This window comes from Pseudomonas sp. PS01300, assembly GCF_029960155.1.
GTDB lineage: Bacteria > Pseudomonadota > Gammaproteobacteria > Pseudomonadales > Pseudomonadaceae > Aquipseudomonas > Aquipseudomonas palmensis.
Genome location: NZ_JASCPN010000024.1, coordinates 1 through 55,367, shown reverse-complemented (window position 1 = coordinate 55,367; position 55,367 = coordinate 1). Strand labels below are relative to the sequence as shown.

Below are 55,367 nucleotides of genomic sequence, written 5' to 3'. Positions count from 1 at the left end.
AGCATCACCATGCCCATCGACAGGTGCGGGATGCACTGGATGCCGTACAGGCCCGGCACGTTGAAGGTCTGCTCGATTTGCTGGTTGATCCTGCCCTTGAACGCCTCGGCGCCTTCGGGCAGCAGGCCGGGCAGCGAGGCGGCATTGTGCCCGCTCTGGGTGGCGATGAACTTCACCGAATCGCCGGGGGCGATGCGCAGGTAGTCCGGCTCGTACACCATGCTGCCGGTCGCACCACGGTTGAGCATTTTCACTTCGTGCACCTCGGCCGATACCGAAGGGGCGAGCAGGGCGCTGGCGAGCAGCAGGGGCAAGGCGGCAAGGCGCATGGGCGGGCTATCCATTTCAGGTCAAGAGGAACGAACGCGCAGGATCTGCGCGCCGTCGAAGGGGTCGGTCAGGTAGTGCGCCTGCACCCCGAAGGTGGCCTGCAGGCGTTGCGGGGTCAGCACCTGCAACGGCGGGCCAACATCCACCAGGCGCCCGCGCTCGAGCACGGCCAGGCGATCGCAGGTGAGGGCCTGGTTGAGGTCGTGCAGGGCGATCAGGGTGGTCACCGGCAGCGCCTGAACCAGGCGCAGAATGCCCAGCTGGTGCTGGATGTCGAGGTGGTTGGTCGGCTCGTCGAGCAACAGCAGCTGCGGGCGTTGCGCCAGGGCCCGGGCGATGTGCACGCGCTGGCGCTCGCCACCGGAGAGGCTGCGCCAGCTGCGTGTTGCCAGGTGGGTGGCATCCACGTCGGCCAGGGCCTGCTGCACGATGGCGTGATCGTCTGCCGACCAGGGGCGCAACGCCGACAACCACGGCGTGCGGCCCAGGGCTACGGCATCGAACACGTTGATCGCATCGCTGGTGTCGGCCTGTTGCTCGACCACTGCCAACCGCCGCGCCACCTCGCGGCGTGGCAGCTGCCTGAGCGCGTTGCTGCCCAGCTGCACCTCGCCGCAGGTGGGCGTGCGCAGCCCGGCCAGCAGCTTGAGCAGGGTGGACTTGCCCGAGCCGTTGGGGCCGACGATACCCAGGGTCTCGCCACGGCGCACCTCAAGGTCGACCGCGTCCAGCAGCACGGCATCGCGCACCTTCAAACCCAGGCCGGTGCAGCGCAGTGCAGCTTCATCCAGCGGGTGGGTGACAGCGTTCATCGGGCGCTCCTGCGGCCAATCAGTATCAATGCGAACACCGGTGCGCCGACCAGCGCCGTGATCACCCCCACCGGAATCACCTGGCCCTTGATCAGGGTGCGCGAGAGCACGTCGGCGGCAATCAGGAACAGCGCGCCACCCAGCGCGCTGGCCGGCAGCAGGCGCGCATGGGGGGTACCGAACAGCAGCCGCATCGCATGCGGAATCACCAGCCCGACAAAGCCGATGGCGCCGACGATCGACACCATCACTGCCGTCACCAGCGCCGCGCAGCTGATCAGCAGCACCTGCACGCGGCGTACCGGGATGCCCAGCGAGGCAGCCGAGTCGCTGCCGAAGGTGAAGGCGTCCAGCGCCCGCCGATGCCACACGCACACCGCAAGGCCGGCCAGCGCCACCGGCACCGCCAGCCACACCGACGGCCAGCGCACGCCACTGAGGTTGCCCAGCAGCCAGAACAGGATGCCGCGCGCCTGCTCGGCACTGGCCGACCGGGTGATCAGAAAGGCGGTGAGCGCGTTGAACAGCTGCGAGCCGGCGATCCCGGCGAGGATGATCTGCCCCGTGCTGTTGGACGGCCCGCTGGCACGGGCCAGCAGCGCCACCAGCGCGAAGGCCGCGATGGCCCCGACGAAGGCGCCCAGCGACAGCGTGATCGCCCCCGCGCCCAGCCCCAGCAGCGCCACCAGCACCGCGCCGGTGGAGGCGCCGGCCGAGATGCCGAGCAGGTACGGGTCGGCCAGCGGGTTGCGCAGCAGCGACTGCAGTACCACCCCGCAGGTGGCCAGCCCCGCGCCGCAGGCGGCGGCCACCAGCGCACGGGTCAGGCGATAGTTCCACACGATGCCTTCATCGATCGGGTCCAGCAGGTGCCCGGCGGCCCACAGCTTGTTGGCCAGCACCTGCAGCACCACCGAGGGGGCGATCGGCGTTTCGCCAATCGCCACCCCTGCCAGTATCGCCAGCAGCAGGGCCAGGCACGCGAGCAGGCCACGCACAACGCTGCCTGTCATGGCGCCAGGTCGAAGCCGTTGATGGCCGAGGCCAGGGTCTCCATGCCGCTGAACAGGCGCGTGCTGGCCTGCATGGCATGTGCATCGAGAATCACGATGCGGTTGTGTCTGACCGCGTCCATGTTGCGCGTGACCGGGTCGCTGCGCAGGAATTCGAGTTTCTTCTGGTAGTCATCGGCCGGGAAGCGACGACGGTCCATGCGCGCGATCACCAGGAAGGTGGGGTTGGCCTTGGCGATGGTTTCCCAGCCCACGGTCGGCCATTCCTCATCGGACTGCACCACGTTGCGCACGCCCAGGGTCTGCAGCATGTAGTCGGGGATACCCTTGCGCCCGGCCACGTAAGGGTCGATGTCCAGGTCTGCGCTGGAGAACCAGAACAGGGCGCTGGTGTCCTTCAGATCCTTGCCTTTCACGGTGGCGGCAGCCTTGGCCAGGCGTGCCTTGAGCTCGCTGTTCAACCGCTCGCCACGCGCCTGCACGTCGAAGATCTCGGCCAGCTGGCTGATGCTGTTGTAGATGCTGTCGATGCGAAACGGCTCCAGGCGGGTGCCGTCGGCGCCGACCAGGTTGTCCTTGCCCTCGCAGTCGGACGGCATCAGGTAGGTGGGGATGTTCAGCTCATGGAACTGCTCGCGGGTGCCGACCACGCCCTGCGGGCCGACCATCCACTCCAGCTGCACCGCCACCAGTTGCGGGCGCTTGCCGATCACCGCCTCGAAGCTGGGGTCGTTGTCGGCCAGGCGCTCGACCTTGTCGTTCTGCACCTTGTACTGCGCCAGCACATCGTTGAACCACAGCGAGGTGCCGACCAGCCTGTCGCCCAGGCCCAGTGCGTAGAACATCTCGGTGCCGGCCTGGCCGATGGTCACGGCGCTGTCGGGCGCGTGCTGGAAGGTCAGCGGCATGCCGCAGTTCTGCAGCGTGAGCGGGTAGTGGGTCGGGGCGGCCTGGGCCAGGGTCGACAGACCCAGGCCCGCGAGCAGGGTGACAAGGCGGGGCAACTGCATGATGCGATCTCCATTCGAACCGTACACGGGCAGGGGTGTACAACCTGGAAACACATCGACAGGCGCTGCCGCGCGGGCAGGGCAAGGCCGTTCGGCGCGCGGGGCGCTCGCGGCACAGATGTACTCCCCGGACACCCCGCCGGTTAGTGATTGTTGCTGTGCCGGCAGGTCTCCTGACTGGTGCGTCGTCACCTGGCTCCGGCCTTCCCGGGGGTCACCCAGTGGCATTTCAGGAGCAGGCTCGGCACTTACAGTTGCGGGGGCAGTTCCGTTTGACGCCATGCAGTGGCGTCTCGGATTCCCTATTGATTCCGTGTGGAAACCGGCGGGCGGCATGGTAGTCGATCACGCCGCCCGCAGGGAAACAAAACCCCGCCAGCCTCAGAGGTACTTGAGCCAGGCAATGTCGCGACGGCGGGCCTTGAACGCGGCAAACCAGCGCACCGGCGGGAACAGCGCCACGGCCAGCAGCACGGCGGTCAGCCACACCGCCCAGATACCATCGAAGCCGAAGTAATTGCCCTGGTTCAGGCCCAGCAGTGCAACGCAGGCCAGGTACGCCACTTTCAGCACATACAGGTGCAGCAGGTAGAAGAACATCGGTGCGGCGCCGAACACCGCCAGGGTGCTGATCCACCGGCGCTGCCCGGCGCGCTCCAGGCCCAGCAGCAACAGCAGGCCAGCCCCCAGGGTCAGGGCCAGGAACAGCAGCGAGGGCGGGTACTTGGTGATGTTGAAGAAGCTCATCAGGGTGTGCGCGGTATCGGCCTGAACCGTCCATGGCGCCTCGCCGTAGCCGTTGAGCAGGCGCAGGGCGACAAAGCCGATCAGGGTTGCCAGGCCTGCCAGCAGCAGACGGCGCTGGCGCGTGGCGGCCGGCATCGAGTGGGCGAACCAGGGCCCCAGGCCGTAGCCCAGCGCGATCACCCCGACCCACGGCAGCACCGGGTACGAGGTACGCAGGCGCAGGCTGTCGGAGAACTCGAGCCAGCCGCGGTCATGCAGGATCGCCCACGGCACGTGCAGCGCAGAGCCCTGCGCAAAGTGCAGGCCGTCGAGCAGGTTGTGACCGGCCACGATCGCGGCGCCCAGCACCAGCAACAGCGGGCGCGGCAACCACACCAGGGCCGCCAGGGCGATCATGCTGATGCCGATGGCCCAGATCACCTGCAGGTAGATCACGCTGGGTGGCAGCTGGAAGGTCCAGGCGATGTTCACCAGGGTGAACTCCAGCACCACCAGAAACAGCCCGCGCTTGAACAGAAAGGCCGACACATCGCCCCGGCCCTGGTGCTTCTGGCCATACAGCCAGGCCGACAGACCGGTCAGCAGCACGAACACCGGGGCGCACAGGTGGGCCAGCGTACGGCTGACGAACAGCGCAGGTTCGGTGCTGTCGATGGCCATCGGGTCGCTCACCTGGCGGTGGAGGAAGAAGGTTTCGCGCACGTGGTCCAGCAGCATGAACAGGATCACCAGGCCCCTGAGGGCATCGATGGACAGCAGGCGTTGGCTCGGTTTGCTGGCGGCGGGGAGGGCAGTAGCGCTAGTCATTGAAAGATCGCAGGCAGAGGGGGCGAATTGAATGGTTACTGTATAACATTTCTATTCGCTCGGTAAATCTTCCTTACAATCTTGACTGCCATGCTGCGACATCAGACCGCACCCATCTGGCGCTGCGCGCTGGAACCCGTCGACCCTGCGTGACAAAATGCCGCCTCGCAAAACCCTTGCACAAGGCTCCCGCTCTCGGGGCCGGCACCTTCCCAAAAGGATGGTTACATGAACGATTTACTGACCCGGCGCACGGTGATCGCCGGGCTCGGCCTGCTCGGCCTCGGTGCCCTGGCAGGTTGCAACAACTCCGGCGCGCTGGACTTCAAATACGGCAAGGACCTGAGCAACAAGATCCTCGGCCGCACCTTCAAGCTCAAGGACCCGCAAGGCAACGTAATGACCCTGTCGAGCTTCCAGGGCTCGATGCCGATGGTGTTCTTCGGCTTCACCCAATGCCCGGCGGTGTGCCCCACCACCCTGGCCCGCGCGGTGCAGATCAAGAAGCTGATGGGTCGCGACGCCGACTTCCTGCAGGTGGTGTTCATCAGCCTGGACCCCGAGCGCGACACCCCCGAAGTGCTGGACGCCTACGTCAAGGCCTTCGATCCCTCGTTCGTGGCGCTGTCCGGTACCCTGGAAGAGACGGCCGCAGTGGCCAAGGAATTCGGCGTGTTCTACGAGAAGGTGCCGGCCGGCGACACCTATACCATTTCCCACAGCTCGACCAGCTACGTGTTCGACTCGCGTGGCGTGCTGCGCCTTGGCCTCTCGCATTCCCTCAATGCCAGGGAATGCACCGAAGACCTGCTTACCGTAATGGAGGTTTGTTAATGCGTTCTCCCGTGAAACACGCGCTTGGCGCGATGGCGTTGCTGTCCCTGTTCGGTGCGGCGCTGCCCGCCGTTGCCCAGACCACCGTGGGCGAGCCCTGGGTGCGCGCCAGCGTGCCGCAGCAGCAGTCGACCGGTGCGTTCATGACCCTCACTGCCAGCACCGACAGCAAGCTGGTGGGTGTCGAGTCGCCGGTGGCCAAGACCGTGCAGGTGCACCAGATGCAGATGCACAACGACGTGATGAGCATGAGTGAAGTCAAGGCGCTGGACCTGCCCGCCGGCAAGCCGGTGGTGCTCGACACCAATGGCTACCACGTGATGCTGATGGGCCTGGTCAAGCAGGTGAAGGAAGGCGACACGGTGCCGTTGACCCTGATCGTCGAAGACGCCAAGGGCCAGAAGGAGTCGATCAAGGTCGACGCCCCGGTGCGTTCGCTGACCGCCACCGACGGTCACGGCGAGCACTCGATGCACGACCACAGCCACATGTAAGTACCCGCCGCGCCGGCCCTTGCGCCGGCGCAATCCGTTCCTGCCGGGTGGTTCGCCACCCAACGGGTTCAACTGGCCTGCGCCAGATAGTCCCGCAGCCGATCCTGCAGATACCACACACCTTCAGCGTGTTTCAGGTAATCGCTGATCGGCATCATCTGCCAGTACTGGCCTTCGTCGCCAAATTCGATGGCATCGATTTCCCCCTGCGTGATGTGCCCCACCAAAAACCAGGACTCCCAGCCAGGTCTGGCCAGGCTGGGGTAGTTGCGGCGCCATTCGATGCGTTCGGGGGGCAGGCGCAGGGCGAACTCTTCGTCCAGCTCGCGCAGCGCGCATTCCACCGGGGTCTCATCACCTTCGCGCCCCCCGCCGGCAAAGTCCCAGCAGCCGGGGAAGGGGATGGTGCTTTTCACGTCGCGCCTGTAGGTGAGCAGGTGGTCGTGGAACAGCAGGGCGAGTTTGGCACCGCAGAAGGGTTTGAGGGGCATGGATACTGGCCTCTGGCAGGACGGGGCGTTAGGCACCGGGCCGATATTTATACGACGGTTCTGCAGGTTGCGCGGCGTTTTTTGTGGTGTGGGCTGCCGGGCAGCTGCTGGTCACACAGGCATGCGCCGCCGACGGGTGTAACTGAACCCGGGAATAAGGATATGCTGTTTCGAAATATTACAAATTGGTGAGGGCAGAATGCCGTTAAAGGACCTGTTGCTGGCGCTGGTGGTGATCGTCGCCTGGGGCCTGAATTTCGTGGTGATCAAGGTCGGCCTCGACGGCCTGCCGCCCATGCTGCTGGGTGGCCTGCGCTTCGTGCTGGTGCTGTTTCCGGCGATCTTCTTCATCAAGCGCCCGCAACTGCCGTGGCGCTGGTTGCTGGCCTACGGCACCACCATCTCGCTGGGCCAGTTCGCCTTTCTGTTCGAGGCCATGGGCAACGGCATGCCGCCGGGCCTGGCGTCGCTGGTGCTGCAGTCGCAGGCCTTCTTCACGCTGTTCTTTGCCGCGATGTTTCTCGGTGAGCGGCTGCGCGCCGCCAGCCTGCTGGGGCTGCTGGTGGCCGCCGGGGGCCTGGCGCTGATCGGCAGCGAGAACGGCAGCCACGTGCCATTTTTGGCGCTGTTACTGACCCTGTGCGCCGCCGCATGCTGGGCCATGGGCAACATCATCACGCGCCGCTTCGGCAACATCGACCTGGTGGCGCTGGTGATCTGGGGCGCGCTGATCCCGCCGTTGCCATTCTTCGCCCTGTCGTGGTGGCTCGAAGGGCCGGCGCTGATCGAAAGCTCGCTGCGCGGCATCGGCCTGAACTCGATCCTGGCCCTGGCGTACCTGGCCTTCATCGCCACCATGCTCGGCTACAGCCTGTGGAGCGGCCTGCTGTCGCGCTACCCGGCGGGCAAGGTCGCACCGTTTTCGCTGCTGGTGCCAGTGGTGGGGCTGAGCTCCTCGGCGTTGCTGCTGGGTGAGCGCCTGAGTACCCTGCAATGCTGGGGTGGGGTGCTGGTGATGGTGGGGTTGCTGATCAACGTGTTCGGCTCGCGCCTGCGTCAACGTCTGCGGGCCGCGCTGAGCTGAGGCCCCAGGGCGGCGGTGGAACGATCCGCCGCGCACGCCGCTCCAATTCCAGACCCTCGCCGACCAAGGTCCGACCATGAATTCACCTCGATCCACCACGCCCCATGCCGGCCCGGCCGGCATGGTCAAGGTGCGCGGCGCGCGCGAACACAACCTGAAGAACGTGGATGTGGACATCCCCCGCGATGCGCTGGTGGTGTTCACCGGCGTGTCCGGCTCGGGCAAGTCGTCGCTGGCGTTCTCGACCCTGTATGCCGAGGCCCAGCGCCGCTATTTCGAGTCGGTGGCGCCCTATGCGCGACGCCTGATCGACCAGGTCGGGGTGCCGGATGTGGACGCCATCGAAGGCCTGCCGCCGGCGGTGGCCCTGCAACAGCAGCGCGGCACCCCCAGCGCGCGCTCCTCGGTGGGCAGCGTGACCACGCTGTCGAGCCTGATTCGCATGCTCTATTCGCGTGCCGGCAGTTACCCGGACGGCCAGCCGATGCTGTATGCCGAGGACTTCTCGCCCAATACGCCCCAGGGCGCATGCCCCGAGTGCCACGGCCTGGGCCGGGTCTACGAGGTGGACGAGGCCTCGATGGTGCCCGACCCGTCGCTGACCATCCGCGAGCGTGCGGTGGCCTCGTGGCCGCTGGCGTGGCAGGGCCAGAACCAGCGCGACATCCTCGTGACCCTGGGCTATGACGTCGACATTCCGTGGCGCGACCTGCCCCAGCAGCAGCGCGACTGGATCCTGTTCACCGAAGAGACCCCCACCGTGCCGGTGTATGCCGGCATGACCCCGGCCCAGACCCGCGACGCCCTCAAGCGCAAGCTCGAACCCAGCTATCAGGGCACCTTCAGCGGCGCGCGGCGCTATGTGCTGCACACCTTCACCCATTCGCAGAGCGCGCTGATGCGCAAGCGCGTCAGCCAGTTCATGCGGGCCAGCGCCTGCCCGTTGTGCGCGGGCAAGCGGCTCAAGCGCGAGGCCCTGACCGTGACCTTCGCCGGGCTGGACATTGCCGAGCTGGCGCAGTTGCCCTTGCTGCAGCTGGCCGAGGTGCTCAAGCCGGTGGCCAGCGCCACCTATGTCGAGCATGGCGACGAGCAGGGTGCGGTGCTGACCCACGCGCAAACCCGTGACGCCCGCCAGCAGCGCGCGGCCAGGGGCGACAACGCCCATGCCGGCGGCCCGGACGTGCGCCACACACCCAACCTCTCGCTGGAAAAACGCCTGGCCGCGCAGCGCATCGCCCAGGACCTGCTCGAACGGGTGGCCACCCTGATCGACCTGGGCCTGGGTTACCTGGCCCTGGAGCGCAGCACGCCGACCCTGTCGTCGGGCGAGCTGCAGCGCCTGCGCCTGGCCACCCAGCTCAACTCGCAGCTGTTCGGCGTGATCTATGTACTGGACGAACCCTCGGCCGGCCTGCACCCGGCCGATGGCGAGGCGCTGCACGAGGCCCTGCTGCGCCTCAAGGCCGCGGGCAATTCGGTGTTCGTGGTCGAGCACGACCTGGACACCATGCGCCGCGCCGACTGGCTGGTGGACGTGGGCCCGGCGGCGGGCGAGCAGGGCGGCCAGGTGCTGTACAGCGGGCCCCCGGCCGGGTTGGCCGAGGTCGAGGCCTCGCAGACCCGCAACTACCTGTTCGGCGCCCAGGCCGCCGTGCCGCGCACCCCGCGTGAACCCGGCGGCTGGCTGCGCCTGGAGGGCGTGACGCGCAACAACCTGCACAACCTCGATGCGGCCTTCCCCCTTGGGTGCTTCACGGCCGTCACCGGGATTTCCGGCTCGGGCAAGTCCAGCCTGGTCAGCCAGGCGCTGCTGGAGCTGGTGGGCGCGCACCTGGGCCAGGCCACTGCGCCCAGCGAGCCCCAGGAGCAGAGCCTGGAGGATGACGTGGCGCAGGCCAGCGGCGGCCAGGTCACGGCGGGCCTGGAGCACATCCGCCGGCTGGTGCAGGTGGACCAGAAGCCCATCGGCCGTACCCCGCGCTCGAACCTTGCGACCTACACCGGCCTGTTCGACCACGTGCGCAAACTGTTCGCCGCCACCGATGCGGCCCGCGAGCAGGGCTTCGACGCCGGGCGCTTCTCGTTCAACGTGGCCAAGGGCCGTTGCGACACCTGCGAAGGCGAAGGCTTTGTCACCGTCGAGCTGCTGTTCATGCCCAGCGTCTACGCACCGTGCCCCACCTGCCATGGCGCCCGCTACAACCCGCAGACCCTGGCGGTCACCTGGCAGGGCCTGAATATCGCCCAGGTGCTGCAACTGACGGTGACCCAGGCGCTGGCGGTGTTCGAGCAGCAGCCGGCGGTGCAGCGTGCCCTGGCGGTGCTGCACGAAATCGGGCTGGGCTACCTGCGCCTGGGCCAGCCGGCCACCGAGCTGTCGGGCGGTGAGGCGCAGCGCATCAAGCTGGCCACCGAACTGCAGCGCATGGCCCGCGGGGCCACCCTGTATGTGCTCGACGAACCCACCAACGGCCTGCATCCGCAGGATATCGACCGGCTGATGCTGCAGCTGGGGCGCCTGGTGGATGCCGGGCATACGGTGATCGTGGTGGAGCACGACATGCGCGTGGTGGCCCAGAGCGACTGGGTGATCGACATCGGCCCGGGGGCGGGGGACCAGGGCGGAACGCTGGTGGCCTGCGGCACGCCGCAGCAGGTGGCGGCCAGTGCCCACAGCCGTACCGCGCCGTTTCTGGCCCGGGCCCTGGGCTGAGGCGGCTCAGGCGTCGAGGCTGCGCCGAACCTTGTCCAGCAGTTCGTGGATCTGGAACGGCTTGGTGACGATGTCCATGCGCTCACCGAGAAAATGCTGCCGGTCGATGGCGTTCTCGGCGTAGCCGGTCATGAACAGCACCGGCAGGCTCGGGCGCAGCATGCGCGCGACATTGGCCAGCTCGCGCCCGTTCATGTGCGGCAGGCCCACGTCGCTGAGCAGCAGGGCGATGCTCGGGTCGGCATGCAGTTTCTGCAGGGCGCTTTCGACGTCCGGCGCCGGGGTGCAGCGGTAACCGGCATCGGTCAGCACCTCGCAGACGAAACTGCGCACCACCGACATGTCCTCGACCACCAGCACATGCTCGCCGGCGGTACTGATCACGGTGTCGGGTGTGGGTTCGGTGATGCTCAACAGCGGGCTCTGGCTGGCCGGCAGCAGCAGCGTCACTTCGGTACCGCGCCCGCCGGTGCTGCGGATCTGCACGTCGCCGGCCGACTGGCGGGCGAAGCCGTAGATGGTCGACAGCCCCAGCCCGGTGCCCTGGCCGATGGGCTTGGTGGTGAAGAACGGGTCGAAGACCTTGCCGATCACCTCGGGGGCGATGCCGCTGCCGTCGTCGCGCACCGACAATGCCACGTAGGCGCCATCGGCCAGCTTGAGGTCGTCCTGGGTGTGCGCCGCGTAGGTGCTGATCCAGATGTTGCCACCCTGGGGCAGCGCGTCGCGCGCGTTGATCACCAGGTTGAGCACGGCGTTCTCCAGCTGGATCGGGTCTACCAGGGCCACGCTGAGGTGCTCGCTCAGGTTCAGGTGCAGGCTGATGTGTTCGCCGATGGTGCGTCGCAGCAGTTCCTCCAGCGAGCGGATGTGCTGGTTGATGTCGGCCGGGCGGGGGTCCAGCGGTTGCTGGCGGGCAAAGGCGAGCAGGCGGTGGGTCAGGGTGGCGGCCCCCATGGCGGCGCCCAGTGCAGCGTCGGCGTAGGACTGCACCTTGTCGACGCGGCCCTGCTCGATGCGTTTCTTGATCAGCTCCAGGCTGGTGATGATGCCGGTGAGCATGTTGTTGAAGTCATGGGCGATGCCGCCGGTAAGCTTGCCCAGTGCGTCCATCTTCTGCACCTGCAGCAACTGCGCCTCTGTACGGGCGCGCTCGGCCACTTCCTGGGCCAGCAGGGTGGTCGCGCTGTCCAGTTCGGCGCGCTGGGTGCGCTCGCGGTGGCGCTGTTCGGTCACGTCCTCGACGAAGATCAGGCTCGACTCGCCGCTGCGGTAGGGCGACACCTGCCACTGGGTCTCGCGCAGCAGGCCGTTGACGCGCATGTGCAGCAGGCCCTTCCAGCGGTCCCGGGTGCCGAGCCTGCGCAGCAGTTCGTCGATCACCGGCTGCTGGTCGTCGGCAAAGCACTCGACCAGGGTGTCGGGGCTCAGGTTGTCCTGGATCAGCTGGGCGAACGCCTGGTTGCATTCGTGCACCTTGAGCCCGGTGCCCAGCAGCGCGATGGGCGCGGCGGTGCTGACGAAGATCTCGCGAAAGCGCGCCTCGCTCTCGCGCAGCGCCTGCTCGGTGTCGCGTACCCGCAGCAGCGTGCGCAGGGTGGCCAGCAACACCTCGGGGTCGACCGGGTGGATCAGGTAGGCGTCGGCCCCGGCGTCCAGCCCGGTGATGATGTCGCCGGTACCGATGGCGGCCGCCGATACGTGGATCACCGGCAGCAACGCGGTGGCCGGGGTGGCGCGCAGGATGCGCACGATATCGAAGCCGCTCATGTCCGGCAGGTGTACATCCAGGATCAGCGCGTCGTAGGTCTGGCTGGCAATCAGCTCCAGGCCCTCGCCACCGGTGCCGGCCTCGTCGATGCGGTAGCCATGGCATTCCAGGCGCCGGCGCAGGGCATAGCGGGTGACGATGTTGTCGTCGACGATCAGCAGGCGGATGTCAGGCTTCATCACCAGGCTCCTGGGCCAGCGCCAAGGGGATCACTACGTAGAAGGTCGAACCGACCCCGGGTGTACTCTCGACCCCGACCCGGCCACCCAGCAGCGCCGCGAAGCGCTTGCACAGCGACAGGCCCAGGCCGGTGCCACGCAGGCGCTTCTGCAGCGGCGAGTCGATCTGTGCGAAGTCCTCGAACAGCGTGTCGTGCAGCTCGCCCGGGATGCCGATGCCGGTGTCGTGCACCGCAAAGCGGATCTGGCCGTCGTCTTCCAGTTGCGACGATACCCGCACTTCGCCACGGGCGGTGAATTTCAGCGCGTTGGAAATGAAGTTGCGCAGGATCTGCGCCAGCTTCTTGTCGTCGCTGTACAGGCGCGGCAGGCCCTGGGGCTCTTCGAAGATCAGGTCGACCGCCGAGGCATCGACGATCGGCCGGAACATGCCGCGCAGGGCCGCGAACAGGTCGAGCATGTCGAACCAGGCCGGCGAGATGGTGATGCGCCCGGCCTCGATCTTGGCCAGGTCGAGCAGGTCGTCGACCATGTCGCTCAGTTCGCGCGCCGAATTGCTGACGAAGGTCACCTGCTTGTGCTGCTCGGGGCTCAGCGGGCCGTCCAGCTCGTCGCTGAGCAGGCGGGCGATGCTCAGGATCGAACCCAGCGGCGTGCGAAACTCGTGGCTCATGTACGACAGGAAGCGGCTCTTGAGGTCCGAGGCCTGGCGCAGTTGCTCGGCCTGGATATCCAGCTCGGCATACAGGGCCAGCACGCCCTGGTTGGTTTCTTCGAGTTCGGCGCGCAGGGCGTCGCCCTCTTCACGCAGCCGCGCGATCAGCGCCTGCGCCTCGGTGTCGGCAAGGGTAGGGGAATCAGCCACTTAGGGTCTCCAGGGCAACAACCAGCACGGTGACATCATCGCGGCCTCGGCAGAAGTCGCGATGCAGCACGGCGGCGATCAGTGCCGGGTGCTGATGCATGAGGCCAGGATACTGCTGCAGGTCCCAGCGCGATTGCAGCCCGTCGCTGTAGAGCACCAGCAGGTTGGCATGCACATCAGCATAGTCAAAGGGGCGCACGCGACGGAATTGCCCGCCGACGATACCCGGGTGCGAGGCCAGGCCACGACTGCTACCGGGTGCGAGCAGGTGCGCGCCGATGTTGCCGACGCCGCTGAAACGCAGCGCGCCGTTGTCGTACTGGGCGAAGGCCGCGGCGCCGCCACGGGTGCCCTGCATGTTGACGTGCATCGCCTCGAGCACCTGCGCGGGGTCGGCGAACGGGGCCTGGGCAAAGGCCTGGGTGCCGGCGTGGGCGGCCCGTTCGGCGAGCTCGCCGTGGCCCAGCCCGTCGACCACCAGGGCACTGATGCGCTGGCCGTCGTAGGCCAGGTACCAGGCATCGCCACAGGCCGGGTCGTGATGCAGGCTGTGCTGGCTGGCGCCCCAGCGCAGGTCGCAGGCCGCGCTGCTGCGTGGGTACAGGCGCGCCAGCACGGCGGCGCCACGGCTGTCGGCGTACACATCGAACACATCGGCCAGGCGCTTGATCGCGCCCAGGCCGATGCCCTGGGTACCGCCGGTGGAGAACCCGTCGGCCAGGCAGTGGTGCAGGTCGAAGCCTGCACCACGGTCGATGGCGATCAGTTCCAGCCCGCTGTAGCCGCTGTTGGGCAGCACCCGCAGGTGCAGTTCACCGCGCCCGGCATGCTTGAGCAGGTTGCTCGCAAGCTCGGTGGCCAGCAGCGCGGCGCGCCCGGCGTCGGTGGCATCGAAACCCTGCTGTTCGGCCAGGCGTTGCACGCAGCGCCGGGCATGACCGACCTGGCTCTCGTCTTCTATCGGCAGCACCTGGGTCAGGCTGCCCAGGATACTCAGGCCCATCGCAGAATCGTCACGCGCGTGCCGGCCCCGGGGGCGGTATCCAGTTCGAACTCGTCCACCAGGCGCTTGGCCCCGGTCAGGCCCAGGCCCAGGCCGCCGCCGCTGGTCCAGCCATCGGTCATGGCCAGCTTGATGTCGGGGATGCCCGGCCCTTCGTCGCGAAAGGTCAGGCGCAGGCCCTTGCGATGGTCCTTCTCGACCACCTGCCAGTCCATGTGGCCACCGCCGCCATACACCACGGCGTTGCGGGCCAGCTCGCTGACCGCCGTGACCAGCTTGGTCAGGTTGATCAGGCTCATGCCGCAGCCCTGGGCCAGGGTGCGCGCCAGTTGCCGTGCACGTACCACATCCTGCTCCAGCAGGATGGGCTGGGTGCCGCTTTGCTCGGCGCTCATTGCGGTGCAGCCGAGTTGTTGAGCAGGCGCATGCCGCGCTCGGCGTTGAGCGCGGTACGCACGCCGGGCAGGGTCAGGCCCAGTTCGACCAGGGTGATCGCCACGGCCGGCTGCATGCCCACCAGCACGGTCTGCGTGTCCATGATGCGCGACACCCCGGAGATGGTGCCGATCATGCGGCCGATGAAGGAGTCGACCATGTCCAGCGCCGAGATGTCGATCAGCACGCCTTTGGCCGAGGTCGCGCTGATGCGCTCGGACAGGTCGTCCTGCAGGGTCATGGCCAGCTGGTCATGCATGTCGACCTGGATGGTCACCAGCAGGAATTCGCCGATTTGCAGAATCGGGATGCGCTCCATGGCTTCAGCCCGCCTTGGCGACGGACAGGCCCAGGCGATGCAGGGCCAGCTTCAGGGCGTCGGCCAGGTTGGCCTTGGTCACCACGCCCTGCAGGTCCAGGCCCAGGTGCACGATGGTCTGGGCGATCTGCGGGCGTACACCGCTGATGATGCAGTCGGCGCCCATCAGGCGGATGGCGGTCACGGTCTTGAGCAGGTGCTGGGCCACCAGGGTATCGACGGTGGGCACACCGGTGATGTCGATGATGGCGATTTCAGAGCCGGTGTCGACGATGCGCTGCAGCAGCGATTCCATCACCACCTGGGTGCGTTGCGAGTCCAGGGTGCCGATCATCGGCAGTGCCAGTACGCCGTCCCACAGCTTGACCACCGGGGTGGACAGCTCCAGCAGTTCTTCCTGCTGGCGCTTGATCACCGCCTCGCGGGATTTCTGGAAGGTGCGGATGGTGTGCAGGCCCAGGGCATCGAGCAGTTCGGACACCTGCAGCAGCTGGTTGGCCAGTTGCGCCGGCTGCTCGCTGTATTCGCGCTGCAGCAGGGCGAACAGCGGGCCCTTGAGGGAGAAGATGAAGGTGGCGGTCTGCTGCGAGTCCTGGCCGAGCAGGGCGCGGCTATGGGAGAGCTTTTCCAGGAACAGGCGCACTTCGTCCCAGGCACCGGCGTTGAGGTTGCTGGCATCGCCGTTCTGCAGGCCGGCGTGCAGCAGGTCGAGAAACTCTTCGGTCTGGCGCTTGAGGTCGTCGGCCTTGAGGTTGCGCGTGGCACCCGATGCGTCCAGCCCGGCCAGCCATTCGGCTACCAGGGAGGCCTGGTGGGTGCGGATGGCGGTGAGGGTGACAGGTTGCAGTGCAGCCATTTGGACAAGCTCCTGAGCAGGGTAGGTAAGGCACATGCGCATCTGAGTGTGCAGGCCTGATTCTAGTTCGATACTGCCTTCATCAAATTTTTTGCAGGCCCTCAGCTCCCGCTGGCGGGGCGCGGTTGCAGCATCGGGTCGTAGGGGTTGAGCTGGCGCAGCGACTCGAGCAGGGCATTGGCTGTGTCCACCTGCCGGGCCTGTTGCAGATAATGCATCAAGGCCAGCCGAACATCACGGTTAAACGGTTGTTGTTGCAGGCTGCTCCACAGTTGTTGCATTGCCGGCTCGCGCTGCCCCTGATCGTGCAGGGCCACCGCCAGCACATACCCGTAGCCGGCGTTCTGCGGGGCCAGCTGCACGGCCTTGCGCAGCGCCACCAGCGCTTGGTCGCGACGGCCCTGGCGAATCAGGGCCAGGCCGTGGGCCTGCTGCAGCAGCGCCGAGTCGGGGTGCTGGCGCAGGCTGTCTTCCAGCAGCGTGCGTGCTTCGTCCTGGCGGCCATGGCTGTCCAGCCACTGCACCAGGGCCACACGGGCCGGCAGGAAGTCGGCGTCGCGCAGCACCGCGCTGCGCAGGTACGGCTCGACCGCATCGGTGCGTCCGTTGGCCTGGTACAGCAGGGCCAGGTTGAGGTTGGCTTCGGCGCGTTCGAGCAGGCTCAGATGCACGCTTTCGTATTCGCCCAGCGCCTGCTCGAACGCCGCCTGCGCCGCGCCCAGCCCGGCTGCCCGTGCCGGCAGCAGGGCGTAGGCGGCCGCGATGCGCACGGCCAGCACCGGGTCACGCAGCAAGGGGGCCAGCGGCATGCTCCGCTGTTGCGGGGGCAGCAGCGCGGCCAGGGCTTCCACCGCCGCGGCGCGTACCTGCGGTGCGCTGTCGCCCAGGGCGCTGCGCGCCGCCTGCAGGGCACGTTCGCTCGGGTAGTTGGGCAGTTCGGCAAGCAGGGTGGCGCGGCGGATCGCCGGCAGTTCGCGGTTGGCCAGTTGCGTCAGCAGCGCCTGGGCGGCACCGGGTTTGCCGCTGCGCAGCAGGTCCAGGCTGGCGGCGTAGGCCGGTGTGTCGGAGGGCCGGTCGGCGTACCACAGCGCGAACTGCTCGCTGACGCGCTGCCCGGCACTGCCCTTGTGACACCCCAGGCAGGCATCCGGCGTGCCCAGCGCCAGTGCCTGGGCCGGTGCCGGAATGCTGAAGCCGTGGTCGTGGCGATAGTCGTTGACCATGTAGAACTTGCCGGGCATGTGGCAGCTGACGCACTGCGCCGCGGGGCTGCCGGGGGCATGGTGATGGTGCTCGGTGGCGGTATAGTCGCGGGCCTTGAGCCCGGCGCCGTCGACCCCGGCCACGCCGGTCTTGCCCGCAGGGTTGTGGCACTGCAGGCACACCCCGTCGCCCGGTGCCTTGAGCTGGGTGCTGTGGGGCTCGTGGCAATTGCTGCAGCGCACGCCCTTGGCGAACATCTTGCTCTGGGTGAAGGCGCCGTACTCGAACACCTCGTCCTTGATCTTGCCGTCCAGCTCATACAGCTCGCGGGTTAGGCGGCTGGGCAGGTAGTCGTCCATCAGGCGGCGCTCGTTGTGAAAGCCATCGCCCAGCGGCGCGCGGCGCGCATGGCAGCGGGCACAGGTTTCGACTTCGGCCAGGTTGCCACCCTCCACCAGGCTCTGCTGGAAGCCGGCATGGGCAACCTGCCTGGCCGGCTTTTGCGCCGCCCACGCCAGGTGCCCGGAGGCCGGGCCGTGGCACGCCTGGCACCCCACGCCCAGGCTGTTCCAGTGGCTGTCGAAGGTGGCGCTGGCAGCGTTGAAATTGCGCTTGAAGCCGGTGGTATGGCACTCCACGCACATGAAGTTGGCATTCTGCTGCGGCTTGCTCCAGTGCAGCGGGTTCTTGAAGTCCACGCCCTGGCCGGGGTACAGGTGAAACCACTGCTGCTGGCGCGTATCCCAGGCCACCCCGAGCGCCTGCAGGTGCCCGCCGCCGGTATCGATCAGGTACTGCTGCAGGGGCTCGATGCCGAAGGCATAGGCCACCTCGAAATCCTGGGGCCGGCCGTCGGCGCCTGGGGTGTTGACCCAGAAGCGGTCGCCCTGGCGAAAGAAGCGCGTGGTCTCGCGGTCGCTCTTGAACTGCACTTCGGCGAAATTGCCCAGCACGGTCTGGGCGGTGGCCGGCTGCATCGCCAACTGGTGATGGGAACCTTGCCACTGGCGAACCTGTTCGCCATGGCAACCCTGGCAGGTGGCTTCGTCGACCAGCGCCGGGGCGGGGCTGCTTGGCGCTGGCGGGGCTGGTGGCGTGCTCTGCGCGGCCACCGGCAGGCGTGCCGGGGCACGGTCGAGGGCGAACCAGGTGCCCAGCAGGGCCAGCAGGACCGCCCCGGCCAGCACCGGCCAGAGCAGGCTGGTGCCGCGCACGGGGGGCTGTTGGGGCGGCGTAACGGCGCGCTTTTTCGACATGCAGACGTCCATGCTGTTGGGGTAAGGGGCGCTTCAATCAGGCGGCGCGCTTCACGGCATGCCCAGGAACCAACGGTAGTACGGGTTGCTGCCATCTTCTCGCATCACGCCCTGAACCTGTCGCGCCCAGGTGTCGCGCTGGCCGCGGTAGGCGCTCAGGCCCACCTGGTAGAAGCGCTGCAGGCGCTGGCGCTGGTCGTTCAGGCGCAGGCTGGCCAGGGCATCGGCGCCTTCCAGCGGCACCGGGCTGCCCAGCGCCAGCAGGGCCGGCAACACCCGGGTGATCTCGTCGCTGCGCACCCAGGGGGCGTACTCGATGCGTGGCTGGTCGTCGGTGACGGCCGGGGCCTGCGCGGCAAAGCGCTCCAGGCCGGCGCGGTCGGTGACCCAGGTGGCCAGCAGTGCGGCCGGCGAGTCCACGCCCACCTCGGCCAGGGTGCGTTGCACGGGGGGTTGCGCCAGGCGCGCGCTGATGCGCGGCAGGTCCAGGCGCACCGGCTGCAGCGAGCCGACCAGCAGCATTTCATGGAACTCGGTGGTCCACAGCGAGGCATGCGGGAACACGTCGATGAAGCTGCGCACCAGGGCACGGCTGTCGTCGATGTTCTGGGTGGGCAGCGGCAGCCACTGGGCGACCAGGCCCTGGGGGTTGAGGCGGCTGGCGGCCAGCTGGTAGAAGTCACGCGAGTACAGGTTGACCACGCCGGCTGCCGAAGGGGGCGGTGGCTCCAGGGTGATCAGGTCGTAGGGCTGCGGGCTGGCCAGCAGTTCACGGCGCCCGTCGCGCAGGCGGATGTCCAGGCGCGCATCGGCGGCGGCGTGGTAGTTGCCCTGGAACAGCGTCGAGGCGTGCACCACCGCCGGCAGCAGTTCGGCCACCACGCGTTGCTCCAGGCCGGGGTAGCGCAGCAGGGCGCCGGCGGTGATGCCGGTGCCCAGCCCGATCACCAGCGCCGAGCGCGGCTCGCCGTTGTGGATCAACAGCGGCAGCAGGGCCTGCAGGCGCATGTAGCGCAGCGACGGCATGGCATCGCCGGTGTTGGACACGCCCTGGATGTACAGGCGACGAAAGCTGCCCTGGGGCTTGTGCTGTTCGACCACGGCGACCGTGGCGCCACGGCCTTCCTGATAGAACACCAGCTCGCCGCTGCGCGCGCCGGGCAGCAGGTTGGCCAGGCGCTGGGGTGGGGTGAGCAGGGCGGTCAGGAGGCTGGCCAGGGCAATGGCGTAGAGGGCGATGAATCTGGGTTGACTGAGTGGGCCTGTTCGCTGGCAAGCCCGCTCCCACAGGGTTCGAGCAGATTCTGAGCCTGTACCTGCAGGCGCTGGCCTTGCCGGCGAAGCGGCCAGGCCCGCCCCCGCCACGACCGCGATTACCCCGACCCCTGCCGCCAGCACCGCCAGCACCCCCAGGCTGCGCACCAGCCCCAGCGCGGGCACCAGCACGAACCCGCACAGCATCACCCCGGCAATCCCGCCCAGGGTGTTGAGCGCCACCACCGCGCCCACGTCGCGCCCCGCATGGCCCGGCGCGCAGGCCAGGCGCAGCGCCACCGGGAACGCCGCCCCCAGCAGCGTGGTGGGCAGCAGCACGACGCTCACCGCCACCACCGCAAAGCGGGCACTCATGCCCGCCAGTGCGCTGCCGCCCAGGCCCAGTACCAGCGCTTCGGCCTGGGTTTGCGCACTGATCAGCCAGCGCCCCAGCCCGGCGATTTCCAGCAGCGCCAGCAGCCCCGCCGCACCGATCAGCACGGCAAAGGTGGCCCACGGGTCGCGCAGCCGCTCCACGCGCCGGGCAATCAGTGCGCTGCCCAGCATCAGCCCCGCCAGGTAGGTGGCCAGCATCACCGCGAAGGCGAAGGTGCGGGTGCTCATGAACTGCACCAGGGCCTGCGACCAGATCACCTCATAGCCCAGCGCAATGCCCCCGGCCACCGCGTACAGGGCCAGGGCCAGGCGCGCCGCCGGGCTGCGCGGGGCGCTGGCGGTTACCACGGTGTCGGCTTCGACGTCCGGTGTCAGGCGCAGCAGCCACAGTGCGCCGCCCCCGGCCAGCAGGTTGAGCACGGCGGCGGCACAGGCACTGCCGCGCACCCCCAGCAGCGGGATCAGCACAAAGGCTGCGAGCAGGGTGCCGACAATCGCCCCGGCCGTGTTGGCCGCGTACAGTTGCCCGCCGGCGCGTCCGGCCGTTGCCCCTTGCGCGGTCACGGCACGCACCAGCACCGGCAGGGTGCCGCCCATCAGCAGCGCCGGCAGGGCAACCAGGCTGAACGGCAGCGCCCAGGCCAGCAGCCCGATGCTGCCCTGCAGGCGGGCGAACAACCCGGCGCTGCTGCCCAGGGCCAGGGTGGCTGCGATGCCGACCACGGCCACGGCCAGTTCGAGCAGCGCATACAGGCGCAGCGGCCGGCGCAGCCGATCGGCGTGACGCCCCAGCCACCAGCCGCCCAGCGCCAGCCCGGCGAAGAATGCGCTGATGCCGGTGGTGATCGCATGCACTTCCACCCCCACCACCAGTGACAGCTGCTTGATCCACAGCACCTGATAGATCAGCGCCGCGCTGCCGGAGACCAGCAGCAGGGTCGCTGCCAGGTGCAGTGTGCGGGGTGGAGCGCAGGCGGCGGGGGCTTTGGCGTGTCGGGAGGAGCGGCTGGCGACCGGCATCAGGGCAAGGGGCCTTGTGGTGAGTGCTGGGAACACGCCCTCGCGGGAGGGACAACCAGTGCTTGAGCCTAGCAGCAGATTGGCGGGTTGGGCGGGTATCGCAGTCGGCAAAATGCCCCGTCAGGGACGAGGCATCCGTGTGCAGCTTGCCGCCTATTGCTTGCCTTGCTTCATCTTCTCCTCGATCTTCGCGTCCACCTGCTTGCGCACCTGGTCGACGCTGAAGCTGGCCGGGTGCTGGCTGGGTGGGTAGTCGATGAAGGTTTCGAGAAACACCGAGGCCTTCATGGTGGCGATGCCGGTCAGGTAGACGTTCTTCGCCAGCCAGTCGTTGTACTGGTCAGAGACCACGTCGGCGCGCTCATACGGGTCCATGCGCAGGTTGAAGATCTTCGGCACGCGCAGGCACACGAACGGGTCCTGCCACACTTCGAAGCCGCCGGGGCGACGCTGTTCGCAGAACACCGCCTTCCAGTCGCCGAAGCGCATCGCCACCAGGTCGCCGTCGTCGTTGAAGTAGTAGAACTCGTCACGTGCGCCCTTGGGTTGCTGGCCGGTGAGGTAGGGCAGCTGGTTGTAGCCGTCCAGGTGCACCTTGAAATTCTTGCCACCGGCAGTCGGTGCCCAGCCCTTGAGCAGCTTGTCCTTCACGCCGGTGTCACCGGCAGCCGCCAGCAGGGTGGGGAACCAGTCCAGGCCCGAGAACATCTCGTTGGACACCGTGCCTTCCTTGATCTTGCCCGGCCAGCGGATGATCGCCGGCACGCGGAAGGCGCCTTCCCAGTTGGAGTCCTTCTCGCTGCGAAACGGCGTGGTCGCCGCGTCCGGCCAGGAGAACTGGTTGGGCCCGTTGTCGGTGGTGTAGATCACGATGGTGTTGTCGGCGATCTTCAGGTCGTCGAGGGTCTTGAGCAGCTTGCCCACGTCGCCATCGTGCTCGAGCATGCCGTCGGCGTACTCGTTGCCGGGCATGCCGCTCTGGCCCTTCATCGAGTCGCGCACATGGGTGTACACGTGCATGCGCGTGGTGTTCATCCACACGAAGAACGGCTTGTCGGCGGCCACCTGCTTCTTGATGAACTCCTCGGCCGCGCCGGTGGTTTCATCGTCGATGGTTTCCATGCGCTTCTTGTTGAGCGAACCGGTGTCCTCGATCTTGCCGTCGGCGAAGGCGTGGATCACCCCGCGCGGGCTGAAGTTCTTCACGTAGGGGTCGTTCGGATCCTTGGGCCAGTAGGGGCGCTCGGGCTCTTCTTCGGCGTTGAGGTGATAGAGGTTGCCGAAGAACTCGTCGAAGCCGTGCTTGGTCGGCAGGTACTCGTCCTTGTCGCCCAGGTGGTTCTTGCCGAACTGCCCGGTGGCGTAGCCCAGCGACTTGAGCGCCTGGGCGATGGTGATGTCGCGGTCCTGCAGGCCCACCGGCGCCCCCGGTGCACCGACCTTGGACAGGCCGGTGCGCAGTGGCGTCTGCCCGGTGATGAAGCTGGAGCGGCCGGCGGTGCAGCTGTTTTCCGCGTAGTAGTCGGTGAACAGCATGCCTTCCTTGGCAATGCGGTCGATGTTGGGGGTCTGGTAGCCGACCACCCCCATCGAGTAGGCACTGATATTGGTCTGGCCGATGTCGTCGCCGAATATCACCAGGATATTCGGCTTGTCGGCGGCACTTGCCGCCCCTGTCGCGAGCCCCATCACCGTGGCCGCGACCAGCGCGAGCTGCGGTGCCCATCTGCGTATGCGAGTCATCTGACTTGCCTCCCTTTCGCCATTCGAGCCGCCCGCAGGCGACATGTCGGTTGCATCACTGCTTTGCTCGTTACCGCGTCACTGCGATTGCGGGGTGGAGGCAGGCTCGAAAGGGAAGACCCGGGCCCAGTCGGCCGCCATGTCCACGATTGTCCATTGCTGGCGGCGCGCTTCGTCCAGCGCCTTGTCCAGCCGTCCGACCTGCGACTGGCGGTCGTAGGCCCATTCACGTTTCGCGTCGGTGTGGTGCACCAGGCCCATGAAGCGCGGGCCCTTGCCGGCGGCGGTCCATTGCAGCATCTGCAGGTCCCCGTCGGAGTTGCCGAAGGCCAGGATCGGCCGGCGCCCGATGATCGCGTCGATGCTTTCGGGCTTGCCCGGGCCGTCATCGTTGTGCGCGATCCTGGCGGTACGCAGCAGGGCCGGCACGCCGTCGACCAGCTGGTATTCGGTGACGAAGCTGGAGCCGATCACCTGCTCGGGCGGCACGCCGTACACCTCGTCGGCGAAGGCGCGCATGAACGCGGTGTCGCCCCCGGAGACGATGTACACCTTGAAGCCCTGGCTGCGCAGGTAGTCGAGCAGCTCGTGCATGGGCTGGTAGATCATCTCGGTGTAGGGGCGCTGGTGGGTGGGGTGACGGGCCTTGGCCAGCCAGGCCCTGGCATGGCCGATGAAGGCTTCGGTGCTGACCCCGGTGTGGGTCACGCCGATGATTTTCAGCAGGCCGTCCATGCCGGCGGCGGCCAGGGCCTTCTGGTCGTTTTCCAGCACCGCCTTGAACGGCTGGGTGGTCTTCCACTCGGGGTGCTCGGGGGCCATGCGGCGGATCTCGTCGAAGGCGAACAGCACCTGGAAGTAGGCGGGCTGTTCGCTCCACAGGGTGCCGTCGTTGTCGAACACCGCGATGCGTTGCGCGGGGGCCACGAACTGCGGGTCGCCCTCGCGGGTGACGCTTTCGACGAACTGCACAAGGGCGGCCCTGGCGGCGCCCTGATGCCATGAGGGCAGCGGCGCATCGGCCTGGGCCGACAATGGCCAGTGCAGCAGCAATACCAGCAGCAGCCACCCACGAACACTCGGACTGGATTTCATCGCGACTCCCTGTTCTGCATTGGATTGAGCGGGCGCAGGCCGTGGCGCGCGGGCGCGGCAGGCTGGCGCGGTGAATGCCGTGCATGAAGCTGTGCAAGTTCGGCCTTGAGCGCAGCGAGCAGCGTATCGGGCGCGCCGTCTGCGCCGTAGCAGCGTCGCAGCAGCGCCAGCAGGGTGGTGTCGTCGGCCGTGGCCAGGCGCACGCTGCCCTGGCTGCGCCTGAACCACAGGTATAGCGCAGTGAGCTGCGGCGGATGCCTGGCCAGATCAACGGGCACCTGTTGCCATGCATGCTCGGCAGAGGCGAGGCGACGGGCCTGGCGTCGGGCCTGCCAGTGCCGCCAGCGGGCCAGCCAGGTCGGCCCGCGGCTACGCCACACCTGCCACGCCAGGCCCAGTGCCGCGAGCACCAGGGCGGCGCCGAGCCAGTGCCGCGACAGGTGCAGGCGGCCCTGCTGGCCAAGACGCTGCAGATCGTCGGCCACCGAGAACACCGGGGTGTAGGCAGGGCCGGCGCTGGCGGTGAAGGGCACGGCGGGCAGCGTTGTGCTGCGCAGGGCCTTTTCGGTGGTGCTCCACCAGTGCACCTGCACGGCGGGCAGCTGGTAGCTGCCGGGCTGCTCGATGCGGTAGCTGGCGGTGTCGATGCGCTGGCCGCCCACGACATGGCCATGGCCATCGTCGAGGGCCTGCACCTGGGGCGTCTTGAGGTAGAGGCTCAGGCCCGGCACGGCCTGCAGCGCCGTCACCGGCAGCATCAGGCTCGGCGCGCCCTGGGCCTGCAGGGTCACGCTGCGAGTGAGGCTGTCACCCACCTTGAGTGTTCTGCTGGCCGGGTTCACCTGCTGGGTCAGGCTCAGGGCGGTGGCCACCAGCACCGCCTGGCCCGGCTCGACCCCGGTCGGCAGTTGTACGCGCAGGTGCAGCGCCGCCGTGGTGGCGCTCAGGGCGGCCGCGGCATTGCCCGGCCGGGCCGTCACGGTCAGAGCGGGAATATCCAGGGTGCCGGCCTGCTGCACGGTGATCGGGTACAGGTAGCGCATGCCGAACCAGGTGCTGCCGTCCAGGTTCAGGGTCAGGTGCTGGGCCTGGTCGCCGGGCGGGGTGACCAGTGCGCCGGGCACGCTCAGCGTCGGCAACTGCGGGGCGCCGGTGAACCAGGTGTCGGTGAGCACGTCCAGCTGCAACTGCACGGTTTCACCTACCACTACGCTGTTGCCCCCCAGCAGTTGCGCCTGCACTCGCAACTGCGGGTCGGCGGCAAGCGCACAGCTGCACAGCAGCCAGGCCAGGAGCAGGCCGACAAGCCTCATGGCGCCCCCCTGGCAGCCTGGTCCTGCAGGCTGAACTTGCGCTTGAGAAACTGCGCGGGCGAGGTGGTGAGGTTCTGCAGCCACAGGGCGTCCGAGGTCGCCTGCGGGGTCTGCACCTGCTTGCTCGGGCCCTTGCCGGCCGGCTTGTCGAAGGCCACCTGGTCGGCCTGCACCTCTGGGGCGTTCTGCTGCGCCGACTCGGTGTCCTTCTGTAGGGCGATGGCCAGGGCGAGGTTGGCCTGGGCCTCGGCAAACCCAGGTTGCAGGGCCAGTGCCTGGCGATAGGCGGCGATGGCCTGGTCGAACTTGAAGCGGCGGGTGTAGATATTGCCCAGGTAGAAATAGGCCGGTGCGGTGTGCAGGCGCGCGAAACTGGCCAGCGCCAGGTCGTAGTCGGCCCCTTGGTAGGCGGCAATGCCCTTCCAGTAAGGGTCCTGAAAGTGCGCCGCCGCGGCGGGCAGGTGGTGGTGTTCGAAGGCCCAGCGACCCTGCTGGTCGGGGGTCATGAATGCATCCACCAGGGCATTGGCGCGCGCCCCGTCCGGGGCCAGCACCAGGCCCAGCAGCAGGCACGCGCTCCAGTTCAGGCTCCAGCCGCGGCGGATGCACAACAGGGCGATCAGCAGCAACGGCCAGCACAGCCAGTAGCCGGCGTCTTTCCAGCGCAGCTGCTGGCTGGCCGGGTCGGCGTCGGCGAAGTGCTGCTGGGCATGGGCCTCGATCCAGTCCAGGTCGTCATCGTCGGGGGTCAGGCTGCCCAGTGGTGCATCCAGCGCCCTGGCCAGTTGTTCGAGGCCGGCCTTGTCGAAGCGGCCCAGTTGCGGCCGGCCGTTGCTGTCGGTGCGCGGCTGACCGTCGGCGCCCCTGACCAGGCCGCCATCGCTGCTGCCCACCGCCAGCACCAGTACCTGCAGCAGGCTGGCGTCCAGGGCCTTGCCCAGCGGGGCCAGTTGCGTGGTGTCGGCACCGTCGGTGAGCAGCACCAGGGTGGCGGGGCCGGGCTCGGCGGCGATCAGTTGACGGGCCAGCCCCACCACGGCCAAAACGTTCTTGCCAGGCTGTTCGATCAGGTCGCTGCCCAGCGCCTGGATGAAGCTGTCGAGCAGCGCCGGGTCGCGGGTGGGGGGCAGCACCAGGTGTGCGCTGCCGGCATAGGCGATCAGCCCGGTGGCTGCGCCCTGGCGGCGTTGCACCAGGCTGTGCAGCTTGTGCTTGGCGGCCTCCAGGCGGGTGGGCGAGAGGTCGCTGGCGTCCATCGAGCCGGACAGGTCCAGGGCCAGGATCAACGGCGCGCGGTTGTCGAGAAACTGCGGGCGGTCCTGCTCCCAGGTGGGGCCGGCAGCGGCCAGTGCGCCGAGTGCGAGCAGGGCCGCCAGCAGGTGTATGGGGCGAATGCGGTGCCGGTCGTGGCCGTCCATGCGCAGGTGCGCCAGCAGTTGCGGGGCGATACTCACGTTCAGCGCCTGGCCGCGCTGGCGGCGCCAGGCCAGCACCAGCAGCACGGCGGGCAGCCAGAGCCACAGCCACAGCGGGCGCAGAAAATGCAGGTTGTTCAGGTCAATGTCCATGCGCGGGCGCCTCCACTGGCAGGCGCCTGCGCCACCACGCTGCCGCCAGGGCGAGCAGGTGGTATAGCGTCAGCAGCAACAGGGCCGCGCCCAGCGGCAGCCAGAACAGGTCGCGCTTGGGTTGGTGGCTGTAGGTCTTCACTGCGTGCGGGGTGAGCGTGTCGAGGGTGGCGTACACCTGTTGCAGGGCATCGCGGTCCTGGGCCCGGAAGAACTGCCCGCCGGTGACGGTGGCGATCTGCTGCAAGGTCGGCAGGTCGACCTTGGCCTCGGCTTCGGCCTGCGGGTCGCCGATGCCGATGGTATGGATCACCACCCCGCGGGCCGCGGCGATCTGGGCGGCGTGGGCGGGGGTGATGGCGCTGCTGGTGTCGTTGCCGTCGGTCAGCAGGATCAGCACCTTCTGCGGCTCGTGAGCCTGCTCCAGCAGCTTGAGGCTCAGGCCGATGGCATCGCCGATGGCGGTGTTGGGCCCGGCCATGCCGACGTCGGTCTGCTGCAGCAGGATCGACAGGCTGGCGTGGTCCAGGGTCAGCGGTGCCTGGGCGTAGGCGCCGCTGCCGAACACCACCAGGCCGAGACGGTCCTGCTGGCGCCTGGCGATGAAGTCGGCGACCACCGCCTTGACCGCGCTGATGCGCGAAACCGGTTTGCCGTCGGCGTTCTTGAGGTCGACGGTCTGCATCGACTGGGAGATGTCGATGGCCAGCATCAGGTCGCGTACTGGTGCCTGGCGCTCGATGGGGGGCTCGACCAGCACCGGGCGTGCCACGGCCAGGCACAGCAGTGCCCACACCAGCCAGTGCAACAGCAGCTGCCAGCGATTGGCCCGGGTGCCGGGCAGGCGCGGACGCTGCCCGGTGGCCTGGCTGATGGCCTCGAAGAACGGTACGCGCAAGGCGCTGCGGGCTTCCTGATAGGGCGGCAGGTAGCGGTAGCCGAGCAAGGGCAGCGCCAGCATCAGCAACAGCCAGGGGTAATCAAGCTGCCACATGATGATGCTCTACCCAGGCGCGGCTGTAGCCCAACAGCGCTGACGCATCGATTTCGTGCAGGCGGCTGTCGGGGGCATAGGCCAGCTGCGCCAGTTGCCAGGCGAAGTCGGCGGGCAGCGGGGTGCGTGAATGGCTCACCAGAAACGCCTGCCAGTCGGCGGCATGCAGCGGGGCCACGGCCGGAGCCTCGGGCATCGACAGGGCCACGCGCTTGAGCAGCTCGGGCACTTCGCGCAGGGCCTGCACGCGCCGGGTTTGATCTGCCATTGCCTGTTCCAGCTGGCGCAGGCGTGCCAGGGCTTGGCGGCGGTAGCGGTCGCGCTGCCAGCGGCGCAGGCGCAGCGCCGCCCACAGCACCAGCCCGGCCAGCAGCAATGCCGCCAGCAGCGCCCAGCCCCAGGTTTGTGGCCAGTAGCTGACGGCGGGCGGCAGCGCCAGCTCCTTGAGCTGGTCGACGCTGGACACTGGCGCGGTCATGCCGGTGGCCTGCGCAGCTTGCCCAGTTCCATGCGCAGCTGTTGGGCGGCAGGCAGGGCGGTGCTGAACATCAGCAGCGGCACCTGGCTGCGGCGCAGCATCTGCGCCACGTCGTGCAGGCGGCCACTGAGAAACTCGCTCAAGGGTTTGTGCACCTGACGCCGCTCCACCGCCAGCTCCACCTGCAACTGGCCCTGGGTCACCAGCAGGCGCCCCTGGCGTGGCAGGTCGAGGGCCAGCGGGTCGTAGACCTGCAACGCGATCACGTCGTTGTGGGTACGCAGCTGGCGCAACTGATGCAGGGTGCGTTCGCCGGCACCGGCGAAGTCGCTGATGAAGCAGATCAGGCAGTCGTGCGCGGCCAGCGCCAGGCAGCGCTGCAGGACTGTGTCGAGGCCGTGCGCAGCATCGCCATCGGGTACATCCGCCGACAGCGCCTGGTTGAACTGTGCGGCCCTGGCGCAGATCGCCTGGACCCGGCTGCGGCTGCGCAGCGGCGCCAGGTATTCGATGCGGGTGTCGTCGAACAGCAGGGCGCCGACCCGGTCGCCTGCAGCCAGCGCGATCCACGCGCACAGCGCGGCCAGTTGCGCGGCCAGCGCCGACTTGAAGCTGACCTGCGAGCCGAAGAACATCGACATGCGCTGGTCGAGCACCACCAGCACCGGGCGGTCGCGTTCTTCGGTGAAGGTGCGTACCACCGGCGTGCCGGTGCGCAGGCTGGCCCTGCAGTCGAGATGGCGCAGGTCGTCGCCGGGCTGGTAGCGGCGCAGCTCGTCGAAGTTCAGGCCGCGCCCGCGCAGGCGCGAGGCGTGGCTGCCGGCCAGCACGCTGGCCCTGGGCTGGCGCGCCAGAAAGCTCAGGCCGCGGGCATCGAACGCCAGCGCCATCAGCTGCGCCAGCGATACGTAGACGTGCCCGTCGGGTTGCTGCGCCGGTGCTGGCATATGCGGTCCTCAGGCCGGGATGGCCACCTTGTCGAGCAGGCGGTCGAGTACCTCGCTGCTGGTCACGCCGTCGGCAACCGCGTCGTAGCTCAGTTGCAGGCGATGGCGCAGCACCGGGTGGAGCATGGCGCGCACGTTGTCGGGCGAGACGAAGTCCTGGCCCTGCAACCAGGCATCGGCGCGCGCGCAGCGGTCCAGGCCGATGCCGCCGCGTGGGCTGGCGCCCAGCTGCAGCCAGCGCGCCAGGTCGGCGTCGTAGTCGGCGGGGTGGCGGGTGGCGTTGACCAGTGCGATCAGGTAGCTGTCGATGGCCGGGGCCACGTGAATGGCTGCCACTTCCCGGCGGGCCTGGAAGATCACCTCCTGGCCGAGGCTGAAGCTGTCGCTGGCCGCCTTGGCCGCCGCCCGCTGTTCCTCCTGGCGCAGCAGTTGCAACACCTGGCCTTCATCGGCCGGCGCGGGGTAATCCAGCAGCACCTTCATCAGGAAGCGGTCCATCTGCGCCTCGGGCAGCGGGTAGGTGCCTTCCTGCTCGATGGGGTTCTGGGTGGCGATCACCATGAACAGGTCGGGCAGCCTGTGACTGGTGCCGGCTACGGTGATCTGGCGCTCCTCCATGGCTTCGAGCAGCGCCGCCTGCACCTTGGCCGGGGCGCGGTTGATCTCGTCGGCCAGGATCAGGTTGCCGAACAGCGGGCCGGGCTGGAAACGCACCTGGTGCTGGCCCTCGACCTGTTGCAGCACCTCGGCGCCGGTGATGTCGGAGGGCAGCAGGTCGGGGGTGAACTGGATGCGGCTCATGCGTGCATCCAGGTGCCGGGCCAGGGCCTTGACCGTGCGGGTCTTGGCCAGGCCCGGCAGGCTCTCGAGCAGCACGTGCCCGTTGGCCAGCAGGCCCACCAGGATCTGGCGGATCACCTGGTCCTGGCCCAGCACCGAGGCGGCGATGGCGGCGTGCAGGGCATTGATGTCGGTGAGGGCGCTCATGGGCATTCCTTTGGGTCGGGTGGGTTCACCATGGCGCAGGCACCACGATGAACTGCACGTTGCTGCCGACGTATTGCGGCTGGTACCAGGTGGCGCCGCAGTGCTGGTAGGCCACGCCGTTGGCGACCACCGACACGCAGTCCGGCGGTACCTCGGCCACCTGGGTGCCGATGGCGATGGCCGTGGCAGTGGTGGCACCGACCACGGCAGCGGCGGCCCAGGGGTGATACCAGTCGTCCGGGTGCGGCGGTGGCGGTGGTGGCGGCATCGGGCCGGGGCCGGGCGGGTGAGGGCCCGGGCCCGGTGGATGCGGTGGCGGGCCCGGTGGGTGCGGCCCAGGGCCGGGCTGCGGATGCGGAGGCGGCGCCGGGTGGGGCGGCATCGGCTGCGGATGCGGGGGCATCGGGTGCGGCATCGGCTGGTAATGCGGCGGCGGGGGGGCGAAGTGGCCGCCCCCGGCGTGATAGGGCACCACGAAGGTGCGCCCGCCACCGCCGCCGCGCAGTTGCCAGGCGTCGGCCATCAGCGGTGTCAGCAGGCAGGCGATCAGGCCCAGGTGCAGGCAGGTACGCAGTGGCGTCATGGCTGGCGGCCCTCGTTCGGTTCGCGCAGCGGTACCGCCACGGCCTTGGCCGGCGGGGTGAAGTCGAAGGCTGCCGGGTTGATGGGCGTGCTCAGGTCCCAGTCGAAGGTCACGCTGTGGCGCGGGCGCTCGGGGTCGTCGCGGCGGGTGATCATCAGCTTGCACGGCAACGGCTGCGCGCCTTCGCGTAGCCACAGTTGCCAGTCGATGTCGGGCTGGCGGAACACGTAGTGGGTACAGGCCTGGCCGTCGAGGGATTCGCTGCCGATCAGCGTGGCCTGGGTGATGCCGACCTGTTTCGCGGTCTGGGCGTTCCAGCGGAACAGGTCGGCCAGCGGCAGGGTGATGGCGTAGCGCTCGCTCAGTTGTCCGAGCAGTTGCTCGATGGTCGCCGGCGCCGCGCCTTTGCTGTAGTAGCCGTGACGACCGTCATACAGGGTGAACTGCTTGCCGTCGTAGAAGAACTGGCGCGCCGCCGAGCCCTGGTCGACGCTGACGAACAGCTTGTCGGGCTGGCGGGCGAGCACCTGGGTGTGGTGGGCGAAGGTCACCGTGGGGCCGCTGTCGAGTTGCTGGTCGGTTTCGCTGCGGGTGCTCAGGCTGAAGGCCTGCAGGCGGTGCAGGTAACTGCCCATGTTCGACAGCGCGGCCAGGGCCCTGGGGTCGAGCGGGTCGGCAGCCTTTGCCAGGGCCGGCAACAGGGCCAGCAGGGCCAGGCAGGTGAGTCGGTGCGAACGCTTCATCAGGCCTCCCATGGCTACCAGGCGTAGTTCAGGCGCAAGGTCCAGGTGTTCACATCGGGTGAGCCGGTACGTTCGGACACGGTGTCGGTGTAGGCGATCAGGCCACCGAACTGCGGCGAGAGCATGAAGCCCAGGCTGGCACCGACCAGGGTGTTGGCCTGCTTGTTGTCCTGGTTTTCGCCGTTGATGCGGGTTTCGCCGCCGAAGCTGTAGGTGGCGTCGAGGGAAGCCCACAGGCCGCGGTTGATGGTGTAGCTGTAGTGGCCTTCGACGGCATACAGCGGTTTCTGCTCCAGCTTGTTGTCGCCCAGGTAGTCGTCGTTGTCGCCGAATAGCGAAACCCAGGTGTTGACCTCCAGCCAGGTGGGGCCGATGGGGTGGCCGAAGCCGATTTCGGGTTTGACCACCCAGCGGTTGGCGCCGATGTTGATGACGCGGTTCTTGGCGTAGTCGCCATTGGGCACGGTGAGCCATACGGCGCCGGTCATGAAGGTTTCCGGGGTCCAGCTGGCGAACTCCTCGGCGGTCAGCGCCGGGCCGCCGAAGAAGTTGTGGGCGAACACGATCTGGGTGTCGCCCATGCCGCCGTTGTGCTTGGTGCCATTGAAGAAACGTGCATCGTCGAACGAGGCCGACACGTCGGCGTATGGCTGCACCAGCTGGATCGCGCTGTTGCGTCCGTCGATGCTGAACGAGCGCGCCAGGCGCAGGATGTAGAGGTCGGCATCCAGGGACAGGCCGTCGATGGGCAGGGCGGTGTCGATCGGGGTGTTGGTGTCGATGCGGTTGTAGTAGCCGAACACCATGTTCAGGTCGATCGGGATGTTCTGCCAGTCACGCGCGTTGTCGGCCTGCACCAGCAGCGGCGCGCCACTGAGCACGAGCACCGGCAGGTAACGCAGGACAGGTCGGGTATGCATGGTGGTGCTCCTTCAATTGAACGCACAGGGTGCTGGCTGCCGGAGGGTCCGGTCATGGGCTGGCTACTTGCCGAAGGTCACGTTAAGGCCGGCGAACACGGTGAACTGCGGCAGGCCGTCACCTTTCTTTTCCACCGTCCACTGCGGCTCGATGAAGGCGTTGAGGATGTTGCTGCCGGCCTTCCAGGCCTTGCCCACGCCCAGCCCCAGCGGGATGTAGTGGGTGTCGTTCTTCAGGTCGAAGGTCCAGGTGCCGGTGGAGCGCAGGTACCAGCCCTTGGGCAGGTTGTGGATGATGAATGGCTGCAGGGTGGCGGTTTCGACGTGGGCGCGGTCATGGTCGCCGGCAAACGAGCTCTGGTACTGCACCAGCGCACCGAGCAGCCCGCGTGGCGAGGCGTCGATGGCCACCGCCGCCAGCCCCGCCTGCCACTTGCCGGTGCCCAGCTCGTCGTGCTCGGCAGTGGGGGCGGTGAGCTGCGGGCCGATGCCCAACTGCACGCCTTCGGTCTTGAGCAGGAAGATGTCGAACAGGTTGAGGTCGCCGATGCCGGTGCTGTAGCCGCCGTGGGGGTCGGGTCGGGTGCTGATGGGCAGGGTGGCGCGCAGCAGTTGCGGTACCGGCAGCAGTTCGCCAGGGGCGACCGGCAGGGTGCCGCGCACCAGAAAATCGTTGGTATGCACGTTGCTGTCGTACACCGAGGGGGTGTAGTAGTCCTGCAGGTTCAGGCCCGGTGCCAGGTTGAGCGGGTTGTTGCTCTTGTTGGCGGTTTCGGCGTTGTCCGCCAGGGCGTGCTGCAGGAACAGCAGGGCGCAGGGCAGCACGAGACAAGTGGCGGTGGTCCTTTGCATGACGGTGGTGCCTGTTCAATGTTGCGCTTCTGGGCAGGGGCCGGCCTTGCCAGCGAGGCAGGGGCCCCAGGGGGCGAATGGGCGCGTACGCTGGCGCCGGCACCACCGGCGACCACAGGGTCACTGATACTTGATGACGATGCCCTTGAGCTTGCGTCCGTCGATGGAGCGGATATCGCGGTCCCAGAGCGGGCCACTGACATAGGCCGAAACCGGCTGGATGCGGTCGTAGACCACCACGACGGCGTCGCCGCCGATACTGGCGGCCTGTTCGCGCAGCTTCTGCTCCACGTCGGTGATCGGTGGCGGCGGGGACACGCTGGCATCGACCACGATCTCGCCCAGGCGGACATGGGGGCGGGTCGGTTCGCTGCGCAGTACCTCGACCGTAGCCGCAGTGGTGGGCGAAGGATGGGGCGCCCCGACGTATTGTGTGGTGCGGGCATCGATGCTGCTGCAGCCCGCCAGCCCGGCCAGCACCAGGCCCAATGCAAGAACGCTCATGCAACGTGGTATCGACATGCTTCGACTCCGTCCGAAGTATTAATACGCTGTAACAACGTTCCAATGAAAATAGCCGCACTTGGGCGGGCCGCAAGTGACGGGCGGCGAAAGTGCGGGTTTGTTACCATCGTGTTCTTTTGGGTCGGGGCATGCCCCGACAACGCTCAGGAGTACGCAATGATCCTCACCACCACTGGCACTGTCGAAGGGCGCGAAGTCGCGGCCTACCTGGATGTAGTCAGCGCCGAATCGGTGCAGGGCATCAACGTGGTACGCGACATCTTCACCAGCTTTCGCGACTTTTTCGGCGGCCGTTCGCAAACCCTGGAAAGCGCCCTGAAAGAAGCGCGCATCCAGGCCACCGACGAAATCCGCCAGCGCGCCCGCAGCCTGCAGGCCGATGCAGTGATCGGCCTGGATTACGAAATCAGCATGCCGTCGGCCCGTGGCGGCATGGTGGTGGTATTCGTCACCGGCACCGCGGTCAAACTCAGGTAGCCATAGGCCACTGGTCGGGTGCGACAATAAGTGACCAGGCAGTCTTCAAATGTCCGGCTAGTCTCTGAAAGCAACAGGTCACTATTTCCTAGGCATTCATCTGCGTGCCGGTAGTGATCCACAGCAGGGGAGCCGGGTATGAAGGAATCGTATTTCGAAGACGATGGTGACGAGTTTCCCATCAACAGCCAGGTGCGTTGCGGGCAAGCAGCGTTCCAGCTGGGGTTTGCCAACATGACCCTGGAAGACGCGCCGGTACGTGTGCGCTCCACGGTGCCACCGCGCAGCGAGCGCCGCCGGTTTCTGCCGGGCCTGCGCAAGAAGTAGCCACGACGCCGAAGAGGCCCCGCCATCCAGCCTGTGCTGCGGTGTGTGGGGCTTTTTCATGTGGGTTGTAGGCTATTTCGCAAACAGACGACCGGTACGCTGAATCTGCCGTTTTATGCGGCTTTCTTGAACTCGCTCAATGGGGCGACGGCTGTCGCTAGCCCCCTTGGCGGTTGTATGCCTTACTGTCGGTTCGAACGAACAAGGAGCAGTGTGATGCGCATCAGGGAAGAGACTTATTGGGCGTGGGCCGACTCTCAGCTGCACAGCCGCAGCCATGACGAAGAACTCAGCGATGGCACCAGCATCGACGTGCAGGTGCGGTTGTCGCGCACCGGGGCCACGCAGATGTTCCTGGGGGTGTACGGGCGCCGGGGCAAGGCGCTGTTCGAGGAGTACTACCCCTCGTGCCCGGGTGAAACCATGAGCCGTGCGCTGGTGCGCGGCGTGGACCGGGCCCGGGCGTTGGCCACCGACGCCGTGCCGATGGAGCACCCGCGGTTTCGTCGTCAGGCCTGATGCCTGCGGTTACGCCCTGTCGTGGCGCACAGGGAATGTGCGCAGACGGTGGGGCGAGCCAGAGCCGCGATGAGGCGATAAGCACGCATAAAAAAGGCGACCCGAAGGTCGCCTTTTTCAATTCGCCTGGCTCAGCACAGCCGGTCGATCACCTTCACGTCCTGGCGCTCGCGGATGGCGGGCCATTCCTGTTGCAGGGTCTCCAGCACCTTGGCGACAAACGCGGTGTCTGCCGCTGCCTTCTTGCCGACGTAGCCCTTGCCACGGCGGAACATCCTGAAACGGGCGCGCATTTCACGCTTCGCATCGATCGCCTCTTCGACAGTGTGCGGCGGCATCTTGTCGATGTGCACGTCACCTGTGGCACTGACCCACAGCAGGTGGTCATCGAGGCTGTCCTTGCGGGCAGCGAACAGCTGAGCCAATTGGTCGATGGTGGGTTGGTTGTTCAAGTTGATCATAAAGCCCCCTATTACCTATTCGTCGTTGGTGAGTTCAAACCTGCGCTACTTCATGTAGCGATCTACCAAGGCTGCTACAGCAGCGTCGCAACAGGGGCTTTCTTCACTCTGCCTTTTGGACAGTCCCTCTCCACGGACAGCCCGAAACCGCTCGAACTGTCTGGAACACCCTTTGCCAGCGCTCCCGATCAGGGAGACGGCCTCATCATGCAAGGGGCAACGAATGCCGTCAATAGGTTTTGTAGTGATTTTTTTTATTCACTACAAATGACCGGTCAGTCTTTTTCGAGCTTATGGGTCGCCGCGCCACCGGCTGTTGGAATGTCCTACAAAGCGCTCTGGTCAGGGCGTCTTGGCCATGTATTGACCCGCGTCAGCGCGTACCGGCCAGGCGCTGGGGATGATAGGGGCCTGTTTTGTTGCCAAAGAAGTCCTGCCCATGAGTACCCCCGCCAATCCTCCCGCAGCGCCTGGCGCTCAACCCCTGTTGCCCGTGGGCCTGCTGCTGGGCATCGTCGCGCTGGTCGGCGTGCTGCTGTTGCCGCTGCCGGCCGACCTGCCGGTGGCCGGTCACCGTGTGCTGGCGATCCTGGCCTTTGCGGTGGTGATCTGGATCACCGAGGCGGTGTCGTACGAAGCCAGTGCGATCATGATCACCTCGCTGCTGGCATTTTTGCTGGGCACCGCACCGACCCTTGCCGACCCGTCGGTGATCTACGGCTCGTCGGCAGCCGTGAGCATGGCCCTGACGGGCTTTGCCAACCCGGCATTGGCGTTGGTGGTGGGGGCCCTGTTCATCGCAGCGGCGATGACCCACACCGGGCTGGACCGGCGCATCGCGCTGGTCACGCTCAACCGTGTGGGCGTGAGCACCCGACGCATTCTGCTGGGGGCGATGGTGGTGATCATCCTGCTCAGCCTGGTGGTGCCCAGTGCCACGGCGCGCAGTGCCTGCGTGGTGCCGATCATGATGGGCGTGATCGCCGCGTTCGGCGTGAACAAGCGCTCCAACATCGCCGCCGGCATCATGATCATCGTGGCCCAGGGCACCAGCATCTGGAACATCGGCATCCAGACCGCAGCCGCGCAGAACCTGCTGACGGTCGGCTTCATGGACAAGATGCTCGGTGCACGGGTGTCATGGATCGACTGGCTGATCGCCGGGGCGCCGTGGGCGTTGATCATGTCGGTGGTGCTGATCGTGCTGGTGCTCAGGATGCTGCCCCCCGAGAGCGACAGCATTCCCGGCGGCAAGGCGGCGGTGGCCGAGCAGTTGCAGGCGCTGGGGCCGATGAGCGGGGCGCAGAAGCGTCTGCTGGGGGTGTCGCTGCTGTTGCTGCTGGCCTGGGCCACCGAGGGCAAGCTGCATCACTTCGACACCACCTCGACCACCTACGCCGGGTTGGTGCTGCTGTTGCTGCCGCGCTTCGGGGTGATGACCTGGAAGGATGTGCAGGCGCGTATTCCGTGGGGCACAGTGATCGTGTTCGGCGTCGGCATCAGCCTGGGCACCACCCTGTTGACCACCCAGGCCGGGCAATGGCTGGGCGGGCAGGTGGTGGCCAATACCGGGCTGGATCAATTGGGCACGCTGGGGGTGTTCTCGATTCTGGCGGCGTTTCTGATCGTGATCCACCTGGGCTTTGCCAGTGCCACGGCGCTGACCTCGGCGCTGCTGCCGATACTGATCGCGGTGCTGCAGACCTTGCCGGGGGATTTCAGCCGCCTGGGCATGACCATGGTGCTGGGGTTTGTGGTCAGCTACGGGTTCATCCTGCCGATCAACGCACCGCAGAACATGGTGTGCCTGGGTACCGAAACCTTCAACGCGCGGCAGTTTGCCAAGGTCGGGATCGTGGTGACGCTGGTGGGGTACGGGTTGATGCTGGTGTTCGCCGCAACCTGGTGGCACTGGCTGGGCTGGATGTAGAAGGGCCGTTGCAAGCGGCAAGCGGCAAGCGAGGCCGAGCCAGCTTGCCGCTTGCAGCGATGCTCATCAGAAGTTCGCCGGGGTGTTGGCGCTGATGATCTCGGCTTCGTCCTGGCCGATGTTCTTGAAGCTGTGGGGCAGGGTGGTGGGGAAGTAGTAGCCGTCGCCGGAGTTCAGCACGCTGACCTGGCCGTCTACCCGCAACTCGATGGTGCCACGGGTCACCAGGCCGCATTCCTCGCCCTCGGTGTGCACGATCGGCTCTTCGCCGGAGTCGGCGCCCGGCGCATACAGCTCGCGCAGCATGCGCATCTGCCGACCTTCGACACTGGCGCCGACCAGCAGCATGCGCAAGCCACCACTGCCCAGGTCGGGCTGCTCGTTGGCGCGGAACACGAAGCGTTCTTCGCGCGGCGGTTCGTCGAAACTGAAGAACTCCGCCAACGACATCGGGATGCCTTCCAGCAGCTTTTTCAACGAGCTCACCGATGGGCTGACGCGGTTCTGCTCGATCTGTGAAATCGTCGAGTTGGTCAGGCCGCTGCGCCTGGCCAGCTCCCGTTGCGAGAGCTTGGTGCGTTCACGTACCAGTTTGAGTCGTGTCCCCGTGTCCATAGCCGCCTTGATGTCAAAAATAATGGGCGACGCATTAAAACACATTCCGTCGCCGAACCCGCCTACTGGCGTGCAGGCACCGGCCACAAGGCGATCAACAGCAGCAGCAAGGCGGCCATCAGGTACGGCAGGCGCGGGTCCAGGGCGTAGATCAGGGTGCCGGCCAGCGGCCCGATCACCGTGCCCAGGGCCTGTGCCGCGCCCACAGAGCCTGCGGTCGCGCCCTGTTCACCGGCATCCACCGCGTTCGCCGCCAGCGCCTGGAACGCCGGGAACACCCAGCCCATGCCGGCCGCAGCGACGAAGTAGCACGCCCACAGCATGCCCACGCTGTCGGCCAGGGCGCCGCTGGCAAAACCCAGCGCACTGATGCAGCCGCCCACGCGGATCATGCGCAGCGGCGGCCATTGCAGCTTGCTCACCAGCACCTGCGAGAAGATCAGCGCCGCACCCACCATGGTCAGGGCAATGCCCGCCGCCTGGGCGGCATCGGCAGGCGCCAGGCCCAGGCTGTCAAGGGCAAAGAAGCCTACGGTGATCTGCGCCAGCGACACGCACAGCATCGCCACGAAGGCCACCGTGAGCGGGCGAAGCAGGCGCGGGTCGGTCAGGCTGACGGGGCGGGGCGGTTGCCTCAGGTGCAGCTCCTGACCCTTGAGCTTGAACTGCAGTACCAGCAATGCCAGCAGTGGCAGCACCGACATCGCATAGAACGGCAGGCTCAGGCTGTGGCGCGCCAGCAGCGCGGCCAGTGCCGGGCCCATCACCAGGCCCACGGCGTTCGCCGCACCCAGCGAGGCCATGGCGCGGGCGCGCTGTTGCGGTTGCATGTTGTCGGCAATCAGCGCGGCGCAGCCGACCGGCAGGGCGGCATAGAACGCACCGATCAGGCCGCGGCCGATCACCAGTGCGGCAAAGGCCAGGGAGGTGGCCGGCAGGTAGCGCAGCGCGCCATCGATGAACAGGCACAGGGCCCAATAGGCCAGGGTGAACCCCGCGGTGCCCACCAGCAGCACCCGGCGGCGACCGAAGCGGTCGCTGGCCCGGCCCCAGGGGCGCGCCAGCAGCATCCACACCACCCCGGCTACCGTGACCGCCGCCCCCGCCTGCCAGGCTGCCAGGCCCAGCACGCGGGCGATGGGGCCGATCAGGGCGACGAAGGCCATCATCGCCATGGTGCAGGCCATGTTGACCACCATCAGCGGACGCAGGTCGAAGGCGGGGGTTTTGAGCAGCGGGGGTTGCTGGGCGGTGTTCATGGCTATCCAAGGCAGAGGAGCAGGGCGGCCATTGTGCCGCAGCTGTCCCCAAGGCTAAAGCCTGTAAACGATAGTAATAATCATTTAATTGACTTCAGCCTTGTTGCTGTGGGTTAGAAGTCGCCTTGCAGGGTCACCATCAGATTGCGCGGCTCGCCATAGAAGTTGCCCCAGCCAGCGGCGCCGACGCTGCTGTAGTAGTGCTTGTCGAACAGGTTGTTGCCGTTGAGGGCCAGGCTCCAGTTGTCATCCAGGCGATAGCCGATGCGGGCGCTCCACAGGGCGTAGCCGGGCTGCACCATCTTGGTGTTGCGGTCCACGAAGTGGTTGGCACTCTGCGCGCTGACCCCGCCGCCCACGCTCCAGCGCTGCAGGGCGCCGTCCAGGTCGTAGTTGGTCCACACCCGCGCCATGTGCCTGGGCACGTAGCTGGCGGTGAAGGTGGCGTCCTGGCGGGTGTCGTCGATGCGCTTGAGGTATTCGACCTGGGTGTAGGTGTAGCCTGCCAGCACCTGCAGGCGCTCGATCAGTTCACCGCTCAGCTCGGCCTCGAAGCCCTGGGCGCGCACCTTGCCGCTGTCGGTGTAGCAGAAACCGTCGGACGACCCGCCGCATACCGTGTTGTAGTCAGCCTCGGCGCGACCCTGCTCGGTGTTGCGGAACAGGTTGAAGGCGCCATTGAGGCGACCCTGGTACCACTCGGCCTTGACCCCCACCTCATAGCTGGCACCGGTCTTGGGCTTGAGCGAACTGCCGTCGGCCTTGGTGTAGGTGCTTTGCGGCTGGAAGATGTCGGCGTAGCTGGCGTACACCGACCAGGTGTCGTCCAGGTCGTAGATCAACGCGGCGAACGGCGTCACCTGGCCGTTTTCCTGGCTGCGGTTGCGCTGCCAGTAGTCCCAGGCCTGGGTGTAGCTGTCGCTGCTGTTGCGGTACCAGCTGACGCGGCTGCCGAGTACAGCGGTGAGGGGCTCGGCCAGCTTCAGGCGCAGGGTGGCGTAGGTGCCGAACTGACGGGTGTCGGAGGTCACCGGAATCGGCCCGCCGCGGTAGGACTCCTTCTCGTAGACCGAGTCACCCGGCTTGGGGATGTGCGGGTTGGGGTTGAACGGGTTCTGGGTGACGCCGTACAGCTCGGTCAGGTTGATCAGTTCGTAGCGGTCGCGGCCCTTGGAGCGGCTGGCGTTGGCGCCGACGATGATCTCGTGCTCCAGGCCCCAGGCCTGGAAATGGCCGTCCAGGTTGGCGTCGAAGCCGTAGTCGTCCTGGTCGTAGTCGAACAGCCCGGAGTACAGCTTCGAGGCGCCCTGGGTACTGCCCACCGGCACGGTGCCTTCGCCCATGGCGTATTGCATGTTCTGGTCGTTGTGGGTGTACATCGAGGCGACCTTGAGCGCCCAGTCTGCGTTGAAACGGTGGGTGAGGTCGGCGAACAGGCTGGTTCGCTCGCTGTCCCAGTGGTTCCACGACGCGCCCAGGCAGGTGGAGCGCGACAGCTTCAGGTCGCTGCCGTCGCTGTAGCGCGGCAGGCCCTGCCAGCAGGGCTTGGCGTCGAGCTTTTCGTAGGCCAGGCCCAGGCCCAGGGTGGTGTCCTCGTTCAGGTCGTAGTCCAGTGCGCCGTACACCACCTGGTCTTCGCGCTCGCCGATGTCGTAGAAGTACTTGCGGTCCTGCTGGGCGACCACGGCGCGCCCGCGCAGGGTGCCGGCGTCGTTGAGCGGGCCGCCGGTGTCGACCTGGGCGCGGTAGTTGTCCCAGGTGCCGGCCGACAGCGTTACGTGGGTGGCGGCCTTGTCCTGGCCGCGCTTGCGAATGAAGTTGACCCCGCCGGCCGAGCTGCCGGCGCCTTTCATCATGCCGGCCGCGCCGCGCATGATCTCGACGCGGTCGTAATAGGCCATGTCGCTGGAGAAGCTGTTGGCCTGCACGTAGTTGCCGCCCACATCCAGCGGTACGCCGTCGTACTGGTACTGGCCGGCGATCATGAAGCCGCGCGAGTAGAAGTACTTGCCGCCCATGGGCGAGTCGTGAACGGTGATGCCGGGGGTTTTCTCCATCACCTGTTCGAGGCTGGTGAGGTTCTGTTCGTCCATCATCTTGCGCGTGATGACCGTGACCGACTGCGGGGTTTCGCGCAGCGAATGCTGACCCTTGCCGATGCTGACGCTGCGCACGGTGTAGCTGTCGGTGCTGTCGCCGGTGCTGCTGGTGCGGGTGCCGTCGACGTTGGTGGCGCCCAGTTCCAGGGCGCCGTTGCTGCTGGGGGCCGGGCGCAACGAGTAGCTGCCGTCGCCTTGTGGGAAGGCTTGCAGCCCGCTGCCGGCCAGGATGCGGCCGAGGCCGTCGAGGGTGGCGTACTGGCCTTGCAGGCCGGGGCTCTGCTTGCCGCGGGTGAGGGCGGCGTCGTAAGACAGGTTGAGGCTGCTGGCGGCGGCGAAGGCACCGAGCACGCTGGCCAGCGAACCGGCGGGAATGTTGTAGGCCGTGCGGCTGCTGCTGACTTCATCGGCCATCGCCGAGGGGGCTGGCAGCACGCTGGCGGCCATGGCGGCGGCCAGCAGGTGGGCGGGGAGCAGGCGGGGGGAACGGGGTGACATGGGGGCCTCGTCGGATGCAGAAGGGATGCGCGAAAGGGGGTGTTTCAGACAAGGCGGATGAGAATGAGAAAAGGTACCGCGGGATGAGGAATTTTTTTTGCTGCATCAAACACTGCGCTGTGCAGGTCAAGAGCCGGCCAGACAAGGCCGGCGCCTACATCACCCGCACCCAGTACCGACCATGCCGCTCGATTCGCAAATCGAACGAGCGCGCCAGCGCCGACAGCGCCGCATCACTGTCGGTCAACGAGAAGTTGCCCGACACACGCTGCTCTGCCAGCTGCGGCGCATAGGTCAGCAACCCCGGCCGGTACCGCCCCAGCTCGTCGAGCAGATCACCCAGCCGCCAGTTCTCCACCACCAGTTGCCCCAGGCTCCACGCCGCCTGGGCCGCCGACGCCAGCTGCGGGCTATCCACCCGCTGATCACTGAACCCGCACGCCTGCCCGCTCTCCAGGCGCTGCGCCTCCCCCAGCAAGGGGCTGACCCGCACCGCATGCTCGAACACCTCGACCTCGCTGCGCCCGGCCTGCTGCGCCACGCTGAAGCGCGTGCCCAACGCCTGCACCACGCCCTGCGCGGTCTGCACCCGCAACGGCCGCTGCTGCACATCCTTGCCACTGGTAAGCAGGATGCGCCCGCGCACCAGCTGAATCAGCCGTTGCCGGCTGTCGAAGCGGATGTTCACCGCCGACGCCGTATCGAGCACCAGCTGGCTACCGTCGGCCAGGGTGACGCTGCGAATTTCACCCGTGCCACTGTGCACGTCCGCCAGCAACGCCTGCGCCGGAGTACTGCGGTAGCTGGCCCAGCCACCCAGCCCCAGCCCGGTCGCCAGCAGCAGCCCCTTGACCACGCCGCGGCGGGTCAGGCCCTGGGCTTCGGCACGCTTGAAGGCATCGAACGCCAGCCCACCCGGCACACTGGCCAGTTGCCCATGCAACTGCTCGACCCGGGCCCAGGCCCAGCCGTTCTGCGGGGCACTGTCCAACCATGCCCGCCAGGCCCGTTCCAGGCCGGGGCTGGCATCGCCGGCCATGCGCTGCACATGCCAGCGGGCGGCTTCCTTGAGCGCCTGGCGCTGCGCTTCGCGGTCGTTGCTCATGGCTGCTCGTCGAAGGCGAGCAGCAGGCAGCGCTCGGTGGTCTTGTACATGTACTTCTTCACCGAACTGAGCGAAACGCCCAGCGCCGTGGCGATTTCGCCATAGGTCATGCCCAGCCAGTTGGCCATCAGGAACGCCTGGCGCGCCTTGGCGCCGCACCCGGCCAGCAGGCGGTCGACTTCGCGCAGGGTCTCGAGAATCAGCAGGCGCTCTTCCAGCGAGATCTCCTCGTACACCGGCTGGGCGGCCAGGGCCTCGAGGTAGGCCTGTTCAAGCTTCTGGCGCCGGAAGTGGTCGATCATCACCCGCCGCGCCACGGTCGCCAGGTAGCTGCGCGGCTCGCGCAGCAGGCGCACCAGCTCCAGCGACTCGGACGAGGCGAGGATGCGCACGAAGGTGTCCTGCATCAGGTCGGCGGCGCGCTGCGGGCAGCTCAGGCGCCGGCGCAGCCAGTGCTGCAACCACAGGTGATGGTGCTGGTAGAGCTGGCCGACTTCGGCGTTGGCGGGTGAGGTGGGGGCGCTCATCCTGGCGACTTCCGGGGAAAAAGGATGCAGATGATAAGCATTCCCAAGAATGTTAGGAAGAGGGCAGGTGAAATAGCGCTGGACGCATCGCGGGTCAAGCCCGCTCCCACGGGGTCTGCACCGTCCTGCAAGGCAGCGGTTTGGCTGTGGGCGGGCTTGCCCCCGCGAAAGGGCCGCCACGCGGCCCCTTGGCGATTACCACAACGCCAGCGTATACCCCACGATCAAGCGGTTCTCGTCGATATCGCTGGTCAACCCGCCACTGGAACGGAACGTCGCATTGCGCAATCGCACGCTCACGTTCTTCAGCGGCCCGCTCTGCACCACATAGGCGATGTCGGTATCGCGCTCCCATTCCTTGCCGCCGCTCACCGTCGCGGTCTGGATATGGTTGCCATTCACATAGCGGGTCATGAAGCTCAGCCCCGGCAGCCCCAGCGCGGCGAAGTTGTAGTCGTAGCGCGCCTGCCACGCATCGGTTTCGGCCTTGGTGAACACATTCACCGTCACCAGGTTGACCGAGTACGGGTCCAGCCCCGGGTAGGCGAAGTCGCCGTCCCCCGAGAGGTTCTGGTAGCCCAGGCCGAATTTGTGCGCGCCCACGCCCAGGGTCAGCATGCCGTTGAAGAAGCGGTTGTCGATGCGCCCGCCGTCCACCCGCGCAGCGGAACGCAGGTTGGCGTTGCCTTGTTCGCGGGTGTCGAAGTAGCGCAGGTCGCTGCGCAGGCTCACGCCTTCGGCCAGCGACAGGTCATGCACCAGCCCGGCGTACTGCTGGCGGTAGAGGTCGTGCATCTGCGCGTAGTAGTAGCTCAGCGCCAGGTTGGGGCGCAGCGCGTAGGTGCCGCCTGCCAGGTCCAGGTGGCTGCTCTGGACACCGGCATAGCTCATCTGGTCGTTGCTCGAGGAGTCGCGCAGGTTCTGTTTTTCCAGGCGGCCCACGTTCAGGGTCAGGCCGTCGATGTCCTGCGAGGTCAGCAGGCTGCCGTTGTAGGTCGAGGGCAGCAGGCGCACGTCGTTGATCGAGGCAACCGGCAAGGTGGGCTGCAAGGTGCCGAGCTTGAGCACGCTCTTGCCCAGGCGCAGCTTGGCGGTCAGGCCCAGTTCGCTGTAGTCGTGCGCCGGCTCCTGGCTGGCGCCGAACGGCAGCAGGCCGGTGCCCCGGTGCGCCTTGCTGGAGTCGAGCTTCAGGCCCAGCTCGCCCAGCGCATCCAGGCCAACGCCCAGGGTGCCTTCGGTGTAACCCGATTCCATGCGCAGGATGAAGCCCTGGGCCCACTCCCGCGCCTGGCTCTGGGGCGCGGCGTGCTGGCGAAAGTCGCGGCTGAAATAGAAGTTGCGGGCCTCCAGGCTGGCCTTGCTGTCCTGGATGAAATCGGCCTGCACAAGCAACGGCGCAAGCGCGGCGCACAGGCCGGCGCTGGCCGTCAGGGGACGGCGGGAAAACGACATGCAATCTACCTTTTGTTGTTGTTCTGGCGGCAGCCGCTGCTGCGGTGCGGGCATATAATTAACATATTATCTTTTTGCCCCGAAAGCCTTTGCAGGCTTGCGAGCGAAAAAAGTTAACGTGTTAACGTTATGCCCGTTGCCAGGTAGGTTGCCTGTTGCTGCGCCGGCGCGCTCAGCGCCCCGGCCACATGCTGCGCAACACGCTATCGCGGCGGACAAAACCGTGCACCAGTGCGGCGGCGATATGCACCAGCACCGTGGCAAACAGCAGGTACGCCAGCCAGCCGTGCAGGGCGCGCAGCAGGGCGTACAGGCGCAGGTCGTGGGGCGCGATGGCCGGCAGTTGCCACGGCAGCGGGTAGCCACCGGCCGATTGCATGCCCCAGCCGATCAGCGGCATGCCCAGCATCAACCCGTACAGCAGCAGGTGCGAAGCCTTGGCGGCCCACTGCTGCAGGCGTGGCAGGTCGCTGGGCAGGGGCGGGGTGGCGTAACGCAGGCGTGTGGCGATGCGCAGCACCACCAGCACCAGCAGGGCCAGGCCGATGGCCTTGTGCAGGCTGACCAGCCAGGGGTGGCGGGGCGAGAGGTCGGTGACCATGCTCACGCCGACAAACAGCATCGCCAGGATCAACACGGCCATCAGCCAGTGCAGCAGGCGCGCCAACGGGTGGAAGCGGGTGGACGGGTGCAGGTTCATGGGTGGGCCCCCAGGGCGGTTTCGCGGCTGCGCCGGTTGAAGGATTCGGCATAGGCGGCCGAGCGGGCGGCCAGGATCGGGTCGGCCGAGGCCTGGATGCCGTCGGGCAGTATCAGCGGGTCGAAGTTCAGGTCACGGCATTCGCCCTGCTCGGGCGCATCGACGTGGTCGATCACCAGGGTGCCGGCATCGACCTGCTGGCGGGTGACGGGCCAGGGGCGCGCGGGGTCGTCCACCGGGTCGTCGGCGCCGGCCAGGGTCAGGCGCAGGGTCCAGCGCAGCGGGCCCTTGGCCAGGCGTTGCTGCAGGTCGTGCTGAAGGAAGTTCCTGTCGTCGACCTGGGCTGGCAACGGGGCGAAGTCGCTGTGCGGCTGCAGGCTCCAGCGCACGTACTGCACCTTGCCCGCCGCATCCACCAGGCGAAACGCGTTGATGCTGTTGAAGGCCGAGCTGGCAAAGCTGTCGGAGGGCTTGTAGTCCCTGGCCCACTGGCGGAAGGCGGCGCTTTCGGGATGCCTGGCGAAAAACGCCTGCAGGGCCGCCGGGTCCGGCTTGCCGGTGGCCGGGTCGGGCGTCGAGGCCAGCACCTGTTCGTAGAACCCTGCGGCATCGCTGACGGCCAGCACTGGCGGGGTGTTCATGCCGGTACGCCAGCGCTGACCGTCGTCGCTGCTGAACTGCAGCGCCAGGCTGCGGGTGGCGACACTGGCGTCGGCGCTGAACGGGTTGGCGCCGCCGATGGCGAAACGTCCGATCACCGGCACTCTGGATTGGCTGAACACCCGGGCCCGCGACCAGCTGGCAGCCTGGCCGCTGCTGTCGAAATAGCCGCTCACGCACAGGCCCTTGGCGTGATTCTTTCGATAGCCGGGGTAGTGCCCGGCCTGGGCCTCGAAGGTGTCGATGATACGTTGCGGGGTCAGGCGCTGCGGGCCGATCCAGCCGGCAGCGTAGGCAAAGCTTGCGCCCAGGGCGGCGATACCCAGGCCGATGACGGCCAGGCGCAGGGTGCGGGCGCGACCGTTTAACGGAGTGCTCATGGCGGCGATCCGGTCAGTGAATGAGCCGGTACGACGCACCGCACCAGGTTTTATTCCACGCCGGCGGGAATAAATTTCGGCGGCGAGCGTCTGCCTCGTACACTGACTGCCAGCCGCCCAGAACCCCGACCATGAACGATCTTGATGACGACCAGTTGCGCGACATGCTCCAGCGCCTGCGCCGCTTTGCCTTGTGGCTGACCCGCGAGGCCAGCAGCGCCGACGACCTGGTGCAGGCCACGGTGGAGCGCGCCCTGAGCCGGCGCGGCCAGCAGCGTGGCGATGACAGCCTGCGCGCCTGGCTGTTCGCGATCCTGTACCGGCTGTTCATCGACGCCAAGCGCCGCGAGCGCCGGCATGCCCGTTGGCTGGCGTGGTTCGGGCGCGACGAGGCGGTGGGCAGCAGCACCGAGGATATCGTGCTCGCCGAGTCGGGCCTGGCCGCATTCGCGCGCCTGCCCACCGAGCAACGGGCGCTGTTGCTGCTGGTGAGTGTCGAGGGCCTGAGCTACAAGGAGGCCGCCCAGGCCCTGGACGTGCCCATCGGCACGGTGATGTCGCGCCTGTCGCGGGCGCGTGCGGCAATGCGAGAACTGGCCGAGGGCAATACGCCGCCCCCGGCATTGCGGAGGTTGAAATGAGCCGGCTGATCCCGTCCGAAGACGAGTTGCACGCCTATGTCGACGAACGCCTCGAGGCGGCGCGCCGCCGCGAGGTGGAACTGTACCTGGCAGCCCACCCCGAGCAGGCGGCGCGGGTCGAGGGCTGGCGCGCCGATGCACGCCTGCTGCGCACCGCCCTGGCCGGGCTGGCCGAGCAGCCCGCGAACCCGCGGCTCGACCCGGCAGCCGTGCGCCGCGCCGTGCGCCAGCGCCATCGCCGCCAATGGGCCAGCGCGGCGATGCTGCTGGTGGCACTGGGCATCGGTGGCCTGGGCGGCTGGCAGGCGCGCGAGTCGAGCCTGCAGGCGGGCCTCGCACCGATGGCCGATGCCGTGCAGGCGCACCGCCTGTTTGCCCAGTCGGGCACATTGGACCTGAACGTGCAGCGGCCGGGGCAATTGCAGGCCTGGCTGGGCGAGCACTTTGCCCAGGCAGGGCAGTTGCCGGACCTCTCGGCCTATGGCTTCACGCCGGTGGGCGCGCGGTTGCTCAGCAACGAGCAGGGGCCGGCGGCGCTGCTGCTGTTCCAGGATGCCAGCGGCGAGCGGGTCAGCCTGTTCCTGCGCTCGCCCGGCGAGCACTATGCGCGCATGCCCAGTGGCGAGCGGGTGGACGGCGAGTTGCAGGCCCGCTACTGGTCGCAGGGCGCCTACAACTACGCGCTGGTCAGCCCGGCAGCAGAGCCGCGTGCCGCGCAGTTGCGCCAGGCACTGGGGATTGCCCTGTAGCCGGTGCGAACAGGTCCATGAAGTGGCGTGCCTGCGGGGTGCTCTGCTCCCCCGGGCACACCATGTACAGGCCCAGCGGCGGGGTGTCGTGCAGGGCACAGAAGTGCACGCCGTCCTGACGGTTGGCCCGCGCCGCCGCCTGCGGCACCAGGGCCACGCCGAACCCGCAGCCCACCAGGCTGACCAGTGTCTGCATCTGCGCCGCCTGCTGGCTGATGCGCGGGGTGAAGCCGGCGCGTTCGCACAGGCTCAGCATCTGCTGGTGAAAGCCGCTGCCCAGGGCCGGCGGGGTGAACACGAAGTCTTCGTCTGCGGCCTCGCCCAGGTGCACCGGGCCACCGTGGGCCAGTCGGTGCCCGGCAGGCACCGCCAGCAGCAGCGGCTCGTCGAGGATCAGCCGGCTGTGCAGGCGCTCGCTCAGCCCCGGCAGCTGGCGCATGAAGGCCACGTCCAGTTCACCACCCAGCACGCCCTCGGCCAGTTGCGCCGAGGGTTGCTGCTGCAGGCTCAGGCGCACCTTGGGCCACTGCGCGCGAAACCGGCGCAGGGCCTCGAGCAGGGGCGGGTAGCCGGCCAGTGCCAGGCTGCCGATGCGCAGGTGCCCGCTGACCCCGTCGGCCACCTCGCGGGCGTGTTCGGCGCCCTGGTCCAGCAGGCTCAGGGTGGCGCGCGCGGTCTCGACGAAGGCCTGGCCGGCGCCGGTCAGGCACACCCCGCGCGAGTGACGGACCAGCAGCGTGCAACCGAGCTTCTGTTCCAGCCGCGCAATCGCCTGGCTCAGCGGTGGCTGGGCCATGTGCAGGCGTTCGGCGGCGCGGTGGATGTGCAGTTCTTCGGCAACGACGATGAACTGGCGTAACAGGCGGGTCTCGATCATGGCGGCGTCCCTGGCGCGGTGCGATATCTGACGGGTATCGGAACCGGCCTTCGATAATATTCAACTTTGCGCGGCGCGCTCGATAGGCTCGACGACTTTACAGGAGAGCGCCCATGAACTTCACCCATCGCACCTTTCTCGTCACCGGCGCCGCCCGCGGCCTGGGGCTTGCCTACGCCAGGGCCCTGGCCGAACGCGGCGCGCGGGTGGTCATTACCGACCGCGGCGCCGACCGCGCCGGCTGCGGCACCGACCCAGGCCCGGTCGAACAGGCGGCCCAGGCCCTGCGGGCGGCGGGGCACCAGGTACTCGGGCACTGCGCCGAGCTGGCCGATGAATCGGCCTGTGAGGCGCTGGTGGCACGCACTGTGGAGCAGTTCGGCGGCCTCGACGGGGTGATCCACAACGCCGGCTGGGTGGGGTACCAGCCGATCGAGCAGGTGGATGCAGGCTTTGTCGAGCGCGCCCTGGCGATCAACGTGCAGGCGCCCTTGTGGCTGTGCAAACACGCCTGGCCGCACCTGAAGGCCAGCGCCGCGCCGCGGGTGGTGCTGACGACCTCCGACCGGGCGATGTATGCGTGCTACGCGCAAACCGGGCTGGCAGCCTATGCCGCCGGCAAGATGGCGCAGCTGGGCATCATGAATGCCTTGAGCGAAGAGGGCGCCGCACACGGCATTCTGGTCAACGCGGTTTCGCCGGTGGCGCGCACGCGCATGTGGGGCGAGGAGGGCGAGCCGGATGACCTCAAGCCCGAGTGGGTGGTGCCGGGGGTGGTGTACCTGGTGTCGGACGCGTGCCAGGTGACGGGGCAGGTGCTGCGCGCCAGCAACGGGCAGTTCGTGGCCACGCGCTTCGAGGAGCAGGCGGGGGTCACCTACCCGAGGGATCTGCGCGGGGTCGAGGCGCAGCAGCCCGAGCAGGTGGCGCAGTGCTGGGCGGCGCACGGAATCTGAGGCATCGCCGGGGGATCGCGCCTACTCTTTCAGGCAGACCGTTTGCCATTGCGACCGGCCACCTGATAAAACCTGTATGCAGCATTGCGTCAGGCGTTAATACCCCGATGCCACAGCCGTTCGCTGGCGTCGTACATATGGAATCCAGAATGACCCCAAGACACGTAATCAACGCATCTGTCAGCCCCAAAGGCAGCCTGGAGACACTCTCCCAACGTGAAGTGCAGCAACTGAGCGAAGCCGGTTCCGGCAGCATCTACACCCTGTTCCGCCAGTGCGCCCTGGCCATCCTCAATACCGGCGCCCACGTCGACAACGCCAAGACCATTCTCGACGCCTACAAGGACTTCGAAGTCCGTATCCACCAGCAGGACCGCGGCGTGCGCCTTGAGCTGCTGAACGCGCCGGCCGACGCCTTCGTCGATGGCGAAATGATCGCCAGCACCCGCGAAATGCTGTTCAGCGCCCTGCGCGACATCGTCTACACCGAAAGCGAACTGGACCGCATGGGCATCGACCTGGAAAGCTCCCAGGGCATCACCGACTACGTCTTCCAGCTGCTGCGCAACGCGCGCACCCTGCGCCCGGGCGTGGAGCCGAAGATGGTGGTGTGCTGGGGCGGCCACTCGATCAGCACCGAGGAATACCAGTACACCAAGAAGGTCGGCCACGAGCTGGGCCTGCGCAAGCTGGACATCTGCACCGGCTGCGGCCCGGGCGTGATGAAGGGGCCGATGAAGGGCGCCACCATCGCCCACGCCAAGCAGCGCATGAGCATCGGTCGCTACCTGGGCCTGACCGAGCCGGGCATCATCGCCGCCGAGGCGCCGAACCCGATCGTCAACGAGCTGGTGATTCTGCCGGACATCGAAAAGCGCCTGGAAGCCTTCGTGCGCGTGGGCCACGGCATCATCATCTTCCCCGGTGGCGCAGGCACGGCCGAGGAGTTCCTGTACCTGCTGGGCATCCTGATGCACCCGGAAAACCGCGACCTGCCGTTCCCGGTGATCCTCACCGGCCCGCGCAGCGCCGAGGCGTACCTGCAGCAGCTGCATGATTTTGTCGGCGCCACCCTGGGCGAGGCGGCCCATGCGCTGTACGAGATCATCATCGACGACCCGGCCCAGGTGGCGCGGCAGATGACCGAGGGGCTCAGGCAGGTCAAGCAGTTCCGCCGCGAGCGCAACGATGCGTTCCACTTCAACTGGATGCTGAAGATCGAAGAGGGCTTCCAGCGCCCGTTCGACCCGACCCACGCCAACATGGCCAGCCTGCAGCTGAGCCGCGACTTGCCGGCACACGAGCTGGCGGCGAACCTGCGCCGGGCGTTCTCCGGGATCGTGGCGGGCAACGTGAAGGACAAGGGCATTCGCCTGATCGAGGAGCATGGGCCATACGAGATCCATGGCGATACCGCGATCATGCAGCCACTGGACAAGCTGTTGCAGGCGTTCGTGGAGCAGCATCGGATGAAGCTGCCGGGTGGGGCGGCGTATGAGCCGTGCTACCGCGTGGTGAGTTAAGGCCTATCGCGGGTCAAGCCCGCTCCCACAGGTGGCAGATGATCCTGTGGGAGCGGGCTTGACCCGCGATCGCCGGCGACGCGGTGTTCAATTCTGCTGCAAACGCCTGAGCACCAACCCGGTCAGCTCATCGATCATCGGCCGGAACGCTTCGGCCGTGCAGTGCTGCCCGAGCATCACGGTGCGTGTGGTGAGGTGCGAGAACAGCGCATCGAACAGCACGTGCGGCAGTTCCGACAGCGATGCATCCGCGGCCACTGCCCCTTGCCCGCGCTGGCCTTCGAGCAAGCGCAGAATCAGCGAATGCCATACCTGCGGGCCATGCTCGTACCAGGTCTGGCCCACTTCGGGCACATGCGCCGTGCCATTGACCACCAGGCGGTAGAACGCCACGTGCCGCGGGCTGGTGACCACCGCCACCAACTGGTCGAGGATCAGCCGCAGCCCCTCGGCCAGCCCCACGGTGCTGGTGTCCAGCTGGCGCAGGTCGATGATGAAGTCGTCGCACAGGTACTCCACCACCGCCACCAGCAGCTCGTTCTTGCTGCCGAAGTAGCGGTAGATGGTGGCCTTGGAACCGCCTGCCGCGGCGACGATGGCGTCCATGCTGACGCCATCGTAGCCGTGCTCCAGAAACAGTTCGCTGGCGGTCACCAGCAGGTTGCGCCTGCGCTCCACACTTCGGCTCGTAGGGGAAGTCGGGGCACGGTGCAACGGGGTCATGGGCGCTACTCTTTGTCAGGGAGCGCGTACGCTATCACGTAATCCCCGCGATCTGGAGACTGGCGCGCACCGCCGGCCACCACCACCACGTACTGACGGCCCGAGCGCGGCGACACGTAGCTCATCGGTGTGGCCTGGCCGCCGACCGGCAGGCGACCCTTCCACACTTCCTCGCCCGTGGCGATGTCCAGTGCCCGCAGGTAGTAGTCCTGGGTACCGGCATAGAACACCAGCCCGGCACCGGTGCTCACGCCGCCGCCCAGGGTGGGCATGCCCAGCGGGATCGGCAGGTTGGCACGCACGCCATTGATCACCGCGTCCTGCACCGTACCGGCCGGACGTTCCCAGACCTGCTTGCGGGTTTTCAGGTCGATGGCGGCGAACACGCCCCATGGCGGGCTCTGGCAGGGGATACCCAGTGGCGAGTTGAAGGCCTTGTGGTCGATCACGAACGGCGTGCCGTCCATCGGGTAGGTACTGCCCACGCCGTGCCCGGACTCGAGGTGCGACAGGTCGACGTTTTCACGCTTGACCAGCTTGACCACCTGCGGGATGCGGATGTCGTTGAGGAACAGGTAGCCGTTGCGCTCGTCGATGGCCGCGCCGCCCCAGTTGAAGCCACCGTAGTAGCCCGGGTAGATCAGGGTGTCGCGGGTGCTCGGTGCGGTGAATTCACCCTCGTAGTTGAGTTCGCGGAAGTTGATGCGGCACATCAGCTGGTCGAAGAAGGTCGCGCCCCACATGTCCTGTTCGGTCAGCGGTTCGGCGCCCAGCGCCGGCATGCCTACCGAGTAGGGTTGGGTCTTGGCTACCCAGTCGCCTTCGGCATGGGCCTGGGGCACGGTTTTTTCGACCACGTCGGCAATCGGCTTGCCGGTGCGACGGTCGAGCAGGAAGATCTGCCCGCGCTTGGTCAGCTGGATCAGCGCGGGGATCTTGCCGCCCTTGCCGTCCGGCACGTCGTACAGCGCCGGCTGGGCAGCCACGTCGTAGTCCCAGATGTCGTGGTGCACGGTCTGGAAGGTCCAGCGCTCGCGGCCGGTGGCCATGTCCAGGGCAACCACGGCAGACGAGTATTTCTCGGTCAGCGCCGGGCGATCGCCACCCCAGAAATCGGGCTGCTGGTTGCCGGTAGGCAGGTAGACCAGGCCCAGTTCGTCATCGAACGCCGGGGTAGACCACATGTTCGGCGTGCTGCGGGTATAGGTTTCGCCCTCCGGTGGCAGCTTGGTGATGGCCGGGTTGCCCAGGTCCCACGCCCACACCAGTTCGCCGGTGTCGGCGCTGAAGGCACGCACCACGCCTGACGGTTCGTCGGTGGAGCGGCCATCGAAGACCCAGCCGCCGAGGATGATCAGGTTGCGTGCCACGGTGGGCGCGGAGGTGTAGGCGTAGTACGGCACGCCTTCATCCACCAGGCCCAGGCCCTGGGTCAGGTCGACCGAGCCCTTGTCGCCGAAGTCTTCGCACGGCTTGCCGGTGTCGGCGTCGATCTCGATCAGCCGTGCATCCATGGTGACCTGCACGATGCGCTTGGCGCACACACCACCCGTGGCGCGTGGGGCGGGTGCCAGGTCAGCGAACTGGAACGGCTTCTGGACCTTGGCCGGCTCGTAGTAGCCAAGGCCGCGGCAGCGGTTCCAGGTCTTGTCGTTGGCGGGCTTGGAGTCGAAGGTCCAGCGCTCCTTGCCGGTGTCGGCATCCAGCGCGATGACCTTGCTCAACGGGGTGCAGGTGTACACCGTGTCGGCGATCTGGATCGGCGTGTTCTGCGACTCGGAGGCGCCTTCGGCGATCTCGCCGGTGCGGTAGGTCCAGGCCACCTGGAGCTTGTCGATGTTGCCCTTGTTGATCTGGTCCAGCGGCGTGAAGCGCGTGCCCTGCGGGCCGTTGCTGTAGTGCTGCCAGTCCTGGGGGGCGCCGGCCGTGGTGGCCGGGGTGTCGAGCACCGGTTCGGTGGTGGCGTGCATGACCCCGTGCGGCACGAAGGTCGAGGCGCCGCCGGCCACCAGGGCCAGCCCGAACAGGGCGGCGCAGGCATGGCTGAGGCCACGCTGACGGCCGCCGGCCAGGTACGGATGCAACACCGCCGCCACCAGGCCGATCACCAGGAACGGCGCCAGGCGCGGCACCAGTGGCCAGAAGCGCAGGCCGACTTCCCACAGCGACCAGATGACGGTGGCGCCGAACACCAGCGCCATCAGGCCGGCGCCCAGCGGCTTGCGCCGGGCATAGAGCACACCGGCCAGCAGCATGCCCAGGCCGGCCAGCAGGTAGTACCACGAGCCGCCGAGGGTGGCCAGGCGCACACCGCCGACCGCCAGGGCCAGGCCGCTGAGGCCGAGCAGGGTACCGAAGATGTAAAAGGCAAGGCGAGTTGAAGCAGGGGCAGGGGCCCCCGGGTTATCTGTGTTTTTCATTCCTGTTTGTCCATGACACGACCCCAGCTGCGCGGGCATGGGGGCGTGGATTCATGTTTAGTACTGTACGGTACAGTTTTATTTTGAACCTGTTCAGGCGGCAATGAAAGACAAAATGTCGCACCGGTGAAATTTTTTGTGACAATCATCGGGATCAGGATGAACAGCAAGGGGAGTGCAGGCATGGTGTTGCAGGTGGTGGCGAGTACGCCCAGGACGGTGGTGGTGATGCCGGATGCGGCGTTGGCGCCGTGGGTGAACCAGGCGTTGATCGACAGCTTTGTGCTGCACCAGCCGTTTTTGCCGTGGGCCAAGGCCGCACCGGCGTTGCAGGACACGCGCAACAACCTGCGCCAGGCGTTGCTGGACCACGCGCGGGTGGCGGCCGAGAAGCGTTACTTCATTCTCACGGCCGATCAGACCGCGGTGATTGGCTGTGCGGGACTGCACCCGGACCCTGCGGGCGAGCATGCGCATGTGCTGGGGTACTGGGCCAACGTCGGGTACAGCGGGCAGGGGTTGATGAGCGAAGGCATCGGCGCGCTGCTGGCGGCGCAGGATTTCGGCACCCTGCGCCTGACCGCAGCGTCGGTGAACGGCGCCAGCCATGGGCTGGCCAGGGCGCTTGGGTTCGAGGTGGTGCGGGTGGTGGAGGGTGTGCGCGATACACCGTGGCATGGGGTGCATGACACCTGGATATTCGAGCGCAGGGTTGAGGGATGATTGAGGCGGGGCTGCCTTGCATCCCATCGCGGGTCAAGCCCGCTCCCACAGGTATTGCGATGTTCCTGGGGCCGGCGCAGTACTTGTGGGAGCGGGCTTGACC

General features: G+C 67.5%; 52 protein-coding genes and 1 riboswitch (1 of these 53 running past the window's edge). Of the genes, 13 read left to right on the top strand and 39 right to left on the bottom strand.

Annotated elements, in window-relative coordinates; genetic code table 11:
* From QMX96_RS13945 to QMX96_RS13925, 5 genes are all read right to left on the bottom strand, one after another.
* Nucleotides 1-329, bottom strand: partial view of a pseudoazurin gene (locus QMX96_RS13945; protein ID WP_058541265.1) — the 5' portion only. Its footprint begins 109 nt before the window's first position; the window shows 329 of its 438 coding nt (coding positions 1-329); the start codon lies at nucleotides 327-329; the stop codon falls past the left edge of the window.
* Between the two features lie 21 nt (nucleotides 330-350).
* Entirely contained in the window at nucleotides 351-1,142 is a 792-nt protein-coding gene (locus QMX96_RS13940) for an ABC transporter ATP-binding protein (protein ID WP_210015331.1), read from the bottom strand.
* A complete protein-coding gene (locus QMX96_RS13935) occupies nucleotides 1,139-2,155 on the bottom strand; it encodes an iron ABC transporter permease (protein ID WP_043861192.1) in 1,017 nt (338 codons plus the stop codon). The genes QMX96_RS13940 and QMX96_RS13935 overlap by 4 nt, the downstream gene beginning before the upstream one ends.
* The gene (locus tag QMX96_RS13930; protein WP_058541263.1) at nucleotides 2,152-3,165 is read right to left on the bottom strand and encodes an ABC transporter substrate-binding protein; all 1,014 of its coding nucleotides are present in this window, start codon (nucleotides 3,163-3,165) and stop codon (nucleotides 2,152-2,154) included. Before QMX96_RS13930 ends, QMX96_RS13935 begins: the two co-directional genes overlap by 4 nt.
* 145 nt (nucleotides 3,166-3,310) lie before the next feature.
* Nucleotides 3,311-3,507, bottom strand: a riboswitch (cobalamin riboswitch).
* Between the two features lie 39 nt (nucleotides 3,508-3,546).
* Nucleotides 3,547-4,719: a DUF1624 domain-containing protein gene (locus QMX96_RS13925; RefSeq protein WP_275727664.1), complete on the bottom strand. Its 1,173-nt coding sequence runs from the start codon at nucleotides 4,717-4,719 to the stop codon at nucleotides 3,547-3,549.
* Between the two features lie 228 nt (nucleotides 4,720-4,947).
* Between QMX96_RS13925 and QMX96_RS13920 the strand changes: the two genes are divergently transcribed.
* Together QMX96_RS13920 and QMX96_RS13915 are read left to right on the top strand one after the other, a co-directional pair.
* Nucleotides 4,948-5,553, top strand: a complete 606-nt coding sequence (locus QMX96_RS13920; protein WP_054915148.1) for an SCO family protein — start codon at nucleotides 4,948-4,950, stop codon at nucleotides 5,551-5,553.
* Nucleotides 5,553-6,047, top strand: a complete 495-nt coding sequence (locus tag QMX96_RS13915; RefSeq protein ID WP_043861196.1) for a copper chaperone PCu(A)C — start codon at nucleotides 5,553-5,555, stop codon at nucleotides 6,045-6,047. Before QMX96_RS13920 ends, QMX96_RS13915 begins: the two co-directional genes overlap by 1 nt.
* A gap of 68 nt (nucleotides 6,048-6,115) precedes the next feature.
* Here QMX96_RS13915 and QMX96_RS13910 read toward each other — a convergent pair whose 3' ends face one another.
* The gene (locus QMX96_RS13910) at nucleotides 6,116-6,538 is read right to left on the bottom strand and encodes an NUDIX hydrolase (RefSeq protein WP_104572655.1); all 423 of its coding nucleotides are present in this window, start codon (nucleotides 6,536-6,538) and stop codon (nucleotides 6,116-6,118) included.
* A gap of 199 nt (nucleotides 6,539-6,737) precedes the next feature.
* Between QMX96_RS13910 and QMX96_RS13905 the strand changes: the two genes are divergently transcribed.
* Nucleotides 6,738-7,622 (top strand): EamA family transporter, encoded by an 885-nt coding sequence (locus tag QMX96_RS13905; RefSeq protein WP_100633335.1) that lies wholly within the window; start codon nucleotides 6,738-6,740, stop codon nucleotides 7,620-7,622.
* A 76-nt stretch (nucleotides 7,623-7,698) separates the two neighbouring features.
* The gene (locus QMX96_RS13900; RefSeq protein ID WP_282361923.1) at nucleotides 7,699-10,338 is read left to right on the top strand and encodes an excinuclease ABC subunit UvrA; all 2,640 of its coding nucleotides are present in this window, start codon (nucleotides 7,699-7,701) and stop codon (nucleotides 10,336-10,338) included.
* Nucleotides 10,339-10,344: 6 nt separating this feature from the next.
* On the opposite strand, the gene QMX96_RS13895 is transcribed toward QMX96_RS13900, so the two are convergent.
* The 21 genes from QMX96_RS13895 to QMX96_RS13795 form a co-directional block, all read right to left on the bottom strand.
* Nucleotides 10,345-12,288: a response regulator gene (locus QMX96_RS13895; protein ID WP_282361922.1), complete on the bottom strand. Its 1,944-nt coding sequence runs from the start codon at nucleotides 12,286-12,288 to the stop codon at nucleotides 10,345-10,347.
* Nucleotides 12,278-13,153, bottom strand: a complete 876-nt coding sequence (locus tag QMX96_RS13890; protein ID WP_043861201.1) for an ATP-binding protein — start codon at nucleotides 13,151-13,153, stop codon at nucleotides 12,278-12,280. Before QMX96_RS13890 ends, QMX96_RS13895 begins: the two co-directional genes overlap by 11 nt.
* The gene (locus QMX96_RS13885) at nucleotides 13,146-14,156 is read right to left on the bottom strand and encodes an ATP-binding protein (protein ID WP_178083069.1); all 1,011 of its coding nucleotides are present in this window, start codon (nucleotides 14,154-14,156) and stop codon (nucleotides 13,146-13,148) included. The genes QMX96_RS13890 and QMX96_RS13885 overlap by 8 nt, the downstream gene beginning before the upstream one ends.
* Entirely contained in the window at nucleotides 14,147-14,551 is a 405-nt protein-coding gene (locus QMX96_RS13880) for an anti-sigma regulatory factor (RefSeq protein WP_043861202.1), read from the bottom strand. Before QMX96_RS13880 ends, QMX96_RS13885 begins: the two co-directional genes overlap by 10 nt.
* Nucleotides 14,548-14,910: an STAS domain-containing protein gene (locus QMX96_RS13875; RefSeq protein ID WP_043861203.1), complete on the bottom strand. Its 363-nt coding sequence runs from the start codon at nucleotides 14,908-14,910 to the stop codon at nucleotides 14,548-14,550. The genes QMX96_RS13880 and QMX96_RS13875 overlap by 4 nt, the downstream gene beginning before the upstream one ends.
* A gap of 4 nt (nucleotides 14,911-14,914) precedes the next feature.
* Entirely contained in the window at nucleotides 14,915-15,766 is an 852-nt protein-coding gene (locus QMX96_RS13870; protein WP_054915144.1) for an STAS domain-containing protein, read from the bottom strand.
* A gap of 101 nt (nucleotides 15,767-15,867) precedes the next feature.
* Nucleotides 15,868-18,225 carry a cytochrome c3 family protein gene (locus tag QMX96_RS13865; protein ID WP_282361919.1) on the bottom strand — a complete coding sequence of 786 codons (2,358 nt, stop codon included), beginning with the start codon at nucleotides 18,223-18,225 and terminating at the stop codon, nucleotides 15,868-15,870.
* A gap of 51 nt (nucleotides 18,226-18,276) precedes the next feature.
* Nucleotides 18,277-20,895: a fused MFS/spermidine synthase gene (locus QMX96_RS13860; RefSeq protein WP_282361918.1), complete on the bottom strand. Its 2,619-nt coding sequence runs from the start codon at nucleotides 20,893-20,895 to the stop codon at nucleotides 18,277-18,279.
* 153 nt (nucleotides 20,896-21,048) lie between these two features.
* On the bottom strand, nucleotides 21,049-22,638 hold the full coding sequence (locus QMX96_RS13855; protein WP_043859768.1) for an arylsulfatase: 1,590 nt from the start codon (nucleotides 22,636-22,638) through the stop codon (nucleotides 21,049-21,051).
* 78 nt (nucleotides 22,639-22,716) lie between these two features.
* Nucleotides 22,717-23,733, bottom strand: a complete 1,017-nt coding sequence (locus tag QMX96_RS13850; protein WP_043859767.1) for an HAD family hydrolase — start codon at nucleotides 23,731-23,733, stop codon at nucleotides 22,717-22,719.
* Nucleotides 23,730-25,046, bottom strand: a complete 1,317-nt coding sequence (locus QMX96_RS13845; protein ID WP_282361915.1) for a hypothetical protein — start codon at nucleotides 25,044-25,046, stop codon at nucleotides 23,730-23,732. Before QMX96_RS13845 ends, QMX96_RS13850 begins: the two co-directional genes overlap by 4 nt.
* A complete protein-coding gene (locus QMX96_RS13840; RefSeq protein WP_116054876.1) occupies nucleotides 25,043-26,614 on the bottom strand; it encodes a VWA domain-containing protein in 1,572 nt (523 codons plus the stop codon). The genes QMX96_RS13845 and QMX96_RS13840 overlap by 4 nt, the downstream gene beginning before the upstream one ends.
* Nucleotides 26,604-27,608, bottom strand: a complete 1,005-nt coding sequence (locus QMX96_RS13835) for a VWA domain-containing protein (RefSeq protein WP_078481933.1) — start codon at nucleotides 27,606-27,608, stop codon at nucleotides 26,604-26,606. The genes QMX96_RS13840 and QMX96_RS13835 overlap by 11 nt, the downstream gene beginning before the upstream one ends.
* Nucleotides 27,595-28,086, bottom strand: a complete 492-nt coding sequence (locus tag QMX96_RS13830) for a DUF4381 domain-containing protein (RefSeq protein WP_078481934.1) — start codon at nucleotides 28,084-28,086, stop codon at nucleotides 27,595-27,597. Before QMX96_RS13830 ends, QMX96_RS13835 begins: the two co-directional genes overlap by 14 nt.
* Entirely contained in the window at nucleotides 28,083-29,033 is a 951-nt protein-coding gene (locus QMX96_RS13825) for a DUF58 domain-containing protein (protein WP_043859762.1), read from the bottom strand. Before QMX96_RS13825 ends, QMX96_RS13830 begins: the two co-directional genes overlap by 4 nt.
* Nucleotides 29,034-29,042: 9 nt before the next feature.
* Nucleotides 29,043-30,020: a MoxR family ATPase gene (locus tag QMX96_RS13820; protein ID WP_104572646.1), complete on the bottom strand. Its 978-nt coding sequence runs from the start codon at nucleotides 30,018-30,020 to the stop codon at nucleotides 29,043-29,045.
* Between the two features lie 25 nt (nucleotides 30,021-30,045).
* Nucleotides 30,046-30,603 carry a hypothetical protein gene (locus tag QMX96_RS13815; protein WP_282361914.1) on the bottom strand — a complete coding sequence of 186 codons (558 nt, stop codon included), beginning with the start codon at nucleotides 30,601-30,603 and terminating at the stop codon, nucleotides 30,046-30,048.
* Nucleotides 30,600-31,346, bottom strand: a complete 747-nt coding sequence (locus QMX96_RS13810; RefSeq protein ID WP_043859781.1) for a DUF2092 domain-containing protein — start codon at nucleotides 31,344-31,346, stop codon at nucleotides 30,600-30,602. The genes QMX96_RS13815 and QMX96_RS13810 overlap by 4 nt, the downstream gene beginning before the upstream one ends.
* 14 nt (nucleotides 31,347-31,360) lie before the next feature.
* Nucleotides 31,361-32,266, bottom strand: a complete 906-nt coding sequence (locus tag QMX96_RS13805; protein WP_043859780.1) for a transporter — start codon at nucleotides 32,264-32,266, stop codon at nucleotides 31,361-31,363.
* Nucleotides 32,267-32,329: 63 nt separating this feature from the next.
* On the bottom strand, nucleotides 32,330-33,118 hold the full coding sequence (locus QMX96_RS13800) for a hypothetical protein (protein WP_058541250.1): 789 nt from the start codon (nucleotides 33,116-33,118) through the stop codon (nucleotides 32,330-32,332).
* 120 nt (nucleotides 33,119-33,238) lie between these two features.
* On the bottom strand, nucleotides 33,239-33,640 hold the full coding sequence (locus QMX96_RS13795) for a hypothetical protein (protein WP_078481937.1): 402 nt from the start codon (nucleotides 33,638-33,640) through the stop codon (nucleotides 33,239-33,241).
* A 159-nt stretch (nucleotides 33,641-33,799) separates the two neighbouring features.
* Here QMX96_RS13795 and QMX96_RS13790 point away from each other — a divergent pair, with 159 nt between their 5' ends.
* From QMX96_RS13790 to QMX96_RS13780, 3 genes are all read left to right on the top strand, one after another.
* Complete coding sequence (locus QMX96_RS13790; protein ID WP_043859777.1) at nucleotides 33,800-34,120, top strand: YbjQ family protein; 321 nt, start codon at nucleotides 33,800-33,802, stop codon at nucleotides 34,118-34,120.
* Between the two features lie 138 nt (nucleotides 34,121-34,258).
* Nucleotides 34,259-34,447: a hypothetical protein gene (locus QMX96_RS13785; protein WP_043859776.1), complete on the top strand. Its 189-nt coding sequence runs from the start codon at nucleotides 34,259-34,261 to the stop codon at nucleotides 34,445-34,447.
* A gap of 216 nt (nucleotides 34,448-34,663) precedes the next feature.
* Nucleotides 34,664-34,966: a hypothetical protein gene (locus tag QMX96_RS13780; RefSeq protein WP_043859775.1), complete on the top strand. Its 303-nt coding sequence runs from the start codon at nucleotides 34,664-34,666 to the stop codon at nucleotides 34,964-34,966.
* A 131-nt stretch (nucleotides 34,967-35,097) separates the two neighbouring features.
* Here the strand turns inward: QMX96_RS13780 and QMX96_RS13775 are convergent, their stop codons facing one another.
* Nucleotides 35,098-35,427: a hypothetical protein gene (locus tag QMX96_RS13775; protein ID WP_043859774.1), complete on the bottom strand. Its 330-nt coding sequence runs from the start codon at nucleotides 35,425-35,427 to the stop codon at nucleotides 35,098-35,100.
* Between the two features lie 439 nt (nucleotides 35,428-35,866).
* On the opposite strand from QMX96_RS13775, the gene QMX96_RS13770 reads away from it, so the two are divergent.
* The gene (locus QMX96_RS13770; RefSeq protein ID WP_054915142.1) at nucleotides 35,867-37,357 is read left to right on the top strand and encodes a DASS family sodium-coupled anion symporter; all 1,491 of its coding nucleotides are present in this window, start codon (nucleotides 35,867-35,869) and stop codon (nucleotides 37,355-37,357) included.
* Nucleotides 37,358-37,423: 66 nt separating this feature from the next.
* Here QMX96_RS13770 and QMX96_RS13765 read toward each other — a convergent pair whose 3' ends face one another.
* The 8 genes from QMX96_RS13765 to QMX96_RS13730 all read right to left on the bottom strand — a co-directional run bounded on the left by QMX96_RS13765 (nucleotide 37,424) and on the right by QMX96_RS13730 (nucleotide 46,652).
* Nucleotides 37,424-37,972 (bottom strand): cupin domain-containing protein, encoded by a 549-nt coding sequence (locus tag QMX96_RS13765; RefSeq protein ID WP_043859772.1) that lies wholly within the window; start codon nucleotides 37,970-37,972, stop codon nucleotides 37,424-37,426.
* A gap of 62 nt (nucleotides 37,973-38,034) precedes the next feature.
* A complete protein-coding gene (locus QMX96_RS13760; protein ID WP_282361912.1) occupies nucleotides 38,035-39,231 on the bottom strand; it encodes an MFS transporter in 1,197 nt (398 codons plus the stop codon).
* A gap of 113 nt (nucleotides 39,232-39,344) precedes the next feature.
* A complete protein-coding gene (locus QMX96_RS13755; protein ID WP_231390641.1) occupies nucleotides 39,345-41,777 on the bottom strand; it encodes a TonB-dependent siderophore receptor in 2,433 nt (810 codons plus the stop codon).
* 205 nt (nucleotides 41,778-41,982) lie between these two features.
* The gene (locus tag QMX96_RS13750) at nucleotides 41,983-42,933 is read right to left on the bottom strand and encodes a FecR domain-containing protein (RefSeq protein WP_058541246.1); all 951 of its coding nucleotides are present in this window, start codon (nucleotides 42,931-42,933) and stop codon (nucleotides 41,983-41,985) included.
* The gene (locus QMX96_RS13745) at nucleotides 42,930-43,460 is read right to left on the bottom strand and encodes a sigma-70 family RNA polymerase sigma factor (protein WP_054915138.1); all 531 of its coding nucleotides are present in this window, start codon (nucleotides 43,458-43,460) and stop codon (nucleotides 42,930-42,932) included. The genes QMX96_RS13750 and QMX96_RS13745 overlap by 4 nt, the downstream gene beginning before the upstream one ends.
* 195 nt (nucleotides 43,461-43,655) lie before the next feature.
* Nucleotides 43,656-44,912 (bottom strand): OprD family porin, encoded by a 1,257-nt coding sequence (locus QMX96_RS13740; protein WP_254998821.1) that lies wholly within the window; start codon nucleotides 44,910-44,912, stop codon nucleotides 43,656-43,658.
* A gap of 172 nt (nucleotides 44,913-45,084) precedes the next feature.
* On the bottom strand, nucleotides 45,085-45,612 hold the full coding sequence (locus QMX96_RS13735) for a cytochrome b (protein WP_282361911.1): 528 nt from the start codon (nucleotides 45,610-45,612) through the stop codon (nucleotides 45,085-45,087).
* Nucleotides 45,609-46,652 (bottom strand): catalase family peroxidase, encoded by a 1,044-nt coding sequence (locus QMX96_RS13730; RefSeq protein ID WP_054915135.1) that lies wholly within the window; start codon nucleotides 46,650-46,652, stop codon nucleotides 45,609-45,611. Before QMX96_RS13730 ends, QMX96_RS13735 begins: the two co-directional genes overlap by 4 nt.
* 131 nt (nucleotides 46,653-46,783) lie before the next feature.
* Between QMX96_RS13730 and QMX96_RS13725 the strand changes: the two genes are divergently transcribed.
* Complete coding sequence (locus tag QMX96_RS13725; RefSeq protein WP_043860914.1) at nucleotides 46,784-47,293, top strand: sigma-70 family RNA polymerase sigma factor; 510 nt, start codon at nucleotides 46,784-46,786, stop codon at nucleotides 47,291-47,293.
* The gene (locus tag QMX96_RS13720; protein ID WP_054915133.1) at nucleotides 47,290-48,042 is read left to right on the top strand and encodes an anti-sigma factor; all 753 of its coding nucleotides are present in this window, start codon (nucleotides 47,290-47,292) and stop codon (nucleotides 48,040-48,042) included. The genes QMX96_RS13725 and QMX96_RS13720 overlap by 4 nt, the downstream gene beginning before the upstream one ends.
* Here QMX96_RS13720 and QMX96_RS13715 read toward each other — a convergent pair.
* Nucleotides 47,981-48,919: a LysR substrate-binding domain-containing protein gene (locus QMX96_RS13715; protein WP_043860912.1), complete on the bottom strand. Its 939-nt coding sequence runs from the start codon at nucleotides 48,917-48,919 to the stop codon at nucleotides 47,981-47,983. The genes QMX96_RS13720 and QMX96_RS13715 overlap by 62 nt on opposite strands.
* A gap of 113 nt (nucleotides 48,920-49,032) precedes the next feature.
* On the opposite strand from QMX96_RS13715, the gene QMX96_RS13710 reads away from it, so the two are divergent.
* Entirely contained in the window at nucleotides 49,033-49,875 is an 843-nt protein-coding gene (locus tag QMX96_RS13710) for an SDR family oxidoreductase (protein ID WP_043860911.1), read from the top strand.
* Between the two features lie 149 nt (nucleotides 49,876-50,024).
* Nucleotides 50,025-51,398: a nucleotide 5'-monophosphate nucleosidase PpnN gene (ppnN, locus tag QMX96_RS13705; RefSeq protein ID WP_043860910.1), complete on the top strand. Its 1,374-nt coding sequence runs from the start codon at nucleotides 50,025-50,027 to the stop codon at nucleotides 51,396-51,398.
* A gap of 87 nt (nucleotides 51,399-51,485) precedes the next feature.
* Here the strand turns inward: ppnN and QMX96_RS13700 are convergent, their stop codons facing one another.
* A complete protein-coding gene (locus QMX96_RS13700) occupies nucleotides 51,486-52,121 on the bottom strand; it encodes a TetR/AcrR family transcriptional regulator (RefSeq protein WP_043860909.1) in 636 nt (211 codons plus the stop codon).
* 5 nt (nucleotides 52,122-52,126) lie between these two features.
* Entirely contained in the window at nucleotides 52,127-54,541 is a 2,415-nt protein-coding gene (locus QMX96_RS13695) for a membrane-bound PQQ-dependent dehydrogenase, glucose/quinate/shikimate family (protein WP_282361909.1), read from the bottom strand.
* A 159-nt stretch (nucleotides 54,542-54,700) separates the two neighbouring features.
* Between QMX96_RS13695 and QMX96_RS13690 the strand changes: the two genes are divergently transcribed.
* Entirely contained in the window at nucleotides 54,701-55,264 is a 564-nt protein-coding gene (locus QMX96_RS13690) for a GNAT family protein (protein WP_282361908.1), read from the top strand.
* The last annotated feature ends 103 nt before the right edge of the window (nucleotides 55,265-55,367 follow it).

Coding starts and splice junctions, on each gene's coding strand:
- QMX96_RS13940 (WP_210015331.1), bottom strand. CDS start 1,142: ATGAACGCTGTCACCCACCCGCTGGATGAAGCTGCACTGCGCTGCACC.
- QMX96_RS13935 (WP_043861192.1), bottom strand. CDS start 2,155: ATGACAGGCAGCGTTGTGCGTGGCCTGCTCGCGTGCCTGGCCCTGCTG.
- QMX96_RS13930 (WP_058541263.1), bottom strand. CDS start 3,165: ATGCAGTTGCCCCGCCTTGTCACCCTGCTCGCGGGCCTGGGTCTGTCG.
- QMX96_RS13925 (WP_275727664.1), bottom strand. CDS start 4,719: ATGACTAGCGCTACTGCCCTCCCCGCCGCCAGCAAACCGAGCCAACGC.
- QMX96_RS13920 (WP_054915148.1), top strand. CDS start 4,948: ATGAACGATTTACTGACCCGGCGCACGGTGATCGCCGGGCTCGGCCTG.
- QMX96_RS13915 (WP_043861196.1), top strand. CDS start 5,553: ATGCGTTCTCCCGTGAAACACGCGCTTGGCGCGATGGCGTTGCTGTCC.
- QMX96_RS13910 (WP_104572655.1), bottom strand. CDS start 6,538: ATGCCCCTCAAACCCTTCTGCGGTGCCAAACTCGCCCTGCTGTTCCAC.
- QMX96_RS13905 (WP_100633335.1), top strand. CDS start 6,738: ATGCCGTTAAAGGACCTGTTGCTGGCGCTGGTGGTGATCGTCGCCTGG.
- QMX96_RS13900 (WP_282361923.1), top strand. CDS start 7,699: ATGAATTCACCTCGATCCACCACGCCCCATGCCGGCCCGGCCGGCATG.
- QMX96_RS13895 (WP_282361922.1), bottom strand. CDS start 12,288: ATGAAGCCTGACATCCGCCTGCTGATCGTCGACGACAACATCGTCACC.
- QMX96_RS13885 (WP_178083069.1), bottom strand. CDS start 14,156: ATGGGCCTGAGTATCCTGGGCAGCCTGACCCAGGTGCTGCCGATAGAA.
- QMX96_RS13880 (WP_043861202.1), bottom strand. CDS start 14,551: ATGAGCGCCGAGCAAAGCGGCACCCAGCCCATCCTGCTGGAGCAGGAT.
- QMX96_RS13875 (WP_043861203.1), bottom strand. CDS start 14,910: ATGGAGCGCATCCCGATTCTGCAAATCGGCGAATTCCTGCTGGTGACC.
- QMX96_RS13870 (WP_054915144.1), bottom strand. CDS start 15,766: ATGGCTGCACTGCAACCTGTCACCCTCACCGCCATCCGCACCCACCAG.
- QMX96_RS13865 (WP_282361919.1), bottom strand. CDS start 18,225: ATGTCGAAAAAGCGCGCCGTTACGCCGCCCCAACAGCCCCCCGTGCGC.
- QMX96_RS13860 (WP_282361918.1), bottom strand. CDS start 20,895: ATGCCGGTCGCCAGCCGCTCCTCCCGACACGCCAAAGCCCCCGCCGCC.
- QMX96_RS13855 (WP_043859768.1), bottom strand. CDS start 22,638: ATGACTCGCATACGCAGATGGGCACCGCAGCTCGCGCTGGTCGCGGCC.
- QMX96_RS13850 (WP_043859767.1), bottom strand. CDS start 23,733: ATGAAATCCAGTCCGAGTGTTCGTGGGTGGCTGCTGCTGGTATTGCTG.
- QMX96_RS13845 (WP_282361915.1), bottom strand. CDS start 25,046: ATGAGGCTTGTCGGCCTGCTCCTGGCCTGGCTGCTGTGCAGCTGTGCG.
- QMX96_RS13840 (WP_116054876.1), bottom strand. CDS start 26,614: ATGGACATTGACCTGAACAACCTGCATTTTCTGCGCCCGCTGTGGCTG.
- QMX96_RS13835 (WP_078481933.1), bottom strand. CDS start 27,608: ATGTGGCAGCTTGATTACCCCTGGCTGTTGCTGATGCTGGCGCTGCCC.
- QMX96_RS13830 (WP_078481934.1), bottom strand. CDS start 28,086: ATGACCGCGCCAGTGTCCAGCGTCGACCAGCTCAAGGAGCTGGCGCTG.
- QMX96_RS13825 (WP_043859762.1), bottom strand. CDS start 29,033: ATGCCAGCACCGGCGCAGCAACCCGACGGGCACGTCTACGTATCGCTG.
- QMX96_RS13820 (WP_104572646.1), bottom strand. CDS start 30,020: ATGAGCGCCCTCACCGACATCAATGCCCTGCACGCCGCCATCGCCGCC.
- QMX96_RS13815 (WP_282361914.1), bottom strand. CDS start 30,603: ATGACGCCACTGCGTACCTGCCTGCACCTGGGCCTGATCGCCTGCCTG.
- QMX96_RS13810 (WP_043859781.1), bottom strand. CDS start 31,346: ATGAAGCGTTCGCACCGACTCACCTGCCTGGCCCTGCTGGCCCTGTTG.
- QMX96_RS13805 (WP_043859780.1), bottom strand. CDS start 32,266: ATGCATACCCGACCTGTCCTGCGTTACCTGCCGGTGCTCGTGCTCAGT.
- QMX96_RS13800 (WP_058541250.1), bottom strand. CDS start 33,118: ATGCAAAGGACCACCGCCACTTGTCTCGTGCTGCCCTGCGCCCTGCTG.
- QMX96_RS13795 (WP_078481937.1), bottom strand. CDS start 33,640: ATGTCGATACCACGTTGCATGAGCGTTCTTGCATTGGGCCTGGTGCTG.
- QMX96_RS13790 (WP_043859777.1), top strand. CDS start 33,800: ATGATCCTCACCACCACTGGCACTGTCGAAGGGCGCGAAGTCGCGGCC.
- QMX96_RS13785 (WP_043859776.1), top strand. CDS start 34,259: ATGAAGGAATCGTATTTCGAAGACGATGGTGACGAGTTTCCCATCAAC.
- QMX96_RS13780 (WP_043859775.1), top strand. CDS start 34,664: ATGCGCATCAGGGAAGAGACTTATTGGGCGTGGGCCGACTCTCAGCTG.
- QMX96_RS13775 (WP_043859774.1), bottom strand. CDS start 35,427: ATGATCAACTTGAACAACCAACCCACCATCGACCAATTGGCTCAGCTG.
- QMX96_RS13770 (WP_054915142.1), top strand. CDS start 35,867: ATGAGTACCCCCGCCAATCCTCCCGCAGCGCCTGGCGCTCAACCCCTG.
- QMX96_RS13765 (WP_043859772.1), bottom strand. CDS start 37,972: ATGGACACGGGGACACGACTCAAACTGGTACGTGAACGCACCAAGCTC.
- QMX96_RS13760 (WP_282361912.1), bottom strand. CDS start 39,231: ATGAACACCGCCCAGCAACCCCCGCTGCTCAAAACCCCCGCCTTCGAC.
- QMX96_RS13755 (WP_231390641.1), bottom strand. CDS start 41,777: ATGGCCGCCAGCGTGCTGCCAGCCCCCTCGGCGATGGCCGATGAAGTC.
- QMX96_RS13750 (WP_058541246.1), bottom strand. CDS start 42,933: ATGAGCAACGACCGCGAAGCGCAGCGCCAGGCGCTCAAGGAAGCCGCC.
- QMX96_RS13745 (WP_054915138.1), bottom strand. CDS start 43,460: ATGAGCGCCCCCACCTCACCCGCCAACGCCGAAGTCGGCCAGCTCTAC.
- QMX96_RS13740 (WP_254998821.1), bottom strand. CDS start 44,912: ATGTCGTTTTCCCGCCGTCCCCTGACGGCCAGCGCCGGCCTGTGCGCC.
- QMX96_RS13735 (WP_282361911.1), bottom strand. CDS start 45,612: ATGAACCTGCACCCGTCCACCCGCTTCCACCCGTTGGCGCGCCTGCTG.
- QMX96_RS13730 (WP_054915135.1), bottom strand. CDS start 46,652: ATGAGCACTCCGTTAAACGGTCGCGCCCGCACCCTGCGCCTGGCCGTC.
- QMX96_RS13725 (WP_043860914.1), top strand. CDS start 46,784: ATGAACGATCTTGATGACGACCAGTTGCGCGACATGCTCCAGCGCCTG.
- QMX96_RS13720 (WP_054915133.1), top strand. CDS start 47,290: ATGAGCCGGCTGATCCCGTCCGAAGACGAGTTGCACGCCTATGTCGAC.
- QMX96_RS13715 (WP_043860912.1), bottom strand. CDS start 48,919: ATGATCGAGACCCGCCTGTTACGCCAGTTCATCGTCGTTGCCGAAGAA.
- QMX96_RS13710 (WP_043860911.1), top strand. CDS start 49,033: ATGAACTTCACCCATCGCACCTTTCTCGTCACCGGCGCCGCCCGCGGC.
- ppnN (WP_043860910.1), top strand. CDS start 50,025: ATGACCCCAAGACACGTAATCAACGCATCTGTCAGCCCCAAAGGCAGC.
- QMX96_RS13700 (WP_043860909.1), bottom strand. CDS start 52,121: ATGACCCCGTTGCACCGTGCCCCGACTTCCCCTACGAGCCGAAGTGTG.
- QMX96_RS13695 (WP_282361909.1), bottom strand. CDS start 54,541: ATGAAAAACACAGATAACCCGGGGGCCCCTGCCCCTGCTTCAACTCGC.
- QMX96_RS13690 (WP_282361908.1), top strand. CDS start 54,701: ATGAACAGCAAGGGGAGTGCAGGCATGGTGTTGCAGGTGGTGGCGAGT.